This is a genomic window from Actinopolymorpha sp. NPDC004070, assembly GCF_040610475.1.
Taxonomy (GTDB): Bacteria; Actinomycetota; Actinomycetes; order Propionibacteriales; family Actinopolymorphaceae; genus Actinopolymorpha.
Window position 1 is genome coordinate 1 of sequence record NZ_JBEXMJ010000020.1, and the last position, 57,671, is coordinate 57,671.

The 57,671-nt window shown below is 66.8% G+C and carries 44 protein-coding genes (1 of these 44 running past the window's edge); 13 read left to right on the plus strand and 31 right to left on the minus strand.

Features of this window, described 5'->3' with window-relative positions; genetic code table 11:
- Positions 1–569: 569 nt before the first annotated feature.
- Complete coding sequence (locus ABZV93_RS27160; RefSeq protein ID WP_354941476.1) at positions 570–1,364, minus strand: HAD-IA family hydrolase; 795 nt, start codon at positions 1,362–1,364, stop codon at positions 570–572.
- 122 nt (positions 1,365–1,486) lie between these two features.
- Positions 1,487–2,914, minus strand: coding sequence for an NAD-dependent succinate-semialdehyde dehydrogenase (locus ABZV93_RS27165; RefSeq protein WP_354941478.1), 1,428 nt, complete (start codon positions 2,912–2,914; stop codon positions 1,487–1,489).
- Positions 2,915–3,139: 225 nt separating this feature from the next.
- Here ABZV93_RS27165 and ABZV93_RS27170 point away from each other — a divergent pair, with 225 nt between their 5' ends.
- On the plus strand, positions 3,140–3,436 hold the full coding sequence (locus ABZV93_RS27170) for a hypothetical protein (RefSeq protein WP_354941480.1): 297 nt from the start codon (positions 3,140–3,142) through the stop codon (positions 3,434–3,436).
- Positions 3,437–3,485: 49 nt separating this feature from the next.
- Here the strand turns inward: ABZV93_RS27170 and ABZV93_RS27175 are convergent, their stop codons facing one another.
- Positions 3,486–4,370: a DUF2267 domain-containing protein gene (locus ABZV93_RS27175; RefSeq protein ID WP_354941482.1), complete on the minus strand. Its 885-nt coding sequence runs from the start codon at positions 4,368–4,370 to the stop codon at positions 3,486–3,488.
- 593 nt (positions 4,371–4,963) lie between these two features.
- Here ABZV93_RS27175 and ABZV93_RS27180 point away from each other — a divergent pair.
- The 3 genes from ABZV93_RS27180 to ABZV93_RS27190 all read left to right on the plus strand — a co-directional run bounded on the left by ABZV93_RS27180 (position 4,964) and on the right by ABZV93_RS27190 (position 7,007).
- Entirely contained in the window at positions 4,964–6,196 is a 1,233-nt protein-coding gene (locus tag ABZV93_RS27180) for an FUSC family protein (RefSeq protein ID WP_354941484.1), read from the plus strand.
- A 162-nt stretch (positions 6,197–6,358) separates the two neighbouring features.
- Entirely contained in the window at positions 6,359–6,562 is a 204-nt protein-coding gene (locus ABZV93_RS27185; protein WP_354941486.1) for a hypothetical protein, read from the plus strand.
- A gap of 13 nt (positions 6,563–6,575) precedes the next feature.
- Positions 6,576–7,007: a thioredoxin family protein gene (locus tag ABZV93_RS27190; protein ID WP_354941488.1), complete on the plus strand. Its 432-nt coding sequence runs from the start codon at positions 6,576–6,578 to the stop codon at positions 7,005–7,007.
- Here the strand turns inward: ABZV93_RS27190 and ABZV93_RS27195 are convergent.
- Positions 7,004–8,362, minus strand: a complete 1,359-nt coding sequence (locus ABZV93_RS27195; protein ID WP_354941490.1) for an NAD(P)/FAD-dependent oxidoreductase — start codon at positions 8,360–8,362, stop codon at positions 7,004–7,006. The two genes, ABZV93_RS27190 and ABZV93_RS27195, sit on opposite strands and share 4 nt — an antisense overlap.
- Positions 8,363–8,549: 187 nt before the next feature.
- A complete protein-coding gene (locus tag ABZV93_RS27200) occupies positions 8,550–9,098 on the minus strand; it encodes an Hsp20/alpha crystallin family protein (protein WP_354941491.1) in 549 nt (182 codons plus the stop codon).
- 436 nt (positions 9,099–9,534) lie between these two features.
- Here ABZV93_RS27200 and ABZV93_RS27205 point away from each other — a divergent pair, with 436 nt between their 5' ends.
- Complete coding sequence (locus tag ABZV93_RS27205; protein WP_354941493.1) at positions 9,535–9,885, plus strand: hypothetical protein; 351 nt, start codon at positions 9,535–9,537, stop codon at positions 9,883–9,885.
- A 106-nt stretch (positions 9,886–9,991) separates the two neighbouring features.
- On the opposite strand, the gene ABZV93_RS27210 is transcribed toward ABZV93_RS27205, so the two are convergent.
- The 3 genes from ABZV93_RS27210 to ABZV93_RS27220 all read right to left on the minus strand — a co-directional run bounded on the left by ABZV93_RS27210 (position 9,992) and on the right by ABZV93_RS27220 (position 12,452).
- Positions 9,992–10,786 (minus strand): DJ-1/PfpI family protein, encoded by a 795-nt coding sequence (locus ABZV93_RS27210; protein ID WP_354941579.1) that lies wholly within the window; start codon positions 10,784–10,786, stop codon positions 9,992–9,994.
- A 27-nt stretch (positions 10,787–10,813) separates the two neighbouring features.
- Positions 10,814–11,899 carry an acetate/propionate family kinase gene (locus tag ABZV93_RS27215; protein ID WP_354941495.1) on the minus strand — a complete coding sequence of 362 codons (1,086 nt, stop codon included), beginning with the start codon at positions 11,897–11,899 and terminating at the stop codon, positions 10,814–10,816.
- A 103-nt stretch (positions 11,900–12,002) separates the two neighbouring features.
- Positions 12,003–12,452 carry a DUF1931 family protein gene (locus ABZV93_RS27220; protein WP_354941497.1) on the minus strand — a complete coding sequence of 150 codons (450 nt, stop codon included), beginning with the start codon at positions 12,450–12,452 and terminating at the stop codon, positions 12,003–12,005.
- A 337-nt stretch (positions 12,453–12,789) separates the two neighbouring features.
- Between ABZV93_RS27220 and ABZV93_RS27225 the strand changes: the two genes are divergently transcribed.
- The 3 genes from ABZV93_RS27225 (at position 12,790) to ABZV93_RS27235 (ending at position 15,892) form a co-directional block, all read left to right on the plus strand.
- On the plus strand, positions 12,790–13,350 hold the full coding sequence (locus tag ABZV93_RS27225) for a type 1 glutamine amidotransferase domain-containing protein (protein WP_354941499.1): 561 nt from the start codon (positions 12,790–12,792) through the stop codon (positions 13,348–13,350).
- A gap of 222 nt (positions 13,351–13,572) precedes the next feature.
- Entirely contained in the window at positions 13,573–14,730 is a 1,158-nt protein-coding gene (locus ABZV93_RS27230) for a glutathione-independent formaldehyde dehydrogenase (protein ID WP_354941501.1), read from the plus strand.
- A gap of 514 nt (positions 14,731–15,244) precedes the next feature.
- Positions 15,245–15,892, plus strand: a complete 648-nt coding sequence (locus ABZV93_RS27235; protein ID WP_354941503.1) for a hypothetical protein — start codon at positions 15,245–15,247, stop codon at positions 15,890–15,892.
- 814 nt (positions 15,893–16,706) lie between these two features.
- On the opposite strand, the gene ABZV93_RS27240 is transcribed toward ABZV93_RS27235, so the two are convergent.
- Positions 16,707–18,071 (minus strand): glycosyltransferase family 2 protein, encoded by a 1,365-nt coding sequence (locus tag ABZV93_RS27240; protein WP_354941505.1) that lies wholly within the window; start codon positions 18,069–18,071, stop codon positions 16,707–16,709.
- Positions 18,072–18,647: 576 nt separating this feature from the next.
- Between ABZV93_RS27240 and ABZV93_RS27245 the strand changes: the two genes are divergently transcribed.
- From ABZV93_RS27245 to bfr, 3 genes are all read left to right on the plus strand, one after another.
- Positions 18,648–19,691, plus strand: coding sequence for a glycosyl hydrolase (locus tag ABZV93_RS27245; RefSeq protein ID WP_354941507.1), 1,044 nt, complete (start codon positions 18,648–18,650; stop codon positions 19,689–19,691).
- Positions 19,692–20,068: 377 nt separating this feature from the next.
- Positions 20,069–20,269 carry a (2Fe-2S)-binding protein gene (locus tag ABZV93_RS27250; RefSeq protein WP_354941509.1) on the plus strand — a complete coding sequence of 67 codons (201 nt, stop codon included), beginning with the start codon at positions 20,069–20,071 and terminating at the stop codon, positions 20,267–20,269.
- Positions 20,229–20,744 carry a bacterioferritin gene (gene bfr, locus ABZV93_RS27255; protein ID WP_354941511.1) on the plus strand — a complete coding sequence of 172 codons (516 nt, stop codon included), beginning with the start codon at positions 20,229–20,231 and terminating at the stop codon, positions 20,742–20,744. The genes ABZV93_RS27250 and bfr overlap by 41 nt, the downstream gene beginning before the upstream one ends.
- A gap of 244 nt (positions 20,745–20,988) precedes the next feature.
- Here the strand turns inward: bfr and ABZV93_RS27260 are convergent, their stop codons facing one another.
- Together ABZV93_RS27260 and ABZV93_RS27265 are read right to left on the minus strand one after the other, a co-directional pair.
- The gene (locus tag ABZV93_RS27260; RefSeq protein ID WP_354941513.1) at positions 20,989–21,960 is read right to left on the minus strand and encodes a zinc-binding dehydrogenase; all 972 of its coding nucleotides are present in this window, start codon (positions 21,958–21,960) and stop codon (positions 20,989–20,991) included.
- 281 nt (positions 21,961–22,241) lie between these two features.
- On the minus strand, positions 22,242–23,648 hold the full coding sequence (locus ABZV93_RS27265) for a glycosyl hydrolase family 32 (RefSeq protein ID WP_354941515.1): 1,407 nt from the start codon (positions 23,646–23,648) through the stop codon (positions 22,242–22,244).
- A 394-nt stretch (positions 23,649–24,042) separates the two neighbouring features.
- Between ABZV93_RS27265 and ABZV93_RS27270 the strand changes: the two genes are divergently transcribed.
- Positions 24,043–25,056 (plus strand): LacI family DNA-binding transcriptional regulator, encoded by a 1,014-nt coding sequence (locus ABZV93_RS27270; RefSeq protein WP_354941517.1) that lies wholly within the window; start codon positions 24,043–24,045, stop codon positions 25,054–25,056.
- Between the two features lie 190 nt (positions 25,057–25,246).
- Here the strand turns inward: ABZV93_RS27270 and ABZV93_RS27275 are convergent, their stop codons facing one another.
- From ABZV93_RS27275 to ABZV93_RS27300, 6 genes are all read right to left on the minus strand, one after another.
- Positions 25,247–26,158, minus strand: a complete 912-nt coding sequence (locus ABZV93_RS27275) for a helix-turn-helix transcriptional regulator (protein ID WP_354941519.1) — start codon at positions 26,156–26,158, stop codon at positions 25,247–25,249.
- Positions 26,159–26,437: 279 nt separating this feature from the next.
- The gene (locus ABZV93_RS27280; protein WP_354941521.1) at positions 26,438–30,415 is read right to left on the minus strand and encodes a metallophosphoesterase; all 3,978 of its coding nucleotides are present in this window, start codon (positions 30,413–30,415) and stop codon (positions 26,438–26,440) included.
- A 399-nt stretch (positions 30,416–30,814) separates the two neighbouring features.
- Entirely contained in the window at positions 30,815–31,018 is a 204-nt protein-coding gene (locus ABZV93_RS27285; RefSeq protein WP_354941581.1) for a cytochrome P450, read from the minus strand.
- Entirely contained in the window at positions 31,006–31,200 is a 195-nt protein-coding gene (locus ABZV93_RS27290; protein WP_354941523.1) for a hypothetical protein, read from the minus strand. The genes ABZV93_RS27285 and ABZV93_RS27290 overlap by 13 nt, the downstream gene beginning before the upstream one ends.
- Before the next feature lie 251 nt (positions 31,201–31,451).
- On the minus strand, positions 31,452–31,799 hold the full coding sequence (locus ABZV93_RS27295; protein ID WP_354941525.1) for a nuclear transport factor 2 family protein: 348 nt from the start codon (positions 31,797–31,799) through the stop codon (positions 31,452–31,454).
- Positions 31,800–31,867: 68 nt separating this feature from the next.
- Positions 31,868–33,163: a cytochrome P450 gene (locus ABZV93_RS27300; protein WP_354941527.1), complete on the minus strand. Its 1,296-nt coding sequence runs from the start codon at positions 33,161–33,163 to the stop codon at positions 31,868–31,870.
- 503 nt (positions 33,164–33,666) lie between these two features.
- On the opposite strand from ABZV93_RS27300, the gene ABZV93_RS27305 reads away from it, so the two are divergent.
- A complete protein-coding gene (locus tag ABZV93_RS27305) occupies positions 33,667–34,842 on the plus strand; it encodes an MFS transporter (RefSeq protein ID WP_354941583.1) in 1,176 nt (391 codons plus the stop codon).
- Between the two features lie 119 nt (positions 34,843–34,961).
- Here the strand turns inward: ABZV93_RS27305 and ABZV93_RS27310 are convergent, their stop codons facing one another.
- The 14 genes from ABZV93_RS27310 to ABZV93_RS27375 form a co-directional block, all read right to left on the minus strand.
- Positions 34,962–35,732, minus strand: coding sequence for a hypothetical protein (locus ABZV93_RS27310; protein WP_354941529.1), 771 nt, complete (start codon positions 35,730–35,732; stop codon positions 34,962–34,964).
- Entirely contained in the window at positions 35,729–36,703 is a 975-nt protein-coding gene (locus tag ABZV93_RS27315) for a hypothetical protein (protein WP_354941531.1), read from the minus strand. The genes ABZV93_RS27310 and ABZV93_RS27315 overlap by 4 nt, the downstream gene beginning before the upstream one ends.
- Positions 36,700–39,801 (minus strand): hypothetical protein, encoded by a 3,102-nt coding sequence (locus ABZV93_RS27320; protein WP_354941533.1) that lies wholly within the window; start codon positions 39,799–39,801, stop codon positions 36,700–36,702. Before ABZV93_RS27320 ends, ABZV93_RS27315 begins: the two co-directional genes overlap by 4 nt.
- A 23-nt stretch (positions 39,802–39,824) precedes the next feature.
- A complete protein-coding gene (locus ABZV93_RS27325; RefSeq protein WP_354941535.1) occupies positions 39,825–42,089 on the minus strand; it encodes a hypothetical protein in 2,265 nt (754 codons plus the stop codon).
- A gap of 9 nt (positions 42,090–42,098) precedes the next feature.
- Positions 42,099–44,288 (minus strand): hypothetical protein, encoded by a 2,190-nt coding sequence (locus ABZV93_RS27330; protein WP_354941537.1) that lies wholly within the window; start codon positions 44,286–44,288, stop codon positions 42,099–42,101.
- A gap of 25 nt (positions 44,289–44,313) precedes the next feature.
- A complete protein-coding gene (locus ABZV93_RS27335; protein WP_354941539.1) occupies positions 44,314–46,323 on the minus strand; it encodes a hypothetical protein in 2,010 nt (669 codons plus the stop codon).
- Between the two features lie 8 nt (positions 46,324–46,331).
- Positions 46,332–48,638 (minus strand): hypothetical protein, encoded by a 2,307-nt coding sequence (locus tag ABZV93_RS27340; protein WP_354941540.1) that lies wholly within the window; start codon positions 48,636–48,638, stop codon positions 46,332–46,334.
- A 113-nt stretch (positions 48,639–48,751) separates the two neighbouring features.
- Positions 48,752–48,991, minus strand: coding sequence for a hypothetical protein (locus ABZV93_RS27345; protein WP_354941542.1), 240 nt, complete (start codon positions 48,989–48,991; stop codon positions 48,752–48,754).
- A 1-nt stretch (position 48,992) separates the two neighbouring features.
- The gene (locus ABZV93_RS27350) at positions 48,993–50,225 is read right to left on the minus strand and encodes a neprosin family prolyl endopeptidase (RefSeq protein ID WP_354941544.1); all 1,233 of its coding nucleotides are present in this window, start codon (positions 50,223–50,225) and stop codon (positions 48,993–48,995) included.
- Positions 50,226–51,264: 1,039 nt separating this feature from the next.
- Positions 51,265–51,612 (minus strand): hypothetical protein, encoded by a 348-nt coding sequence (locus tag ABZV93_RS27355; protein ID WP_354941545.1) that lies wholly within the window; start codon positions 51,610–51,612, stop codon positions 51,265–51,267.
- The gene (locus ABZV93_RS27360) at positions 51,605–52,477 is read right to left on the minus strand and encodes a peptidoglycan-binding domain-containing protein (protein ID WP_354941547.1); all 873 of its coding nucleotides are present in this window, start codon (positions 52,475–52,477) and stop codon (positions 51,605–51,607) included. The genes ABZV93_RS27355 and ABZV93_RS27360 overlap by 8 nt, the downstream gene beginning before the upstream one ends.
- Before the next feature lie 61 nt (positions 52,478–52,538).
- Positions 52,539–55,328: a hypothetical protein gene (locus tag ABZV93_RS27365; protein WP_354941549.1), complete on the minus strand. Its 2,790-nt coding sequence runs from the start codon at positions 55,326–55,328 to the stop codon at positions 52,539–52,541.
- Between the two features lie 67 nt (positions 55,329–55,395).
- On the minus strand, positions 55,396–57,090 hold the full coding sequence (locus ABZV93_RS27370; protein ID WP_354941551.1) for a hypothetical protein: 1,695 nt from the start codon (positions 57,088–57,090) through the stop codon (positions 55,396–55,398).
- 3 nt (positions 57,091–57,093) lie between these two features.
- Positions 57,094–57,671 carry the 3' portion of a hypothetical protein gene (locus ABZV93_RS27375; RefSeq protein ID WP_354941553.1) on the minus strand. Its footprint extends 3,928 nt past the window's final position, so the window shows 578 of its 4,506 coding nt (coding positions 3,929–4,506); its start codon lies beyond the right edge, outside the window; the stop codon is at positions 57,094–57,096.

The following is a 57,671-nucleotide window of genomic DNA, read 5'->3' on the forward strand; positions in this document are numbered from 1 at the left end:
TCCGCATTCGGAACCACAGTGGCCGTCCCATCCACCACCGCAGCAATCACCGAATTCGTCGTACCCAGATCGATACCAACCGCTTTCGCCATGATCAAATCCGTTCAGAAGGTCTCAACTGCAGGTCATGTCCGTCGCCGAACCGCTCTGTGGATGAGCCACATCAGCGGATCGCATGCAGCACCGGAAGACTGTGATCCAGACCGGATACCTGGAGGCAGAGATTCGACCGGGAACGTAGCAAACACGAGGTCGCGAAATCTGCGCACTACCTCGCAGTCTCACGCCCAAGGAGCAGGGTGTAAAGAGGCCTACAGCATCGAATATCCGAGCCACCTTTTAGTACTGTCCCGCGCTGAAGTACGCGGGCCTTGACTTGAGTTGTCGGGGGGCAGAGATCCGGTGTATCAATGGACTTGAGTCGTGACGGAACTGTCGCCAGTCCTCCGTAAAAGTGGTCCAATTACCGGCCCCCACGACCGGCTCACCTCGCATACGTGGTGTCCCACGCCTGTCCAACGGAGCGGGCGGGTCAAACTAATTCCTGGAGAAGTACCCCACAGACCGGATCAGCCGTGCCTGGTGGCCAGGCGCCCGTCGGCCAACGCGGCTACGTCGACATCATCGAGGGTGGTGACCACGATGTCGGCGTTGGCCCTGGCCAACAGGTCGGCGTCGTCGGCCCTGGCGACCCCGATCGCGGACATCCCGCCGGCCTTCGCGGCCTCGATCCCCGCCGCGGCGTCCTCCACAACGAACGAGTTCTCCGGCTTGACCTGAAGCTCGTGGGCCGCGGTGAGGAACATCTGTGGATCCGGCTTTCCGTGCGCGAGATCTCGGCCCGAGACATCGGCATCGATGAAGTCCAGCAGCGTGAGCCCCGGCCGTACGGAAGGCGAGGAAATGTGATGCGCTGAGGCGAATGTGTCAAGCCGGATCCTTCGCAGGATGAGCTTGGTGTTCGTCGACGACGAGGCGGTCGCCGTGCGGATCCCGGCATCCTTGACGGCGATGATGAACCGCAACGCGTCGGGAAAGGGGGTGAAGTCTCCGGCCTCGATGAGACGGACCACCATCGCCTGCTTGCGGTCGGCGTACTCCGCTGCTCGCGTACCCTCCTCATCGTCGGGAATGTCGAAGTAGGCAAGGGCCGCCTGCGCGCCGCGCATGCGTGGCTTGCCCGACAACTCCTCCTGGTAGACCCGCGACGTGAAGGCTTCCGGCGTCCAGCCCGTCCGGTCGCGGACGTCGAGCCGGTCCGGTTGCATCAGCTCGCGCAACGACTCACGCCATGCCTTCTCGTGCGGCGAGTCGACGAGGACACCGTCGACGTCGAAGATCCCACCCTCAAAACGTGTCGGCATGTGTCATTCCTAGACCCAGCTCCGTTCGTGCATCATTGGGTGCCTGACCGAACGTGGGTCACCTGGCCGCTCCGCCTCGATGGATGGTGCTCGCCCGGTCTCCATTGTGCGGGTGGTTCTCCTCAGCCCTGAGCGAAGCCGATCGCAGAGGTCGTCGGGAAGGTGCGGATCAGTTTCCGGTTGACGAACTCCTTGATCCCCAGGTGGGACAGCTCTCGCCCGTACCCGGAGCACTTGATGCCGCCGAAGGGCAGTTCGGGCCGGGACGAGGTGGGGTGGTTGACCCAGACCATGCCGGTGTCGAGCCGCTCGGCGACCCGGTGTGCCCGGTCGAGATCCCGGCACATGACGACGCCGCCCAACCCGTACGGGCTGTCGTTGGCCAGGCTGACGGCCTCGTCGTCGTTGGCGACCTGGTAGACCACGGCCGCCGGCCCGAAAAGCTCCTCATGGTAGGCACGCATCCCGACGCGTACGTCGGTGAGGATCGTCGGCTCGACGAAGGCGCCGGGCCGGTCGATGCGCCTGCCACCGGTCACCAGGGTGGCGCCCTCCGCGACGGTGTCACGGATCTGGCTCACGAGGTTCTCGGCGGCCTCCTCGGACGAGAGAGGGCCGAGGGTCGTCGCCGGGTCCATGGGGTCGCCCGGGGTGAGCGCCTCGAAGCGTTGGCGCAGCCGGCCGACGAACTCGTCGTAGACGTCGGACACAACGATCATCCGCTTGGCGCTCACGCAGCTCTGCCCCATGTTGCCCATGCGGCCGACGACGGCGGCGTCGATAGTCCGGTCGAAGTCCCTGCCGTCGAGCACGATGAACGGGTCACTCCCACCGAGCTCCAGGACGGTCTTGTCGATTCTGCGCCCAGCCCGCTCGGCCGCGCTCGCACCTGCCCGGTCGCTGCCGGTCAGCGAGACCCCCTGCACCACTGGATTGTCGATGATCCGCCCGATCCCGGATCCGCGTACGAACATGTTCGTGTAGGCGCCGTGGGGAGCGCCCGCGTCTCGGAACAGCTGCTCGAGCGCGAGTGCCGACTGCGGGCAGTTGCTTGCGTGCTTGAGCAGGATCGTGTTACCCGCAACCAGGTTGGGCGCCGCGAAGCGAGCTACCTGGTAGAACGGGTAGTTCCAGGGCATGATGCCCAGGAGTACGCCGAGCGGCCGGTTCGCCACGACGGCGGTGCCCTCGTCCACGGCTATCGGCTCGTCGGCGAGGAGTTCCGGGCCCTGCTCTCCGTAGTAACGGAGGATGTCGACCACGAGATCCACTTCGCCGTAGCTCTCCTCGATGAGCTTGCCCATCTCCAAGGTCACGGTACGGGCGAGTTCGTCGCGGCGCTGCTGCATCAGGTCGGCAGCCCGGCTTACGACCTGCGCCCGGTCCCCGGCGGGCAGCCACCGCCACTCCTGGAACGTCCGCTGAGCCTGGTCGACTGCTCGGTCGGCCTCCTCGTCGGACATTGCGGGGAACTCGCGCAGTACCTCGTTTCTGTACGGATTGACGCTCTGGATCGACGTTCTTGCGACTGATGGTGTGGCGGTCGTCATGATGATGTCTCCCCGGCCGATTGACTACCGTCAAGCACATGCCGACGGCCGGGCGGTGGGCAAGGCCGAAAGCCCTCTCCTGCCCGGGTCGACCGGACCGCCCAGGTCCCCCGGGCCGGCAACAGTGACCCGGCTCCGGATCGGTCGTGAGCCGGGGTTTCCCACACCGAAGGAGTAACGGCCGTGTGCCGGGGCAGGAGCACAGGCGAGGGAAGGAAGGACGCTGTGAAAAGGATCCTGCAATTCGACTCGGCCCCACCGGGCTGGTACGCGCGCTGGCGGATGAGCCCTGAGATCACCCGGTCGTCCCAGGTGACCGTCTGGGCGTTGGTGGAGGACTCCGAGTCCGGCGCCAGACAGGTCGTCGGCGTCGACGCCCTCGGCCAGTGGCAGGGCAGCCTGGAGAACGAGCCCGGCTGGGACTTCGTGCGTTACTTCTACCTGAGCGTCGACGCCGGGCAGCCGGATGACCTGTTCAGTCCGGTGCAGAGCCAGATGGAACAGGTGCCGCGTCAACGGTGACCAGCGGGCGGCAGGTCGCCCGCTGGCCAAGCGACGGTTGCGCTCGCGATCAGCCTGACCACAGGGCCGCGTACTTTGGGCCGAGTTGTGCCACGACGTCGTGGAACTCCTCACCGACCGCCTCACGCAGCGTGGTCATGACCGCTCGAGCGTGGACGAACGCCTCCTGCGGTGTCACACCTTCGCGCTCGGCCACCCGGGCAAGGAACCTCTCCACCGACATGCGCTGGTCCTGATCGGCATCCACGGACCTGCCGGCTCGCAGGGGGTCATGGAGCTGGGAAGGCAACCTGCTGATCAGATCGTCGACCTCCCCCGCGGCGATGCGCTCGGCGAGGGTTTGGAGAACGGCATCGGTGACCCGGCTGGCGTCGCCGTCATGGAGCTGGGCGCGCTGGGCAACGCGCTCGAGGAAGGCCCCGGCCGGAAGGATTTCCGGTCCAGTGGGCAGGACAAGCACGAAATCCTTGGGCAGTTGCGCGACGAGGTGGGCGAACTCCCGCTCGCTCAGCGCGCGGGAGAGTGCCATGAGGACCGCCCTCGCGGCCCGTGTCGCGGTCGGAAAATCCATGTCGCCCCGCTCCGCCACGCGGCGGATGAACTCGTCGACATCGAACCCCTCTGCCGGGTCGGCGGTGAACAGCAGGGGACCCAGCTCCGGCGGGAGCTCGCCGGCGAGATGACGTGCCTCGGTGGGGGAGATCCGCTCGGCCAGGGTCTGCAGAGTGGCAGCGGTAGCGCGGTCAGCCTCTACTCCTGTGGCCCCGCCGCCTCGTTCCACGATGGTGAGAAACTGGTCATAGTCCATGTTTTGCATCTCTCGCTGCAAAAGGGTGGAGACCCGCCCGACCGACGGATCTGGTGGACCGACGCCGGCCGACCACTTCCAGCGGCCGCGACGGCCGGCATGCCATGCAGATGAGCGGCGGCTCATTCGATGTCGTGATACTTACGTCGGGGTGCACCCGTGCTGATCACTCCGCATCGTGAATCTTCGCGAAGTCACCGTAGGAAATTTGCGGTGTGCCTGTGGTGTCGACACCGGCTCCTCGTCCCCAATACCGAGGTACCGCTCCCATACTCTCAGAAACCGCGCTCCTCGAGGCAGGCATTCTCGTCCTGGCTGAGAGTTTCAGCGACTTCTCGACAGTCCGGCACGACGTGGCACAATGCTGAGAACGACCGGCGAATCTATCGGACGATGGACGCGCATTAGCCGACTCATTGCTGGTACAGAGCAGAAAGTTCCAAAAAAGTGTTCACTGCCTATGCCGCGATGACGTCGGAGACGGCGATCGGCGGCGCCTCTGGTGGCACGGTCACACACAAGCGACCGCCGTCGCAGGGTACGCCTCCGGCGCGGCGCCGACGGTCCGTGTGTCTACCTGTGTCAGGCGCGAGCTGGTGCTGAGCCACCGATGGCGGCCAGGTGCCCGCGGGGCGGAGCGGCAGCTGAAACATACCCACGGACCAGGCCAGATCGTACGCCTTACCCGGCGAGGCCCCGACGCGTTCGCCCGGCAGGCCATGCGGGCCACGGCCGCCGCGGTCATCGCCTACGTAGTGGCGCAGCGGGTGTCGAGCAGTCCGCAGCCTCTGCTGGCTCCGCTCACCGCCCTGATCGTCGTCCAGGTCACGCTGTATGCCACCCTCACCAGCGGAGTGCAGCGGGTGGCCAGTGTGGTCGTGGGTGTACTCGTCGCAGTTGGCTTCGCCCATTTGGTGGGACTCACCTGGTGGAGCCTGGCGATCTTGATCTTTGCGTCCCTTGCACTGGGCCGGGTCCTGCGACTCGGGCCGGCTGTACAGGAGGTCGCCATCAGCGGCATGCTCGTAATGGGGGTTGCCAACCCAGCGGCAACGGCACAAGGACGGGCGCTCGAGACATTGATCGGGGCCGGGGTGGGAGTCCTTCTGAACCTGCTGGTGCCCCCATCTGTCTACGTCCAGACGGCCGGCGAAGCCGTCGACAGGCTTGCCGACCAGCTCAGTGATCTACTGCACCGCATGGCGCGTGAAATCCAGGAGGGAGCGAGCGCCGAGAACGCCGGCTCATGGCTGTCCGAGGCCCGTCGGATCGATCGCGAATTCGTCAGGGTGGATATCGCGCTCGTCAAGGCCGAGGACAGCCTGCGCCTGAACCCTCGCGGCCGTCAACTGCTGCATACGCGGCTGATCTTGCGCAGTCGCATGGACACCTTGGACCACTGTGCGGTATCGGTCCGGTCGCTCTGCCGTACCCTGGTTGACCTTTGCGGCCCTCACCACAGGGCTCTTCTGTCCGACGAGCAACTGACCGACTCGCTGGGGGGCCTCCTCAGCCACCTGGCGGATTCGTTCGACGCCTTCGGCGTGATCGTCACCACCGAAATCGCTCCGGACACCAAGCCCAACCGGGACGATCTGGATCACGCCTTGGCCCAGGCCCGCATGCGTCGCGACGCGGCAGCCGAGCTTCTGCGATCGCGAGTGTGGGATGACCCACAGGGTTGGGAGCTCGCGGGAGCCCTGTTGGCCGCCGTCGACCGACTCATGACCGACCTTCAGGTAGGCACTCGTCCCCCCGGAGAGACCCGACGCTCCCGATCGAGCCGGATTCCGCGTCTGGCCGCCCACCGTTTGGCCACAACAGTCCGTGTCCTCAGAAAATGGATGGCCTCCGCTGCCCAGTCCCGCAGGCGGGCAGCACTTTCGCCGACACCAGGTCGGTCCCGGCCGAGCGATGACCATGTTCTGCGCGAGAAGATCACCCCCCAGTAACGGTCGGACGTTCAGTGCCCAAAAGCCACCGTCGCACGGGCCTGAGCTTTTCCGGCGGACATTCGTCTGCGGCCGGCGTCACTAGTTCCGCGGCGGATCACGCCCATTGAAGGCGCCCCTTTACACGATTCGGGGAGCGGGGGACAATGTCCGGTGACGGGAATGTTCTACAACCAGGTCACGGGCGCGGCCCGCACTCAACAGCACTATTCTTCGCAGGCCAGGCGCGAAAACGCTTATGGGTCGAAGGGTCAAACCTCGCTGATCCCGGCGATCGTTGACGTCGGACGGCAAACCAGGCGGCTCGACATGGAGCGTGAGAAGCCTTATGACGTCACACGGTCTCCCAGCCAGCGTGACATGTGAGCGTTGCGGTCGGATGAACCGCGTACGGAGCATTGCTGAGAGTGCGCCGCACTGCGACAGTTGCCATTCGGCCCTCCCCTGGGTCGTCGACACCGGTGACGACACGTACACCGACGTCGTGGAGAGGTCGCAGGTTCCAGTCCTCATCTATATGTGTGCACCGTGGTGCCCTCCGTGCCGTCGCATGACGCCCATCCTCGAGCAGATCGCCCGGGATCTGGCCGGGCAGGTGAAACTCGTCGAGGTCGAGGTGGACGAAGCGCCAGAGATCCTCGAACGCCTCGCAATTCGTTCCGTACCCACGCTCGTTGTCATGAAGGGCGGGAGGGCGCTCGCTACACACGCCGGCGCGGCGCCTGCCGTGATCGTACGGTCATGGGTGGAGGAGAACCTCGCATACGCGTCCTCGCCGACCCGCGTGACGCACGCATATTTCCTCGACTAGTTTTTGGTCCCTCGGGCAACCTCGGACCGCTGGTCCGGGTGCCTGGGAGCTGGGACGGCAGGGCGCTCGACTCTGGCCGCGAGTCGGACCGTAGAGCCTTCGACCAGACCGAGTTGGACGACCTGGCGGGGCGAGAGTGCACCGATGAGCCAGTCCGAGGCGATCCGGGCCCGGTTGTCCGGAATGTCGAGCAGGTGGAGCGCGCGCGTCAATACCTTGGCGGGTACGCCGGAGACGGGATATCCGACAGGGTTGGCGACCGCTCTCGCCCCGGCAAGGTCGACTGCGAACCCAAGGTCGTGATGCCGGTACGCACGGCTGCGGCCGCACCCGTAGGCCGCGGCGATGTTGTGAGCAACGCACCTGCCCTGCCGTTCCGCGTGCTGCGCCGTCATCGGAGTGAGTTCACCCGGGCGCGTGCTGTCATGGACTGCGGTCGCGTCGCCACAGGCGTGGATCTCGGGATGGCCTGGCACGCTGAGGAACTCGTCGACCACGAGTCGCCCCCTGGTGGTCGGGAGGCCCAGGCTCTCGACCAGCGGATCCGGCCGCACTCCGACGCACCACACCAGCGATCGGGTGGGTACGAACTCCCCGTCGGACAGGTGCACACCACCAGCGGAGGCTTCCTCCACGGTCGTGCTCGTTCGAATCTCGACTCCGCGCTCGCTCAGGATCCGAGTGGCTGCGACCGCGAGGCGGGCGTCGAGCTGGGGGAGGATGCGAGGCGCCTGCTCGACAAGGAGCCACCGGACCAGCTGTTCGAGGCCGCCAGGGCAGCGCCGAGCGGCCGTGAGGGTTGCCAACTGTCCCTGCGAGGCCACTTCGGTCCCGGTGTATCCAGCACCCACGACCACGAAGGTGCAGCGCTCATTGCGTTCCTCGGCATCAGCCGTCTGCGCCATTTCGATCTGCTTCAGCACATGGTCGCGTAGGTAGAGAGCCTCGGCGATGCTGCGGAATCCGTACGCATACTCCGCGATTCCCGGGATCGGAAGGAGCTTGTCCACACTCCCGACAGCGAGGACCAGATGGTCGTAGCCGAGCGCCCTGCGTCGACCGTCGGGATCGACAAACGCCACCCGCCGATCAGCGAGGTCGACTTCGACAACCGTGCCGAGAAGGAACTGGACTCCCGGGCAGGCCGCCGCCAGCGGTACCGCAACACGCCGAGGCTCAAGGACACCGCCGGCGACCTCGGGAAGCAGGGGCAAATACAGGTAGTAGTCGGTGGGGTTTACCTGGACGATCTCCATCGTGCCCTTGGTCACCCGCGAGAGGGTCCGCCCTGCGTGGAAGCCGGCGAAGCCGGCGCCGACGATGACGGTGCGCCTGCGCGCGGGATACTCGTTCACGGCGACCTCGGCCCTGTGAGTAAACGTGACATCGACCCTTCGACTCCGACCTCGAGTCGACACCCTTCCAACCGGGAAAGCGGCAGCCTCCCGGTCAGAGACGGTCGCGATGACCAGACCCAGGTCGGCTGCCGATTTCACCAACGAGGAAGCACAAGCGTGAACACCTTGCCGCATCCCGGCGGGACTACTTCTTCTTGGCGGTCTCCCCTGTTTCCTTCTCGGACTTCTGCTCGCTCTTCTCGCTTTTCTCGGACTTCTGCTCGGACTTCTGCTCGCTCTTCTGCTCGCTCTTCTGCTCGCTCGTCTCAGTGCGCTGGACAGGGATGGACCTCGGCTCGGCCATCTGCTCACGCACCGGAATCGACACCTCGAGGACGCCGGCGTCGTACCGGGCAGAGATCTCACTCTCGTCGGCCCCCTCCGGCAACATCACCCGGCGCTCGAACAGGCCGTAGTGGAACTCTGTGGTTCCGCGCTCGCGCCTCTCCTCCCTACGTTCGCCACGAATCGTCAGTATCGAGTTGTCAACCTCAATCTGGATGTCCTCGGGGTCCATCCCAGGGAGTTCGGCCCGGACAACGTACGTCCCATCGTCGACGAACTGCTCGAGCCTCATACCTCGCACTTCCGTCGGAGCCTGCTGACTGCCCCACGCCAGAACCTGTGGGAGATTCTCCGCCCACTCGAGGAGGTCGGGGAGAGTACGCACTACTGCTGGCTGCCGTGTCGCCATACAAGTCCCTCCTTTGCTGTCACGTACGAGTCGATCACGGTCATCTGCACTGTTTTCAGGGGCGAGCGGCCCCTGACCACGCGGCACTTTTCCTTTATTCTTTGAACCTGTTACCGACTCCACCGCCGCCTTCCCGTATCCGTCCTCGGTCGGCGCGTGCACCCCGGCACGGACTTTTCCAGAACCTAGGCCGAGATCAGGCAAGATGTCTGATCAGAGAAGCCGGCCAAGGAAGCGCGCTCCCCCGTATTCAGCAATTGGAGCAGGCACGCCGCCGTCGTGGCATATTTCGTCGGATGTGCACGCGCCACATGAGGGCGCAGCCTCAGGACCAGGCCCTTGCGGGCTGTTCTAGTGTGGAATTTGGGCCCTGTGGGGACCGATCGAAGGACGAGCAGGCCACTCTCGAATTCCGTCCTGGTCGAAAGGAGAGATGATGACAACCAAGCTGAACAGCAGAGCGTTCGATTTCGCTAAGGAACTGGTCAAGGGCGGAAAGTACGTCATCGACGACAAGGACGCGTGGAGCGAGCACCGACCGTCGGCAGCACAGGAGAACGCCTACCTCGACGAACACGGGTTCAGTGCGTACGGGAAGTGGTACCTCGGCGTCGACGACGAGGCTCCTGCCGACACGAAGGCTCATTACAAGTTTCCCTACGGAGATTTCACCAAGATCCACCGATGTGGCGTCATCAGCGCCGAGACCCGAGCTGCCCAGCAGAAGTACGACGACATCGAGTCCGCCGCAGGCCACCTGCATGGCATGCTCGACGGCGCCGCTTGACAAGGGTGGCGAGTGGCTCCTCAGAACAGCTACGGACGCGTGGACACAACACGCCTGGGTTCCGTCGACCTCCTTGGGGCCGACGGAATCATCCGAAGCGGCTCGCCTAGACCACCGGTCGTTCCGCTTTGGCCTGGAGGATGTGCATGAACTCGTGCATCCAGGCGGGGTGGTCATTCCATGCCCGCCCGGACACCACCTGCCCGTCCACGACAGCGGCTGCGTCGACGAACTCCGCACCCGCAAGAGTGACGTCCGGTTCGAGTTCCGGGTACGCCGCCGTGCGTCGGCCGGCAAGGACACGCGCGGCGGCCGGGATCAACGGTCCGTGACACAGCTGAGCCACCGGCGCGTCGGTTTCGTAGAAGTGACGTACGATTCGCTGACAGTCGGGGTCATTCCGGATGTATTCCGGTGCGCGCCCGCCAGGGATGACGAGTGCTGCGTAGTCAGCGGGTTCGACGTCGGCGAACGCGACGTCCGCGGGCCACGCATACCCAGGCTTCTCGGTGTAGGTGTCGAAATCGGGGCTGAAGTCGTGCACGACGAACTGTAGCTTCTTTTTCTCCACGGCCGCGATGTCGACTTCATACCCCTCTTCTACGAGTCGCTGGTACGGATACATCACCTCGAGTGACTCAGCGCCATCACCGGTAATTATCAAGACCTTGGGCATCTGTACACCTCCTGTGAACGCTCGGAGATGTCCCAGCAGACGCCAGGAAGTGGCAACCGGCAAGGGCCGAACATCCCAGGACGGTTCGGCGGCGCTCGCTCGCTGCTCGGCTGGGTGGTCACGGCCCCCAGCGTTCTCCGGCGCGAGCACCCGGTCGAGGACGGTCGGACCGTCGTCGGCATTCCTGTTCGCGAGGTGATGGGCGAAACGAGGTAGGAAGGCCACGATCAGCAAGACCGACAGGATCCTCCCTCAGGGAAGCGCCGCTGCGGCGTCCGTGGCGATCTGAAGGTCTTCTCTGGGCTCGACGACAAGGACGGAGACCGCAGCACCGGCCGGGCTGACCGGGCCGTCGTCGTTCCTGTTGCCGCGCACGGGCGCGGGAACACCGAGTTGGCGCAGTCCGAGACATACCGCCAACCGAACTTCTGGTTGGTCCCAGCCGATCTCGCCGGTGAACACGAGCGCGTCGAGGCGCGACAGGCTGCTTGCGGCCGCGGCGATCTCACGTCGTACCCGGTGTACGTACACCTCCAGGGCGAGAGTCGCGGCGTCGTCACGAGGGGCTGCAGCGACCAGCTCACGGGTGTCGCCAGAACGGCCACTGGACAGTCCCAGCAGACCCGACTCGCGGTAGAGCCCCTGAGCCAGCTCCTCGAGGGAGAGCCGACCGCCGAGCAGCCAGATCAGCATGCCTGGGTCGATCGCGCCCGACCGGCTGCTCATCGGAAGGCCGTCCAGCGGGGTGAAGCCCATGGAGGTGTCGACGCTCCGGCCACCGTCGACAGCGCAGACCGACGCGCCGCCACCCAGATGGCAGATCACCATCTGTAGGCCGGCCACGTCTTGTCCGACCAGCTGTGCGGCACGTCGGGTGGCCCACGAGTAGGACAATCCGTGAAAGCCGTACCGTCGCAGTCCCCAATGCGACCGCCACCGCGCGGGCAGCGGGTATGTTGCCGCGGCAGCGGGCAGACTCGAATGGAAGGCGCTGTCGGGGCAGACCACGTGAGGTACACCTGGTAGTCGTTGCCTGAGTCGGTCGAGCAGCATCAGCGCCGGAGGGACATGCAACGGTGCGAGGTCGGCCACGCTGTCCAGATGGGCACGTAGCAGGTCATCGACGACCCTGGCACTGCGTACCTCATCACCGCCGTGGACAAGCCGGTAGCCAACCGCATCGGGAGCCTTCTGGTCCGCGACGAAGGCGTCCACGATGCCCAGGACCCCCGACGATTCCGGCGGGTCGGAGATGTCCAGCCGATCCCCGGTGGCGCCACCGTCGACATAGACGAGGTGGAGGCTGCTCGACCCCGCATTGACGGTCAGAATTCTCACAGTGCCTCCGGTCCAGCGTCGCTTGCCCACCTCTCGTCATTCCTGCCTGAGCTCGCGGCCTTCTCAGCCCGGGACAGGTGGCACAGTGCCTTGACGGGCGGCTTCAGAGGAGCTGACCGAAGATCTGGAACACTCGCGACCAGTGCTCGGTCTGAGGGTTCTTCAGGCCAGGGTCGATGATCTTGAAGGTCCTGGCCAGTGCAAGGCTGAGGCCACCGGCTACGTTCGGCAGCCTTTCCTCGGTCTCGTCGCTGATCGTGACGTCCAACGGAGGCCGTGCGGCCAGGATGTCAAGGATCGGGGTCAGTTCGATCTCCTCGTCGAGGCGCCGGAACTCATGGATGCTCTCCTGGAGTCCCTTCGTGATGGGCAGGTCGGTCGGCTGGATGACGTCCCTCCCGTTGGCCTTCGCCGACGCCTTCGCGATCAGGAAAAGATCGTAGATCTTGTTGTCCAAGAAATCCTGGTAGCGCTTGAGATCGTTCTTGTCGACGTCTAGGCTCGCCGCTGCACGGAAGAACCGTTCGAATCTGCTCCTACTCTGGACCGGCATAGTCGCCTCCTGGTCTCCAGGCCGGCATCGCGTCACAGTTCTCACCACCCTAACCCTCAGCGTCTTGAACGGTCCCTGGCGAAGAAAACGACATTCCGTCCGTGGTGATTAGCACTGCAACTATTTACGGGCACTGCCCCTTGTGGGGAACTGCCCCATCTGGTTGCGTGGAATCTGAGACCGGGGAACGCCCGACGCGTAGAACGGCTCCCGCGCTGGCGTGCGAACTCGGAGTGGAACCTCGCCGAAGGCCCGAATACCTATTTTCGGCGGCTCCCCGGACGACCTGGCCAGTCGTTGCCGGGTCACCCAGACATCGGACAGGAAGGTGGAAACCATGGATTACCCGCTGCAGAACAAGACGGTGGCGTTCGTGGCCACCGACGGAGTGGAGCGGGTGGAACTCGAACAGCCTCGGGGTGCACTGTACGGCGCCGGGGCAAGAAGCGAGATCCTCTCGATCCACCCCGGCGAGATCCAGGCACGCCAGTTCGACCTCAACGCAGCAGGAACCTTCCCGGTCGACCGGCTCCTGGCCGACGCCTCCGTGGACGACTACGACGCCTTGGTCCTGCCCGGCGGGACCATGAACCCAGACCAACTGCGCATGAACAAGGATGCCGTCGCCTTCGTGAAGGCATTCGTCGAGAGCGGTAAGCCGATCGGCGTGATCTGCCACGGTCCCTGGACCCTCGTGGAGGCCGACGCGGTACGCGGTCGCCGGTTGACCTCATGGCCGAGCGTGCGCACCGACCTGCGGAACGCCGGAGCAGAAGTCGTCGACGAAGAGGTGGTCATCGACGGGCAGTTCACCTCCAGCCGTTCACCGGCGGACCTGCCGGCCTTCTGCGCGGCCATTATCGACCAGTTCACTCGCGCTCCCAGCAGAGCCGCCTGACAGTAGTACTGCAGGCAGCGGTCCCTTGTGCAGGTGGCCGGAGCGTGGTTGCGTGGAAATCGCGAGCAGCGGTTCGCTGCTGAAGGTGCTGCCGCGCGGATGAATCGAAACCGCAGTCAGCAGATCGTGGTGTCGCCTCCAGCCTGGCCCGAGGCACCCTGCTGATCAGGCTCCAACCCACTGGCGGGCCGGGAAACAGCGCAGAAGGCGAGGTATCGCCCCATGAAAGCAGTCGTGTACCACGGCCCACGTAACGTAGCCGTAGATGAGGTTCCCGATCCCAGGATCGAGCAACCGACCGATGCGATCGTCAAGATCACGTCGACGAACATCTGTGGGTCCGACCTGCACATGTACGAAGGCAGGACGTCGTTCGAACAAGGGCGGATCTTCGGGCACGAGAATCTCGGCGAGGTCGTCGAGACAGGACCAGCCGTGCAGGACCTCCACCAGGGCGACATGGTGGCGGTGCCGTTCAACGTCGCGTGCGGAACCTGCGAGAACTGCAACGCGGGGTTGACGAACTACTGCCTCACCGCAAATCCGGATCCCCAGATCGCGGGCGCGGCCTATGGGTTCGCTGACATGGGGCCGTGGAACGGCGGACAGGCGGAATACCTGCGGGTACCCTGGGCTGACTTCAACGCCCTTCCTCTCCCACCTGGCGCCCGGGACAAGGAAGACGACTACGTGATGCTTGCGGACATCTGGCCGACCGGCTACCACGCCACCGAGATGGCAGGTGTCGCGCCGGGTGACACCGTGGTCGTCTACGGCGGCGGACCTGTCGGTCTCTTCGCGGCCTACTCGTCCGTACTCAAGAGCGCCTCCAAGGTCATGGTGGTCGACCGGCACCCCGATCGCCTGGCGCTGGCGGAGAAGATCGGCGCCGTTCCGATCGACGACTCGAAGACCGACCCGGTCCATGCGGTCCTCGAGCAGACCGACGGCAAGGGAGCGGACCGCGGTTGCGAATGCGTCGGCTACCAGGCGCACGACCCGCAGGGCAAGGAGCAGAACAGCCTCACGCTCAACCGTCTCATCGACTCGGTGAAGTTCACCGGCGGGATCGGCGTGGTCGGCGTGTTCGTTCCCAGTGACCCGGGATCGCCTGACGACCTTGGCAAACAGGGAAAGGCGCCAATCGACTACGGCAAGTTCTGGTTCAAGGGCCAGTACATGGGAACCGGCCAGTGCCCGGTCAAGCGCTACAACCGCAAGCTCTGCAACCTGATTGCCGCGAACAACGCGCAGCCGTCGTTCCTCGTCTCCCACGAACTCCCACTCAGCAAGGCGCCGGAGGCCTACCAGCACTTCGACGCCCGCGATCACGGCTGGACCAAGGTCGTGCTCAAGCCGCACGCCCAGACCACCTCGTGATACCGGGAGGTTCAGAAGGGACCGCCCCGAAACTGCCCGCCACCGGCTGCGACCCCATGCGTAGCCGGTGGCGAGTACTTGGTGCGCGGCGCTTGAAGAGTGCCGCCACCCTGGGGCTATCGAGACGACGCCAACGGTCTGGTGCCCTGAGCCAGTGCCCGCTGCTGGCTGCCGGTGAGTGGGTTGGCCTCTGCGTGCGCAACGATCAACCCATGTGCTCGCGCGTTTCTCCGTAAGTGCCGCGGGTACTGCCGCCAGATGAAGGCGATACGCGTCGGCCTTGTCGCCGACCCTGCGAAGCCCACTCAGATAGCGCGCCGGACACTGCGCTGTCCCGACTGAACGACCAGGCCCACGAACATCAGTGGGATGTGGTCGTCGGACTCACCGAACTTCCTCTTCGCGACGAAGACGGTGGATACCTGCTGATCGAGACCGACCCACAGCACCGGACGGCGGTGCTGTCCCTCCCCGCGCTGGGCGGCTTCGCATGCACAAACGCAGCCGCCACGCGTTGCGCGAGCTCATCAGCGGCATGTTCGACCCCACCTCGGAGCGTGGCCACCGGGTGCCGCTGCCTCGGCGTGGTGGCCGCTGGCGCCTGCTTCTGGGGATGGTGCTCGCGAACCGGCCGTGGCGCCTCGTGCCCGGGCTCAAGACAGCCCTCGTCGCGGCACTCACGACCGGCGTCATCGCCACCATCTCCTCCACCGTGTGGGTGTTGGCAGGCTCGTTGTCGCCGTGGCGCCTGGTCGTTGCGACGATCGCCTCCATCGCGCTCGTCGTCGGCTGGCTCGTCGTCGACGGTGGCCTGTGGGACCGCCCGGATGACGACTCCTCTCCAGCGCGGGAGCGGTCGCGTCTGTACAACACCTCGACGCTGGTGACCCTGACCGTCGCGGTGCTCATCTGCTACATCGCGCTCTACGTCCTGAACATGCTCTGGGCGCTGTTCATCCTCGACCCATCCTTGATGGGCGGCTACCTCAAACAACCATTCCGCTACGCAGACCTGTTCGTGCTGGCCTGGTTCGTCGCGTCGGCGGCCACCGTCGGCGGCGCACTGGGCAGCGGCCTCGAGTCCGACGAAGCCATCCGTGCGGCCACGTACTCCAAGCGAGAGGAGGACCGCCGCAACCGGCTCGCACGCGACCAGACCTGACGCGCGAGGCTGAACGCGGCTGCACGTCGTTTCCGGTGGCGCCTCGCGACCCTGTTGGAAGGCCGCAACGTGCGCAACACGCTCAACGGTTGCGGGAGCTCGGTGTCGCCGAGCTCGTGCCTGGTTCATCGTGCCGCAGTTGTGGCGTCCCACCGTGCTCTACCGGAAGGATCCGGCCCAGCCCCAGTGAGCAGTAACCGCCTCGTCCTACTCGTCAGACCGTGCTTGACGGGTCAGGCTCGGCCGTCTCGTCAGGTTCATCGACGGCTGGTTGTGGCCATCGGCTGGCCAGCAGTGCGCACCCGCGCCCTGGTCGCGTTGATCGAGGCCAAGGAAACCCATCTCCTCGAGGCGGCGGTACGAATACGCCAACGCCGAGCAGCTCACCAACCAGATGGCCTGACCAAGCCATCAACCCTGTCCGTCAAAGCGGGGCAACCCAGTTCACGCCGGCGTCCAGTGGGCAGGCGGCAGCCCCGGAGTCGCCACTGCTGACCACAATCCGGCCCGGCGCCTTACGAGCCGGAATCTCCGGATATGTCGCCATGGTGTGGTCAGCGTGACTCCACTTGTCCTCCCAGCGTCCAACTGCCAACAACTTCGTGCTCAGTGTCCACGCCGGGTTGCGGAGTCGGCCGGCGTGCTGGGCTCGGTGTACGGAGCACGACTCCGGGCCCTTCGCAGGTCGGGACCTGTCCCCGGCGCCCCGCGGTATCTCGGCGTCCTTTGTCCAGAGTTAGTGGGGCGCGCCCCGCTGCCTCGAACCCGGCCGACCTGCGGAGTGGTCGGGCGCAGGCGAGGTCGAAGCTGAGGTTCATGACGGCTTTGCGATGACCATGAACCTGTTCTCGACACCTCGCAGGAACTTCACGAATCCGCACAGTCCTGGCACGCTTTCCATCAGGCCGAAGACCGGGATCAGGAAGATCACGGCGAGGGGCTCCCACCACCTGCGACGGCCGTCGCCGGATACGCATGCGTTGACCCGGAGCCCCTCCCAATACATCCAGATCGTGTAGGCCATGTTCAGCGCCCAGAGAGGAATGACGAAAACCGTCACCGGCGACGTGTTCGGGTCGGACAGAATAAGGCCCAGGAGCATGACGACTCCGACGTTCTGGATCGGTCCGACGACCCATGACATGACGGAGTATCCGAGCAACAGCCGGTTTCGCAGTTGCAGCGAGCCGTTGCATACCAGGCCCGCCAGCCCCCACGACCAGCGCTGCCGCTGCTGGAAGAAGTCGCGGAGACTTGCCGGCGAGGCGCCGTAGCTTCGCCCGCTGAACCAGCCGCTCCGCCCCTTGTACCGAGCGCTGAAGAGGAGTGCGAACTGAGCGTCCTCGACCAAGCTTCCAGGGCCGAAATCCCAGCCGATCGCCGCCTCGATCGACGCCCGCACCAGCAGAAGCTCACCATGCACGCCCGCACGCGGCGTACCCGTCCCGGTCCAGGCGGAGAACCGCCCGACATCTTCGGCGGGCCGGACCGAGTCCGCGAGCCAGGTGAACCTGTTCACGGCGTACTCACGCGGGTAGGTCAGGATGCCCTGTGCCAGGTGCTTGGCGTCGCCGTCAGCCTGACGCTGTTCCTCTATGAATCGGGCCATGGCGACGGCGGTGTCCGGACCCACGCCGGTGTCGTCGTCCATGTGCAGGACCCAGACGTCGTCCCGGTCCTCGTGCTCACGGATGCGCAGCTCATGCGAGTAGTGGGCTGCGCGTGCCTTGAACTTCGTTCCGTTCAGAGTGCGATATCGCTTTGGAACGGTGACGAGCCGTATCTGAGGGTTTTCGGCAGCCAGCCTTGTGATCCGTTGTCTGGCCTCACAGCCCTCCTCGATGACGATGTCGATCCGCAGGTAGGGAAAAGGCTTGGAGAGATGGGCGACGTAGGAGAGTACTGAGCGCTCGAGCGCCGGGTAGACGTCGTGCCGGCCAATGGTCGGAATGACAACGATCAAGAAGTTCCTGCATCTGGGCAAACCGCGGCCTGCCCAGCGTGCCTCCGACTCGCGCAGTGCCTTGCGCGTACGTCGTATGCCGAACATACCGGTGAGAGTGTTGAGAATCTGCCACGACCACAGGATGGTCAACGGCCAGCCAAGCACGCCGGCGACCGGGTCCACGAAGAAGCGGTCGGTCACCATTATCCCGAGGTAGCCGAAAGCGATCGGCAAGTACGTAGGCTCCCAACGCTCCAGCCTCCGGTGCAGTGCGCTCGTCTGCCCCCGTTTCGGCGAAGTGATCGTGGCTCGAGGCGCCCCCGCGCTTAGCTCTTCCCGGCCTTCCAGCGTGGCGTCCCAATCCGCCGGCACAACGTTCGACCCCCTTTTCCCACGCCGTCATCGCTGGGCAATGAACAACCAGTCGTCGGCAATTTCACCCTGAACAGGTATTTGTTGAGCACCTCAACCCGTCTGACGACAAGCACACTTTTGCCAAGATCACAGGAGGGCCCAAGTCAGGGAACTTTTCAGTTGCCGTTGCCTTGACGCTCGTGATTCCCAACCTCATCAGCCGTCCAGTGCGGGGACCACACCCGAAGGTCCCAGCACTGTGCTGGCGCACTCACCAAATCAGATCGCCCCGATAGACGGGGTTTGTTCAGAGCTTGGCTTTACTCGCCGACGGGCGCGCGGCTAACATCGCACGCCGACCCCATGCAAAGGAGTGTGATGAGTAGGCGGAAGCGAGCTTTTCAGGCGATTGCTGTTGCAGTTGCCATCTCCGGAATCGTTGCATCAGTGACAATCGTGGCGAAGGCGGTCAATGGCGCGAAAACCGCCCCGATCGCTCGCCACGCGGCCGGCGGCCAATCCGCCAAGTCCGACGTACTCCGGTGGATGTCCGGTCTTCCACACGGTGGCGAAAGAGGCGTCGTATCCGGCTTCTTCGGCGGGTACAGCGGCGGTACGTTCAGCCTGGAGCAAACGGAGCTACTCAGGAAAGAGACCGGTCACTATCCAGGTCTGCTGGCCTGCGACTACGGCAACTGGGTGAGCAGCGCCAACACCCAGGTGGACACCTCGTGCAACGGCACGTTGAAGAAGTGGTGGAGCAGTGGCGGACTCGTCAGCGTCGGCATTCACATGCCCAGTCCGACCGGCCACAGCTTCGACACGAAGCTCGACGACTTTGCTGATCTCACCAACACCCACACCGCCGTCGGGCGCTCCTGGCAGCGCTCACTAGAGCGGATGGGCGACGGGCTGAGCGATCTGCAGAAGGCCGGCGTCGTAGTGTTGTGGCGACCGTTCCACGAGATGAACGGTGACTGGTTCTGGTGGGCCAACCAGCATCCGTCCGCTTTCAAGAGGGTATGGGCGTACACATACGACTACCTCGTCAACACCCGCGGACTCGACAACCTGATCTGGGTGTACGCACCGGACTGCAGCCGCAACAGCAATCTCACCGACTACTACCCCGGCGCGGGCAAGGTCGACGTCGTGGGACTCGACTGCTACACGGACAACCCCTCTGGTGGCGACGGCAAGGTTGTCAGAAACCTCGACAGGCAGTACAAGCAGATGCTCAGCCTGGGCAAGCCTTTCGCCTTCACCGAAGTAGGCCCGCGCTTCCGCGTGGATGGGACATTCAACTGGAAGAAGTGGATTGACGCCATTCAGCAGCGGTATCCCAGGACCACGTACTTCCTCGCTTGGAACGACAAATGGAGCCCGGCTCAGAACCGGAACGCCAAGGGCCTGATGAACGACCCGTGGGTCATCAACCGAGACAACATCGGCGGCGCCACAGGCGCCCCGTTCCACGCCCCACCGGTCGGCCGTAGCTGACGCCGCGCGGACGGCCACGCGCATGGCCGTGGCCGTCCGGGCAGGCAGGTCTCCGATAGACCATGGCGGGTCCAACAGGCTCCGCGTCATACGTCCCCGTCCGCCGCCCGATGGAACGAGCTCCCAGACACCGCGGCGCTCTACGGCCCGCGTAGCTGACGGATCGGACATCGACTGGACAGTCTGGACAGATGGGGCACGCGTCGGCGTCACCGAGTCCGGCGACGTCGAGCAGGTCGGGGCCTACTGGCCGGGGCCAAGTCCCACGTCAGGTTGATCCCGCACGTGATGACCGGGACCGGCTTGCCGGAACCGAAGATGTCTTGTAACTTGGCTGGATAAGGGCAGCCTTACCTATCCCACCGAGGCGGCATCTGATGATCGTGTGTCATTGCGGGGTCGTGAACGACCGCGCGGTCGTCGACGCCGTCCGCGGCGGGGCCCGCACTCTCGCCGGCGTCTGCAGGTCCACCGGTGCCGGACGCGGCTGTGGAGGGTGCATCTTCTCGATCAAGCGTCTCCTGTGCGAGCATCAAGATGATCCCGCATTGCAGGAGGTGGACGTTGCAGCCAGTTAGTCCTCGATTGGTCGAGTTGCTCAACGATGCCCTGACCTTCGAGCTCACGGTGACCAACACCTATTTCCTCCACGCTAGGACGCTGGACCACTGGGGGTTCGAGCGGCTGGGCAAGGTCTTCTACGACCTGTCACTTGAGGAGATGCGCGACGCCGACGCGCTGATTCAGCGGATCCTGCTCTTCCACGGCCATCCCAACGTGCAGCGGCTCAATCCCATCCAGGTGGGCGAGGACGCGGTCGAGGTGCTGAGGCTCGCGCTCGGGAGCGAGCAGGCCGCCGTCGCGCAGTTCAATGCCTCGGCCGAGGAGTGCCACAACCTCGGCGACCACGGCACCGCGGCCGTCTTCGAGGAGATGGTCCGCGACGAGGAGAAGCACGCGGACTGGTTCGAGAGCCAGATCGACGCCATCGACCGCGTCGGCACCGCCAACTACCTCGCCCAGCAGATCTCCACCGGCCGGTCCCCCGCCTAGGCTCCACCCCGGCCCGGCCCCGCGCTCGCCGCTCCGGCTGCGCTGCTGTCACCCACGCATCGCGACCCCCTGCCAGCCAGTACCTGGCCTCGGGCCAGTCGCAGTGCCAGGTCATCTACGCCGACCCCTAATGACTGCGTCGGATCACGCCATGGCATCGTCCCTACGTCGCTCACCGAACGGTAAACGTGGCACTGGCAGGGCTCGCGGATGCGTTGCCTGTAGGAGTTCCGTTCAGGCTCGCCTACTGCCAATCGAAGATTACGCCCACGGTGGCTGAGCGGTCCGCGTCCAGCAGTGCATACGCCTCGGCGCCGTCGCGCGGCGCGAACTTGTGCGTGACGAGACCGCACATCCCTGCGAAGCGTCCCGACGCCACGAGGCTGAAGAACAGCCCGCGAATGTCGTGTTCACGCCGTCCCAGCAGGTGGCGGCCATGTGCGCCCACCACGGTGAGGCCACGAACGATCAGATCGGAACTGAGCCGCTGCTGGGAGGGATCACCTACGTCGCCGACAATGACCACACGGCCGTGGTCGGCCACAGCGGCCAGGGCGTGAGTGAGAACGCCCGGGTTGCCGGTGCAGTCGAGGACTGTAGCCGGTGCTGCGATTCCAGACAGTCCGTTGGCCAGATCCTGCTGCAGGACTGCCGTAGCTCCGCCTGCTCGGGCGAGCTCGAGCCGCGGTCCACCCCCGCGATGGACCATCACAACGTCGGCCGCGCCCAGAGCCGCCAGCCATCGCACGGTCATCTGACCGATGGGCCCCGCCCCGACGACCACGGCCGAACTGCCCAAGCGTGCCTGTGATGCTTCCACGCCGACGAATGCGACCTTGGCCAGCGCGAACCACGCCGCATCCTCGTCCGAAACGTCGTCTGGAACCCGCGTGCACACGCTCGCGTCGGCGACATGGTGAGACGCGTGACCGAGGAGAGCCACTACCCGGTCACCTGGGCGGAAGTCGCCGGTGACATCAGGGCCGACATCGCTGACCTCGCCGACGAGCGAGTACCCAGGACGACTGGGATAGTCAAACCACCGGTCCCAGTGCGTTCCAGGGGCGAATCCGCCGCTGTAGATGATGCCCTCGGTGCCGGTGCTGATCAGCGATACCCGAGTTCGCAGCCGGATCTGACCAGGCGCGAGATCGGGTAGCTCGACCTCCCGCAACTCGACCTTGCCTGGCTGTGGAAAGACGACTGCTTCGGCCATGTCCTCATGTTTTCATGGCGGCAGGGAGACAGGTGGTCTCGGTGCGGAAGCGTGCTGCCGTGCCGGTGGCCTGTCGCCGCCGGGCCTACATCTCGAAGGGCGCCAACACTCGTGCGAACGATGAACTCAGGGCCTCCTACCCGAGGTGCGACCGCAGAGCGTCATCCTGCACATCAGCCCGGCGGCAACGGCACCGGGTCGGGAGACCAGCTGCACCGCGGCGCCGACGCCGGGTACTGGCCGAGCAGCTCGCGGATGCGGGCGGCGTCGTCGATCGCATATCAGGCGGGGGCTTCGCACTCCCCCGAGCTGGCAAGCTCAGCTCGCTCGATGGTGACCGTGCCATCGACCACGTCCACTGACAGGTAACGACCCGGCCGATCGTAGGCGCGCACGTTCAGCGCTACCCCGTCGACGTACAGGGTCGCGATCGTGCCGTCAACGACGATATCGATGTCGTAGGCCCGCCCCGGCTCGACGGTGAACGGACGCTCCGAGCCGCGGTTGTCGTAGCGGTACCACGGATAGTTTGGGATCCGGTCGAAGTCGATCCTGCGCTCCCCGGCGCGGAAGGTGAAGGCATAGCCGTCGGTTGCGGTGTCGTCCTCGAACAGCCTGAGAGCAAAGCTACGCGGGGACTGCGGCGTGATACCCAGACTGATCACGTACGGGTACTCGGCCGGGAGCTCACCAAGTTGTCTGGCCTGCCGGCCATCCGGGGACGCCAGAGTGATCGGGTCGCCGATCAACTTCTCCGGCCGGCCCAGTGCCGCCCGGACGGTGTCAGGGATACGGACCCCAAGCGAGCCATCTGCTCGCTGGTACACCTCGTGCACCACCAGGGTTCCGCCCCACTGCCAAGCACCAAGATCAGTTTCGCCTTCCTTGGTCGCGACCCAACCGAAGAGGTAGCGGCGCTCACCATCCGAAGCCGACCGCGCGGCGTAGTAGGCGCGACCGTCGAAGCCGTCATCCACCGGCGCACTCCACGGACCAAGCAGGCTCTCGCTGCTGCGGTAGACGGTCTTGCTGCGATCGCTGTATTCAGTGGTCAGCAGGTACCAGCGATCCCCGATCCGGAAGAGGTCCGGCATTTCGTGCATGGTGTAGAGATCCGGTGCCCAGAAGTCGCCCTGAAAGGCCCACGATTCCAGGTCGGTCGAGGTGAACCAGACCGTACGGCCGGTGACCGCGCGAAGGTCAGATCCCTTCCGGGCGCCGAGAATCATCACCCATCGGTCGTTCTCCTCATCCCGCAGCACGAACGGATCGCGCCAGTTGTCCGGATCATAACCTTCCTGCGGCGGCAGCAGGTCGCCGTTGATCTTGGTCCAGCTCTCCAGATCCTCGCTGACCGCATGCATCAATACCTGGGCCGGCTTGCCCGCTGCCGCGTGGTCCCGGTTGTAACCGGTGTAGAACGCGTGATACCGACCATTCGCTTCGAACACGCTGCCGGCGAAGATGAACTGATCTTGATCCTTGTCGCCGCCTCGCAGCACCACTTCGCCCAGGTCGGTGTAGCTCACGAAGTCGGTAGTACGGGCGAGCGCCCATCCGAACGGTTCGCCGAACGGGCCAGGTCGTCGAGTGTCCCGCTGGTGGAACAGTTGGTATGCGCCATCGGCGAAGACGGGCATGCAGTCCCCGAACCAGGTTTTCGGGTGCTGGTAGTAAAGCCCGGGCATGGGTTCGATCTCCTTATCTCGTTCGGTGACGGCGATCAGATGTTGGCCCGCAGCCGGCAACGAACATCCGTTATGGCGAAGATGATCACGGTGGCAGGACACCATCAGTGCACCGGGGACCGCGACGCCACCGTCTCGGGCGTCATCGCGGTCCCCCTGGCACATCCAGCGGTCACTGCCGCCAGCCCGACCGCAGCCGTGTCAGTCACGCACCGACGTCACCTCATCGCAGTCCTCCCCGGCTTGGAGAGCGTTGTCCACCGTAGGACAGACTTATGCGTCTACGCGCGTCCTCGCGTTGGCATCGATCATGGAATCGTGCTTGTGGGCTGGCGTTTGGCCTGGTGAGTGGCGATGACATCGGTGTCACAACCCGCTTGGAGAAGGAGTGAAGATGACCGGACGGCCGACGATTCACGATGTCGCACGCCATGCCGGCGTCGCGGTCAAGACTGTCTCCCGGGTATTGAACAGCGAGCGGGCCGTGAGCGAGTCGACACGGGCACGCGTGCAGGCCTCAATCCGAGCATTGGACTATCGACCGAACTCGGCTGCGCGGGTGCTTCGCAAGCACGTCACTCGGTCGATCGGTTATGTGTGCGAGGACATCTCCGAGCCGGTCCAGGCACGCTTGGCACGGGCGATCGAACGGGTGGCCAGCCAGCACGAGTCGACGCTGACGGTCTCGCTCACCCACCACGATCCCGGTCTTGAACAAGACGTCATCGAGTCGCTGTTGTCCCGCCAGGTCGACGGCCTCGTGCTGTGGCCGACCGGTGTCGGCAGCCGATTTCTGCAACGCCTGTCCAGCACTGTTCCCGTGGTCTGTGTGGATCGTCCGATCGACGGCGTCGAAACCGACACGGTGTTCTGCGACAATCGGCGCGGCGTAGGGGACCTGGTCGACTTCCTGGTCCGGCGTGGCCACCGGCGGATCGGCTTCGTTGGCGACCCAGCCGACCTGTTCACCCAACAGGAACGCTTCGAGGCATACCGCACCGCCCTTGCCCGCCACGATCTCAAGGACGACCCACGCATCGTCTTTCGCCAGGATCAGGACGTCGACCAACTGCGAAAGCAACTGCACTACTGGCGGTCCTCGCCGGCACCGCCGACCGCGCTCGTCGCGGCGAGTTCACTGTCGGCCACCACGCTTGTTCGGGCGTTGCCGCCGGCAGATCCGATTGAAATCGCCGGGTTCGACGACTTCCCACTCGCCGATGTGATCCGCAGCGGCATCACCGTCGTGATGCAGGACATCGAAGAGATCGGCCGCGCCGCCGCGGAAACGCTCTTCCGCCGGCTCTCCGGCCACAACGCCGGTTTCACTCACACCCGAGTTTCCTCGACCCTGATAGACCGAAGTGGCGAAGCTGGCACCTCGTCACCCAACCCTGGTGGCAGATAAGCACAGGCCACCTGGCTCTCCTCATGGGCTGGGCTATGCGCTATGTGGCTGACTGTATCCGTGCGGTTGCGTGTGACCGCAGTCAAAGCATGAGACCACTGACGACGGTGACCAAGGGACCAACTCGCGCCATGGAAACGGGCGAAACGGACACCGACCTCCGCGTCCTCAGCAGCCGGCGGGTGGCGTATCAAGGAGCGCCGGCAATGCTGAGACTGCCGATGCCCGGACGCCACGCCACGAATCGCTGGCCGGCCACGTCGCGGACGAGTGGGTGATCCGTCGGTTGAGGGGTTACGGCTACCTGTCGTGGACGTTCCCTCGCCAGAACCAGACCGAGATCGCGGGCAACGAGCACCGCCTTGAGGCGGTCCCGAACGCCGAGTTTGCGATAGAGATGGTCCAAGTGGACATGCACCGTCCGCGGGGAGATCGCCAGTCGTCGGGCGATCGCCTCCGCGGTGAGCCCCTCGGCCAGCAACTGCAGGACAGCGAGTTGGCGACCGGTCAGCCCGACAGACATCGCGGTCGGGGATACGTCGGGCTGCCCTGCGGCACATTCGTCGAGAACATTGGCCTGGCGAGCCAGCAGGCACAGCAAGGGCTGAATTCTACGCGCCAGACTGACGTCATCGTCCGAGAAGTCCGGGCCGGACTTCGCTATCACGAAGGTGCGGTAGGTCGCTGCCCGCGAGATTCGGTAAGGAATCGAGATTTGCTGCTCGAAGTCATCATCCAGCAGTTCCGCGCGGAGAAACGAAAGAACTCGTCTGCTCTCCGCGTTCTGCGGCACCCGTCCGATCGACGTCGCCGAGAGGTCCTGTGTCACGGCGAACCAATTGATCAGCGGATGCCGGGTCATTATCCCGGCCCACACGCCCATCGCATCCGGACGAGGCCAGCCCGGAACAGGCTCGTTCAGGTGGAAGCCGTAGCTCCCGTCACCGTCGCGCCACTGCCAAGTGGAGAGGGCGCACCCGAAGGAGGTGTGGAAGGTCTCAAGGAGCAGGTCCACCGGGAAACCGGTTGAAGGAGAGGCCAGCGAATCACCGATCACGTCGACCCACGGCCTGAACCGTCGCTCAAGGCTGGTTCCCGTCATCGCATCACCACGGCGCTGTAGCTGTATCGAATGCTTCCTCAGCGAGGAGATGTGGCAACCAGGTTAGCTTCTCGCGGCACGGAAAAGATCGAGATTGGCATCCTCGGCCCCTGGCATCGGTGCGCTACCCCGCTCGAGTGCCGGCTCCGTCCGGGCTGATCGCGTAGCTGTCGCCGGGGACACTTGAGGGAGTGTCCTACGGACCGGGCAGGTGAGGCCGCGCGCAGCGGCAGAGGAATGCCGCTGCGCGCGGGCCTTACACCGTGGGTCGGGCCTCTGTCATCGTTCGGGTGGCGGGGTCTTGGACTGCTCTGGGAAGTAGGGGAAGAGCGGAGTATCGGGCCCCCATGGTCCGGGGCCGCCATTGGCGTCGGCCGTGACGAAGACGCTCGGTGGGGACGCGGTGATGCCGCCGCTGGTCGAGCGCGCCGTCACGATCCAGGCGTACGGGGTGGCTGGAATGAGTTTCGTCCAGGTCACCGAGGCCACCTCACCGGAGGGCACCGTCGTCTGCCCGATCAGTTGCGTCGGCGTGTAGAGCGCCAGTACATCGGACTTGAACGTGGTGGTCCGGCTGTTCAGGTCGATCGGAAGCACCATGTTGTCCTCGTGGCCGTCGTAGCGGAGGCCGGGGTCGAACTCGGTGGCGCCGAAGTCGTCCAGGAACGGCGAGTAGGTGCTCACCTTCAACTCACTGCGGGCCACGTCGATCTGGAGCAACCGCAGGAAGCTCGCGCCGAAGTTGAGCGGGGTGGTCGGGCTGTAGCCGCCGATCTCGGTGAGACCGACCCGGTCTGCCGTCACGCTGTAGGACTGGTAGTCGGCCATCAACTCCACGACGCCGTTGCCGACCACCTGGCCCACCTGGGGCTTGACGTTGGTGCCGACTCCATGGATGTGGCCGGCGAGGATGAGGAACACGTTGGGGTTGGGCTGAACGATCTGCTTGAAGAGCGACGAGCCGTCGGGGTCTGCGAACTGTGCGGTGCGCCCGTCACGTTGGATGCTCGCGTTCAGGTAGTCGTGGGACAGCAGGATCCCGTTGCGGTCCGGGTACCGCTTGAAGATCGAGTCGGCCCACCTGGCCTCCTCCTTGCTGATGCCGTACGACAGAGCGACGACCACGAAGTCACGACCGCCCGCGGAGAACAGGTCGTAGTGGTTCTCGTTGTCGCCGTCGCGCCAGGGGCCGCCGTACGCACCGTTCTTCCAGTTCTGGCTCGCTGCTGCATACCGGGCGGGGCCGTAGTACTGGTTGTAGGTGGCGTTGGGGCCGGTCTCGTGGCCGTACCAGTTGTCGTGGTTGCCCGCGAGCACGCCGTTCGGGACGCCCGAGTCGTCAAGGATCTTCTGCTGGCGACTGGAAAGCTCGAACTCGCGAATGGCCTGCTGCTGCTTCTCGGGCGTGGTTGGCTGGGCGAGGTTGTTGTTGGTGATGTCGCCGGTGTTCGCGACATAGGCGATCTTCCGCGCCGCGGCGTTGTCCCGGATCCAACGGGGGATGTCGCCGTACGCCTTTTCCCACACCGCACGCTCGGCCACGGGGTGCTCCGGCAGTGTGGCGCCTTCTGACAGGAACTGGGTGTCACTCATGTGGACGATGGCGAAGTCGTAGTCCGCTGGATCCTTGAAACGGTCCTCCGCTCCGGGATCGATGTCGTCCGCGAACGGGTCCTCGCCGGTGATCATGACGTGCACCCTTTGAACGTCGATGTACCGGTTGGTGACGGTGGCGGTCAGCACGGTGTTGCCCTTGAGAGCACCACGGCTGCCGGCGAGCGGGTCCCATGTGTTCGTCTGGGTGTTCCACGCCCACAGTCTCGCCAGGCGCTCCGGGTCGATGACGCCCTCCCACCGCAGCACGGGAGCGTCGACGTGACCCTGGATCGGGATGTCGAACCGTTGGAACGTGACGCCGCCTGCGGTGGGGGCGTCGATCGTGGCGTCGTCGCCGGGCGCCAGAGCTCTGGTGTCGCCGATGTTTTGTTCACCGGGAACGCGCAGAGTGGTCGGGACGGTGTCGCTTTCCCCCTGCCAGCCCACGCTTGCATTGAGAATCTTCGCCTGGGAGAACGTCGCTGTGACCGCGCCGCCGTCCGGCTCGGAGACCTTTGCCGACAGCTTCACCGTGCGGGGCTGGCCGGTCGCGCCCGACGCTGGAGAGATCTCGGTCGGGACGTCGGGAATGGCGGCGGAGGTGAAGACGACCTCGCGCGTCGCCTTGTTGCCCAGCGAGTCGCTCGCGGTCACCGCAAGGGTGTGGTTGCCGGCGGACAGCCCCGGTCCGACGAGTTCGCCGAGCTGGATGGGGTCGCCGTCCAGCGTGACGTCCGGGCCGGAGCGGACCGAGGAGGGGTCCTGTACCTGGACGTTGAGCGGGAGCGACGAAATGATCCGCTGGCCCGCTCCAGGTGTGCTCGCCGCAACGACCGGGGCGGTGTTGTCCGTCACCAGCAGCCGAGTGGCGACCTGGCCGGTAGCTGAGGTGGCGGCGATGGTGTGGTTTCCGTCCGCGAGTCTGGTGGTGTCGACGTCGGCTCGGAGGCCGCCGGCCGGCCCGTCGATGAGGAAGTTGAGGTCGATCTCTGCCAGCAGGTTGCGGTTGGAGCCGCAGTTGCCGTCACCCATGTTGTACGTCTGCTTGATCATCTGGCCGGTGGCGGTGCCGTGGGCCACCGTGAGCGAGATGGCCGAGATCGCGAAGTCGTCCCGGTTGCAGCCGGTCGCCGGCGTGCCGGTGACGACGTCGATGGTGTTCATCCCGGGGGTGAGCCACTCGTTGGGGATCGGCAGGTCGACGCGCTCGTTGACGAAGTCGCCGCCGATCAGCCTCTCCATGCCGTTGACACGCACCGTGTTGAGGTACATGTCGTCGATCGAGTTCGACCCCACGGTGAAGGTGAGCGTCGCGTCACCGGAGCCGAGGGTCCTCTCGACGTACACCGCAGGCGCGTCGATGGTGTAGCGCAGTTCGGCCTCGCGGAGCAGCGCCGTGTTGGAGCCGCAGTTGCCGTCGCCCATCGCATAAGTTCCCGCGATGTCGTGGCCGGTGATCGTGGCGCCGTCAAGGGACAGCTGCAGGTTGGCGATGGTGAAATCGTCGCGGTTGATGCCACAGGTGGCGTTGATGTCGCCGGTGACGACCTTGATCAGGTTGTCGCCTGGTACGAGCCAGCGCGCCGGTATCGCGGCGCGGACGCGGGTGCTGACCCAGTCACCGCCCAGGTCGATGCGCTTGCCGTTGACCAGCAGGAAGTTGTCCGACCTGTCCTCGATCGAGTTGGACCCCACGTCGAAGCTCAACGTGGCGGTGCCGCTGCCAAGCGTGGGTGAGGTCGGTGGATTCTTGCCGTCGACCGTCAGTGAGGCCACGTCGCCGGCGCCGCCAGCGGGAAGCGACGCGAACACGGGCTGCGTGCCGTTGGTCAGGGTGCCGTCCACCGGGTCCACGTTAGGCGCGCCGCTGGGGGCGTTGTTGACCGTGACGGTGTGCGTGACCTTTCCACCGGCCGAGGTCGTCGCGGTGATGGCGTGCTTCCCGTTGCCGACCGATGTGGAGTCCCATTCCGCCGCAAGACCGGTCGTACGCCCTGGGTCGCCGGAAACGGTGAAGGTCAGTTCCGCACGGAGGAGCTTGCCCGCCTGGGAACCGCAGTTGCCGTCACCGAAGTCGAAGGTGAACTCGTTGTTGTCACCATTGGCGGTCTCGCCCAACAGTTCGAGCGCGAAGTCAGACATCACGAAGTCGTCGTAGTTGGCATCGCAGTCGGCGTTCGCGGCGGCACCGACGACGATCTCGACGACGTTGTCACCGGTGACGAGGTACTCGTTGGGGACCTCGAGGTCGGCTCGCTCCGTCACCCAGGTCTGCGGCTGGTCGATCCGATGACCGTTGACCGTGAAGTAGTTGCCGAAGGCGATGTCCACCGAGTTGGTGCCGACGTCGAAGAGCAGGTGCGAGACACCTACGGTCGGGTCCGCGTCGAGCTCACGACCATCCACGGTCAGGCTCACCACATCCTCGTCGGCGACCGTCGGCGTCGCCGCCACTGTCCGGGTGCCGGCCAGGAACGAACCGTCGACTGGACTGAGTTCGGGCGGGGATCCCGGCGCCGGGTCCGTAAGCTCAGCCGACTGCCGGACGTCCGAAGCGCCGGCAGGCTGCAGGCCTCCCAGCACACTCGTGCCCGACCAGCCTGCTTGCGGCAGCGTCAACAAACCCGCGGCGGCGAACACTACGACGGCGGTCCTCCGCACGGACCTCCTGGCTCGTCGCCGGCTCCACGCGACACGCATCCCTGTGGGCTTCATCAGCGCGCCGTCCCTTCTCAACCGTTACGGCGACGGCGCGTCCGCTTCACATCCCTCGTGGCGCAGCCAGGGCGGATCAGTGGATCAACCACCTTGGGTGAGCCGGGACGTACACAGAACAGTTCAGGACACGCCGACTTTGCTCTTTCTAAATACTCGCGAGCAGTTCAGGCGTCCAGACAGGAAGCGGCGACGATACGACGGTCGCAGCCCTAGGCCGGCGCCATCCGACCGTGGCTGCGAGGGTGTCCCTTCGTGTCAACTGTGAGATCTACGTACGGCGGGCTGGGCCGGCCAATTCATGTCGCCACGAGTCGATGGCAACCGCCGCGGATCCCACGCGCGCTACACGGCAGACGCCACCTCCCCCTCCAGCCGGGCCAGTGGGGCGCCCATGCAGTAGTGGACGCCGTGCCCGAACCCCAGGTGTCCGCTCCTGCGACGAGTGATGTCCAGCTGTCCGGCGTCGGGGAACCGGCGCTCGTCGTGGTTGGCCGAGGCCAGCGCCACAAGCAAGGTTTCACCCCGCGGGATCTCTACGTCACCGATTCGTACGGGCTCGGCGGTGAACCGCGCAAGCGTGGTGTTGAGCGGCCCGTCGTAAACGCGAACGTCTCGATCAGGTCGATCGGCTTGCCGTCCCTACCACGCGTGGCCATGCCGTCCAGCAACTCTTCGGTGATCGCCTCGATCCGCGGCCTGAGGGCCTCGACCCGGCGGGAGGTGAACACCTTGTTGACCACCCTCCTCCCGCAGTACGGCGTAGACCGCCTGCGGATCCTGGAAGAAGCCGGCGTCCAGCACCAACGGCGGCATCCTGCCCGCCCCAGCCGCCGCTGTGGCGGGCTCGGTGGCCGACGATCCGCTCACCCCTACGTCCGCCATCTGACTCCCCCTCGTGTGCCCGGACCGTGGCCCGTCCCGACGCGCGCTCGCTGGCGCCTGCACGTTCTCGAATACCAGCAGCGTTCCTCCTAACGCATCAGGTCTTGGGCGTTAGCGTGCAGGAGATCGTCTGGTGTTGGATGCGCCCTGCGTTGAAGACGAAGGTGTCGACACCGTCGGAAATGGAGTTCAGCGTCGAATCGGCTCTCCAGTGGAGAAGGAGGAGGTTGTCGGCGAACACAGCGGACACCGCTTCAAGGGAGAGCTGTGGAAGGGCGTTCACCAACCCCTCGAACAGCTCTCGGATCGCGGTTCGCCCGCGGTATTCACCGGTCGCCGTCAGCACCAGGGCACCATGGGCGTAGTCGGATACCAGGGTGTCAAGGTCGCCGGCCGACAGCGCGGCTACATGTCGTTGAAAGGTCTCCTGTGGCGTCTGCTCCATTGCGATAAGCCTCTCTGCTCAGGCGAAGACGGTCGTACGGGAAGCTGTCAGGAGCGGTACGGACGCGGTCAGAACAGCCGTACGGGAAGGCGTTCCACGGCGTGGAACACGATGCTCTGCCGCCAGTGCACCTCATCGGGCTCGATCGCCAGCGACAGCTGGGGAAAGCGCTCGAGGATCCGGTGGAAGGCGATCTCGCCCTCCAGTCGGGCCAGTGGTGCGCCCACGCAATAGTGGATGCCGTGGCCGAAGCCGAGGTGTCCGCTGCCGCGGCGGGTGATGTCGAGCCGCCCTGCGTGGGGAAATCGGCTTTCGTCGTGGTTGGCCGAGGCAAGCGAAACCATGACGATCTGGCCGCGCGGGACCTCCACCCCGCCCAGTCGGACCGGTTCGGAGGTGAACCGCGTGGTGGCCAGGTTGAGCGGTCCGTCGTAGCGCAGGAACTCCTCGACCGCGCCGCCCACCAGGGACGGGTCTGCACGCAGCCGGTCGAGCTGGCCGGGGTTGCGCAGTAGGGCGAGGATGCCGTTGCCGATCAGGTTGACGGTCGTCTCGTGCCCGGCGAGCAGGAGCAGAAACGCCATCGCGATCAGTTCGTACTCGTCCAGCCGATCGTTGTCGTCGCGCGCCTGCACCAGGGCGGTCAGCAGGTCCTCACCGGGCTGGGCACGCTTGGCAGCGACCAGCTCGCGGAGGTAGCCGGCAATGGCGGCCGACATGGTGCGTTCCACGTCATCGGTCAGGTCGTCAGCGGTGATCACGGTGCACCAGGAGCGGAAGTCGTCGCGGTCGCTCGGGGGAACGCCGAGCAGTTCGCAGATCACGGTCATCGGCAAAGGGCCCGCCAACGCGTCGATGAGGTCGACCGGCTCACCGTGCGCGCCACGCGCAGCCATCGCGTCCAGCAGTTCCTCGGTGATCGCCTCGATCCGGGGACGCAGCGCCTCCACCCGGCGGGAGGTGAACGCCTTGTTGACCAGCGTGCGCAGCCGGGTATGGTCGGGCGGATCCGAGCTCAGCATGTGTGCCAGCAGCCCTTCGTCGTCGCCCAGCTTGAACCCACCGATCTGTTCGGGATCCAGGTACTGAGCGACCGCCACACGGTCGTTCTTGAGCAGACGAGGATCAGCGAGCGCGGCACGGGCCTCGTCGTACCTGGTCACGATCCAGGCCTCCCCCCAGCCGAGGGGAAAGACGACCTTCCGGACCGGGCCCTCCTCCCGCAGTACGGAGTAGACCGCCTCCGGATCCTGGAAGAAGCCGGTATCCAACAGCAGCGGCACACTGGTCCCGGGGTTCGCTCCGGTGCCTGCTCCCCTGGGAGGTTCGGTGGCCGATGGTCCGGTCCTCTCTGCAGCTGTCATGTAAGTCCCCTCATATGCCCGGTCATCATCCCCCTGCCCGGTGGCCCGGGCGACTGCCGAGCCCCCTCAGGATGAGCGTCTCAACCCCCGCCGTCCAGCTAAGTCGACGCCGCGTCGGCATGCTGCTTGAGGGAGTCGGCGTTCGGAGTGCTCGGACAGCGTTCCTCACCCGGCCGACAACGAGCAGGATCCTGATGCGGCAGATGGTGGGTCGGGTCCTGCGCGGGGAGGTCCCCGATGACCCGTCAGCACACGCCAGACCCCGACGCCCGGCGTGGTGTTGACACGCTCATTCTTGTCGACTGGACCAATGACGAGTACGCGCCGGAGTTCTACCGTGGAGCGTGTCGTTGAGGGCGTGCCGGTCCGGTTCGGGCCGGAGACCAGGGACTCTTGGGAGACTCTCCTCTGAGCACGCGCCCTTGGTCGCGAGTATGGGATGACGGCGCCGCTTCACGGGGGAACGCTGCATGGGCTTGCTCAGAACCAATCCAAGCTTCGCGATGCTGTGTGTGGCCCGCACAGTGTCGTTCGCGGGCGGCTCACTGGCCCACATGGCGTTGGTGTTGTACGTGGCCAGCCGTGGCGGTGGAGGACCCGCGGTCGCCACGCTGTTGATCGTCTCCGACTTCTCCCCGAGCGTCCTTGCACCAGTACTGGGCTCGATCGGCGACCGGTTGGATCGCCGCCGCCTGATGCTCGCCACACAGATACTGCAGGCAGGCACGGTCCTGACGATCGCCGCATGGCTGCCCAGCCTGCCTGTTCTGCTCCTCCTTGTTGCTGTGAACGCCAACCTGGCGAGGGCATTCGAGCCGGCCTCGTCCAGTGCTGTCCCGCAGCTGGTGGCCGAGGTCGACCTGGTTCGCGCCAACTCCATGATCGGCTTCGGCAGCTACGGACTCTCACTCGTCGGTCCCCTCGGTGCCGCCGCTCTCACGCCACTCGTCGGCCTGCGCGGAGTCCTGCTTCTGAACGCCGGAACCTTCCTCATCTCGGCCGCCCTGCTGTGGCGCCTCCCGCCCCTCGCCCCGCCCCAGCCAGCTCAGGTTCCACACGCGCCGACACATCGACCAGCGCTGTGGCGCGACACCATGTCAGGCCTGCGCTACGTCTGGACCGACCGAACCGTCCGCGCGACCGTGATCGGCTTCAGCCTGCTGGTGGCCTGCACCGGCCTGGACGACATCGCATTGGTCTTCCTGGCCAAGAACACATTCCACGCCGGCAACTCCATGGCAAGCCTCCTCTACGCCGGAGCCGACTTCGGAATGCTGCTCGGATTCCTCGCCCTCACCCGAGTCACCCGAGTGGCAGCGGCACCCTACTTCGTCGCCGGCATGGCGATCAGCAGCCTCGGCAACCTGCTCACCGGAGTGTCCTGGGCAGTGCTACCGGCAATCGCCTGTCAGATGGTGCGCGGCATCGGAATCGCGTCGCTGGAAACCGGGAGCCACACGCTCCTGCAGCGCAGCGTCCCCACTGCCATGCAGGCACGTGTCTTCGCCAACCTGTCCACCGCCATCGGCTTCGCCGCCGGCGTCTCCTACCTCGGCGGCGGCATCGCACTCGTATCGACCTCACCCGGCATCGTCCTGTTCGCAGCCGGTGCCGCAGGACTCCTGGTCACGATCGGCACCGCCGCAGCCCTCGCTCGTGCTACACGCATTACTAGATGACCGACGGCTGCAGCCGGGAGACGGCCGGACCTCCATCGCACAAAACCGCAGGCGACCGAGCATGCCGCACACAGCACGGGCGCCACGTCACCGTCCGTGGTGCTCAGGAGGGACCGCTGTCATGCGGTCCGGCGGATGGCCGCGAGATCTGAGCTGTGCCAGGTCGGCGGGCCGTAAGCCATCGAGCAGACGGCGTCCAGGCTCTGACGGGGGCAGACCTGCCGCGCGGTCCGGGCTCCGTCCGTCAGACCCCGTACGCCGCAGTGAGTGGCGTGATCCAGTGCCCGCGCCAGTTCGTCGGGCTCCGGGTAGAAGGGTGACAGGCTCTGCCAGCGGGCCGCGGAGGATGCCGCCCACTCCAGTCCGGTCGTCAGGCCGGCCAACGTCTCCTCCACCCCGGGGATCTGCTGCAGCCCGAGCGAATACAGCAGGGCCAACACGTTGGTGGCTGCCGTCAGGTCGACGAGGTCGATGTCATGACCGGCTCCCCGACGATGCCAGGTAGTGAACATGCCTTGTCGCAGCCAGGGCGGGCCGGGAGCGAGCACGCGGCGGAGCCGGTGTGCGCCCACCGTGTGACAGGCCACGCTTCGAGCCTCGGTGCGTGAGACCCGCCCGGCCCGCTCCAGTTCCAGCAGCATGACCGCGGTGTCGTCGCTGTCCGCGGGGAGTTCCGGCGCCCACGCCGGGGTGGCGCCGTACGGCCAGAACCCGTACGAGCCGTTGGGACGACGACAGGTCTCGAGCAGATCGAGCCAGGCTTCGGGCACCGTCTTCCCCGCACGGCGTACTTCACGTACGGCCAGGGCAGTGACGAACCCGTTGGAGTCATGGACCGAACGACCGTCGGCCCACCGCACCACACTGCCCACGCCCCCCGGTGCGGTCATGTCGGTCGCAGACCTGCCTGCAGCCAGGTGCCGCCGGCGCGGTCGACCCCGACGCCGACCATGCCGTGACGCCAGCGGCCGTCGTCTGGTCCCGACGAGAGGGCCTGGTACAACCCGGTGGAATCCGATCGACAGACGACGAGAGCGGTCGTCCGCAGCACCGCCGCCCGGACGTCCTCGTCGTCGGCCCATACCGACTTCGCGATGGTGAACCAGGTGAACGCCATCGGTGTTCCCCACGGCGCCAGCACCAGGCTGAGCCCGGAAGGTCGTGGGAGCACGACACGACGGCCCACCTGATCCCGTGTGATCAGGTTGCCGACCAGACTTACCAGCCGGTCCTCGTGGCCGACCAGGCTTGCCGCCGCGGCCAGCTCTGACCAGCTCAGCTCCGGAACACGGGCGTAGAGCTCGACCGAGCCGTCGTCGTTGACCCCCGCCATCCGCCAGGTCAGCCCGAGCACCCTGGACGCCAGCTGCAAGCCGGCGTCGGCCCATGGCTCCGGCGCGCCCTCGTACGACGGTTCCGACGGCAACTCAAGGTAGACCTTGGCCCGCCGCGAACCGTCGAGCTGACGTAACCCCAACCAGGCTCCCCAACGCAGGCGCCGCCCATCCTGCACCTTGCTCCATCGACGCAGATCCGGCCGCGACCCGGCCGTGGCTGCTGCCGCCTGCTGCGCCAACCTCAGCCGATCCGCTTCGGGGACCTCAGGTCCGGCCACCTCACAGGTCCACCGCAGCGCGACGTCCCGCGACGCCCAGGCCATTTCGACCGGGTAGCCGGTGGCCGTGAGCACGCCGAAGCGCCACGCGACCTCCGGCCAGTTCGAGTCGACGACCGGCCGGAGTGCCTCTGTCAGCGCCTCTTCGGCAGCGTCGGCACCGGCTGCGGCTGCCCGGGTGACTCGGATCCGGTCGAAGGCTCGACCGAGCGCAGGCGACCACTGCCGGGCGGTTGCGGCGTTCACCGGATCGGGATCACCTCCTCCGTTGTCTTCACGAAGGCACGCTGGTCGAAACCGCCAGGCCCGGTGAAGGTGAAGCGCACGCTGTACTCACGCTGGGTGGCGTCGCGCAGCGGGATACGCAGGCGCAGCGGCTCGGTGGCGTTGCCCGGCAGCTCACGGCGTAGGACCCGGTCGTACGCGTGCGGCTCGTCGTGGTACTCGATGTCGACGAACACGCGGTCCACTCCGGCGGACGGGAACGAGGGTACGAGGACGAGTTCGAGGGCATCGGGGAAGAGGTCGTGCACCCGGACCAGGGAGAGGTCGACCGGTACCGGCTCCGTCCGGTCGACGGTGCCGTCGGTGAGCGTCTGCACGAAACTGACCGACACTCCTCGCTCCGCCGGCGCGGGCAGAGCTCCACGCAGCCGCCAGACCTGACTGGCGGTGTCCTTCCGCAGTGTCACCAGGTGCCGCAGGTCCCGTTCCCCGTAACCCTTCGCGGTGAGCTGTACGTCGATGGAGGCCACCACCTCCCAGTCGATGTTGCCGGGCTCGATGGTGATGGTCCGTAGGTCCAGATGCTCGTACGGGTTGATCACCACGTCCCGGTCCGTGGAGTTGGGCAGCGGGATCGAGTACCTCAGGGCGTCGCCGTCCCAACCGGAGGTCCCGTCGAACGTGAGGTCCAGGCGGGCGTTGTAGCTGAGGGTCAGCTTGTCGTCGAGGAACGTCGTGAACGTCTGCGGAGCGGTCTGCTGTGGCGTGAACACCAGGTCGCCGTGACGCATGTGGTCCGCCGGACCGTAATCGATGGACAGCTGCGCCTCGGTCAGCCCGAGGTCGCTGATGTCTCCCGGCATCCGGGCGGTGACGTCCAACTGCCGGAAGAACCTGTGGTCGAGGTCGATCAGCGTGACGACCTTCTCCGCATCGTTCAGGTCCTTGGCCAGCAGTCCGAGGAATCCCTGCGGTGCAAGGGTTTCCCGGACCGCGTCGCTGCGCTGGTAGCGAAGGGTCAGGTCCCGGCGTTCCTCCTGCCTGACGTAGCGGAGCTTGAACGCCGCCAACGTCGGCAACTGCGCCTGGCCGGGGTTCGGAGCCGGAGTTGGAGTCGGGGTGGGTGTGGGAGTCGGCGTGGGAGTCGGCGTCGGCGTTGGATTGGGAGTCGGCGTGGGAGTTGGAGTCGGCGACGGCGTGGGAGTTGGAGTCGGGTTCGGTGTCGGGGTCGGCGTCGGAGTCGGCGTCGGCGTCGGGTTCGGAGCGGCTGCTCGGCTCAGCGTCCCGCTCCAGGAAGGTCCGGCCGCCGGGTTGTGCTGCCTGATCTGCGCGACGCGGTTGTCCGGGTCGCCCCCGAACTCACTGTGGCTGCCCGGACGTGCGGCGGCAACGGTGTCGCCGAGCGCGTCCTGGACCACCGGGTCCCCGCCGGCTCGCCGTACCAGGGCAACGGCCACGTCCAGCCGGCGCCGGGACAGTCGCAGGTTGTACGCCGCTCGTACCGGATCCGCCTCCGGGTGGGTGTGCTCGTGGCTCGCGTAGCCGCGGACCTCGACCTGTCTGGGTGCGGGCAGTTGGGCAATCCACCGGCTCAGTCGGTCCGCGCCCTGCTCGGGACCAGTCCAGGCGCCATCCCCCTGGATCTGTTGAATCCCGGTCGCCGACCTGAATCGCGGGTCGGTCGTGGTGTTCTCGACATAGGAGCGGAACTCGGTGTTCGGCGGCTGGGTGGACCAGCCGCTCTCCGCGGGCTTGTCCATGTCGAAGTACAGGCAGAAGGTCTCCCCCGCGCCGGGCGAATCCCAGTTCACGTCGATGTGGACCGACTCACCGGGGTTCAGCACCCGCGTCACCGTGCCGTCGGCGCCCAGAGTCACCTCCTGCCCGGCCAGGCGGACGTGCGCGCCGGCGCCGGTGATCCGCACGCTCTCGGTCGTGCCGGTGGTGGACGGCGTGTGCGTCACCGACAGGCCGGTCGGGAGCGGATTGGGTGAGCTGGACTCCTGCTGGAGTACCGCCGCCGGAGGCGCCGCAGGTGGCACCGGCACCGTTACACCGCCGACGGGCGGTGTCGGCGCCGGCGAGGGACTGGGAGTCGGCGCCGGCGTGGGACTGGGAGTCGGCGCCGGCGTGGGATTAGGAGTCGGATTCGGGGTCGGTGTCGGGGTCGGAGTCGGTGTCGGAGTCGGCGTGGGCGTGGGGCGGGGGGCCGGCGTCGGCGTTGGGTTGGGAGTCGGCGTCGGCGTGGGATTGGGAGTCGGCGTCGGCGTCGGAGTCGGCGTGGGGGTGGGCGTGGCCGGCTTGCCGGGAGCCAGCGTGGGCGTGAACCACTCGGCGAGCAGGTGGTCGGTGAAGAGCTGGAGAGCCCACTTCTCCTGGTCCTTCAGGTCCGCGTCGTCGGTGAACTTGTTCACTGTGATGGTGATCGCGCCCTGGGCCTTCAGCCACTCCAACGCGGCCTCAAGACCCACCTTGAAGTACATGTACTGCCCCTCGAGGCTCGCGCTCAGTCCCGAGTACACCTGCTCGAGGTGTGCGGTGATCGTCACGTCGAGGCTGGGACGCAGCGCGAGGTACTGCAGCGAGTAGACGACGCCGACCGGGGTCAGCCCCTGCTTGATGGCCTGCTCCATGATGATCGCGCCCTCCTGGCTGAGTACCAGGTTGAACGCCGCGCGGTTGGCCGCGTCCATCGTCGGGACGGTTGCTCCGAGGATCTGCTCGGTCGCACGGAACGTACCCTCCGGTGCGGGCGTCGCGTCGGTGCCGCCGGACCCCTGCAGGTCGAGCGCGATGCACTGGACCGTGCCGTTCTCGAACGGGGGTGGCGAGATGGTCACCGGGAGCACGACCCCGGGTTCCGTGCTCACTCGCGACTCGATCTTGCTGAGCGTCGCCCTGGGCAACTCGAGCGTGCTCTCGAACATCATGTACCCGCCGCCCTTCGAGACCCCGCCGGCCTGCGCGGGCCGGTAGGTCAGCAGTGACAAAGCGGGGGCGCCGTCGGTGCGGTGGGCCAGCGCCACCCGGCCGGGCAGATACCAGAACCGGCTCGGGTCGGCGTGGTCGCGATAGACGGTGATTCCGTCCACCACCATGGGCTTTTCCAGGCTGAGCATCTTCGCTCTCCGATCGGGGCGGACTACGGGAGCCGGGGAACCAGTACCGGTTCGGCCGACGCCACCCAGTTCGTGACGTGCCGCAGGCCGTTCCTGAACAGGACGATCGAGCGCCACTCGTAGCGGTTGCGGGCGACGTCGACGTAGTCGAACTCGAACCGGGCTCGGGCGTCCGGTCCGTCGAGCTCTAGCTGGGCCGCGTAGTTGAGGTTCTCGAGGAAGTCCTCGAACCGCAGCTCGAGGGAGATCAGTTCGACACCTCGGGTCTTCCAATCCGGCGGTGGCATCACCTGGACCACCCGGTGCCCGTGGCTCTTCGGGTCGACGATGATCCGCGGCTCGTACGTCACCGAGGGCGGCAGCTGCTTCACCCGCCCGTCGACGTAGCTGAAGGTCACGGTGTACTCGATCGCCGTCTGCGTCGGGTCCCGCAGGTCGACGACGAACGTCGGCGTGGCGGTCCCCTGACTCAGGTGCAGGGTGTCCTCGACGAGAACGTCGTTGGCCTTGTCCTCGTAGCGCACGTCCACGAACACGTCGCGTATCTCGGTCCATGACACGTTCGCCATGACGCTGAAAGTGCGGGCCCGGAACGGGTTGCGTACCGAGATCTGTTCCTCGTCACTGATCGACCAACCACTGTCGACGTCGTTGCCGTCGACGGCGCGCATCACGGTGCGCACCTCGTACGAGGTCTTCTCCCGGTCGACGACGAACATCGGCCACACCGCGGAGGGCGACTTCTCGGTCAGCCGGAACAGCTCCCGCTCGTCGACCTTGTGCTCCTCGTCGCGGTGACGCACGTACACCTCGACCGAGTCGAAGCGGGTCCACGGGATCCGCTCCGCCAGCAGGCTCACCGACCTGATCGTGAAGAGCTCGGTCTCGGGCAGCAACGACACGATGTCAGCCGTGGCCTTCTCGTGCCCGCTGCTCAGTTCGGCGGGCCGCTCGGAGGTGTCGGTGTTCTTGAAGCGCACGTCGTAGGAGACGTCAACCTCCTGTTGCATGACACCGTTCCGGACGTCGCTCAGCCACTCGAAGGTCGTAGTCCAGGTGTCGGGTGTCAGGAGCGCGTTGTGGGCGATGCCGCCGTACTCGGCACGCACGTCGATGCTGTCGATGAACGGCGCGCCCAGGTTGGGCCGGTAGAGCGCCTGGAGCTTCCGCCTGGTGAAGAAGTCGCTGGCCTGCGCTTCACGAACGAGCCGGCCGAGCAGTTCCGGCGAGGCGGCGATGGCCGCGAACAGCGACGCGAGGTGCCCCTGTGGATAGATCGACCGGCGCACCGTGGTCCGCTCGGAGAAGTTTACGTCAAGGTTCTTGCGGTCGATCCGGGTGTAGTCGGTCTTCTTGTAGCTGAAGGTGACCGGCTGGTTCTGCATGGCCGGACCACCCGCCGCCCAGGCGGCCTGCTGGGTGGCGAAGTCGCCGATCGCCTTCAGTGCCTGCTCCCAGTCCGACGGCTTCTCCGGGGTCCATGGCGGCAGGCTGGGCTCGAAGAACGCGCTGGTAATCATCGCTTTCACCTGAGCCAGGGCGGCGTCACGGCGGTCGATCACGCCCTCGGTGTCCTCCGCCACGAACGTGTCCGCGCGCAGGTCGATCGCCTTGGACTCGTCGAGTTCGTCGACCGCCTTGGAGATGTCCGCCGAGAAGATGAACACCTTGGTACCGAAGGTCTCGTCGAGATGCTTCTGCACGCGGTCCCAGTCGATCGACAGCGTCACCTTGTAGGCCGGTCGCAGCGCGAGGTAGTCCAGTGAGTAGATGACGGCGACCGGCAGGATGGCGGCGTCCAGCGTCGCTCGCACCATCGCGTACCCCTGCTCGTCGAGCTGGACCGAGAACGACGCCTGGTTCTCGTTGTAGAGCGAGGGTTTGGCGTTGTGCACCGCCTTGACCACGAACGGCTGTTCGGGGACCGGCTGCCCGTCGTCGGGCGACGGCGGCGCAGCCGAGCTGTCCGCACCCATGATGATCAGGTGCACGGTGCCGTCCTCCAGTGGCACCGAGGCCAGGCGGGGATCGCCGTCGAGGTCGAACTGGGACCGGATCTTCTGCTGCAACGCTGAGATCCGCGCCTGGTCGAGCCCGATGTTGCAGTCGAACGAGAGCAGTCCGCCCTGCTGGGTTCCACGGAACCCGACGAGCTGGAACGCCGGGGTGCCGTCGACGACGGTCAGGTGCGGTTGGGTGGGCAGGTAGTACCACTGCAACGGGTCGGAGTGGTCGGGGAACACCGAGATGCCGTCCAGTACGGCGCAGCGGGAGTCCAGCAACAACATGGCAACCCCTCAGGCCGGGATCTCGAGGAAGAGCGACTCGTCCGTGACGTCATCCTTCTTGTCGATCTTCCGGGTGCCGTCGAGCAGGAAGTACGTCGCGGTGTACGAGTAGGAGGCCGGCGCGCCCTGCGCCAGGAACACCGTCCATGCCTTGGCTGCGGTGTCGCTGGACCGGAAGAGGAAGTCGTCGGTCTTGGGCGGCGTACTCCCGTCGTAGCGGAGCGAGACGTTGACCAGCTTGAGCTTGGTCCAGTCGAGGAGGTCGGGAACGAGCTGCACGTCCAGCTTGTCCGCGAACTTCCGGCCGACCTCGAACCGCGTGCCCTTGGCGTCGGCAACGTCGACGTCCTCGCTGGTGCCGTCCCGGTGCCCGATCGTCGCCTGGTAGGAGAGCTTGCCCTTGGCCTCGTCGATGGTGGGGAACGTCCAGGTGTCGAAGGTCTTCCCCTCGCCGCTCAACGTGACGCCGAACGTCTGCTGGTAGCCGTTGTCCGGCTCCGCGTACGTCGCCTGCAGCGAGATGTCGCCGATGTCGTTCTGCAGGTCTCCGACAGCCACGAAGGTGATGGTCTTCAGTGCCCGGAAGGGGTCGTCGACGGAGATGATGTCGGCGTCGGTGGTGAGTTCGGGTCCGGCGATCTCGCGGCCGTCACCCTTCATCGTGTAGGTGGTCTGGTAGGTGACATCGCCCGTGCGCGGCTTGCCGATCACCTCCAGCAGCTTGTGCGCGGCCTCGTTCGCGGTCAGGTTGAAGAACCGCTCGACCGGCCGGTCACCGCCCTCGTATCGCACCCGCACCCGGGCCCGGCTGACCTGGTCGAAGTTGACGTCGCCGTTGACGATGTCGAGCTTGAGCACCGGCAGGTTGGCGAGCTTGACGTTGAGATCGGTGCCGTCGTCCTCCACCTCCGCGGACGTCCACGCCGGAGTGTCGCCCTCGAAATGCACGGTGTAGGACCAGAAGAACGTCCGGATCTTGTCGGCGACGATGAATTCCGCTTTCTGGGGCTTACCTGCGTCGTCCTTGGTGAAGGTGGCCTCGACCGTCTTGGCGTTCTCGCCGTGCGGGTAGCGCACCTTCACCTCGACGAGTGTGATGCCGTACCCCGGGAAGTCGGCGTCCACCCGAATGCTGAGTCGCAGCGTACGCAGGAACTCGTCGACGCTGACCTTGGAGTAGTAGTCCTCCCACTTCAGCGGCTGACCGTCGGGGCCCTTGAGGCTGGTCACCGTGGGCAGGCTGCCGTTCGGGCTGATCCTCCGGACGATCGCTTTGGCCTCGGTCCACTCGACCCGCACGTCACTGATCTGGGTGTTGGTCACCTCGCGGTGGACGTCCTCGATGTCCTGTCCCTCGGTCCACTCCTTGACGCTGGGGTCGACGGCCTGGATCGCCTGCAGCAGGTTGCGCTGGACACCGGCCTCGAGCTGCTTCGTGATCAGCTCGTGCACCCAGCTGTCGAACTGGGCACGCTGGTCCTGGGGAAGGTTGGGGTCCTCGACCAGATCGAAGTGGGTCTCGGTGACCTCGTTCTGGTACCGCGAGGAGCGAGTGATCTCGGTGTAGCTGTCCTCGCTCCAGAAGTTGTCCTCGGTGTCGACGTCCTGCCAGAAGGAGTAGAACGCCGACGAGTGCCACGTGCCCCAGGCATGCGCCTGGGGAAGCCGGCAGTAGTGGTCGAGGTCGTAGACCACCTGGATGGCCGAGGACGTGCCCTTGCTCAGCGTCTCCTTGAAGATGGCCGTCCCGAGCACGGTGAGCTCCAGGAAGAAGCAGGCCGTGTTGTCACCGGTGAGCGAGGGCGTGGTCGCTCCGCTGATCCGTTCGACGATCTTGCCGTCCTGCTGCAGCACCAGCCGGACCGCGCCACTGAGCCAGGGCACGGTCTGCAGCTCCACCTTCGGTCCGTTGCCGCCGAACCGAGCGTTCACCTCCTCCTGCAGCTTCTGCCGGATCTTGTCCTCCGTCTCGGGCAGCAGGCCGAGGTCGGTGTCGAAGGCGACGAAGCCGCCGAACTGGCTGTCGCCATCGACCCGGATCGCGTCGTACTCGACGAACCGCAGAGCCAGTCCGCCGTTCTCGAGGCGCGCGATCCGGGGGAACCGGGGCAGGACGTAGAAGACGTTCGGGCGGGCCGGGTCGTCGTCCCCGTGGACCTGATGGCTTTCTATCGTCCTGACGTTGTCCAGCTTGAGCATGGAAGCTTCCTCTCCTGAAGATGGTTCAGACCCGCCAGGTACTGGCATCGGTGACGACGAGCACTGCACCGGATCCCCCGGCCAGGGCGAGGGCCTGCGGCCCGGTGGCCGCGACCCGGAGCAGGTAGTGGACGGCGACCAGACCGGCCTCCCCGGCGAGCGCCCGCTTCACGGTGGCGAGGTCGGACTCGGCGAGTGCGGTGCTGAAGGATGCGTCCTGCGTGACGGTGTTGGACGCCCCCACCGCGGCCAGGGTGACCATCTGCCCGTCGCGCAGTACGAGGAGCTGGACAGCGCCCTCCACCTCGAACGGCGCCACCGACAGCCGGACATCCGCAGCCGCGCCGGCCGCGACGCATGCCTGGCGAGCGGTCTCCTGGGCGGCGTCGGACACCCCCAGCGAGGTGGTCACCATGAGCATGGCCAGACCCGCCGCCTCGATCAGCGACAGCTGCGGCGAGCCGCCCGCGTCGCGCGCGGGCCCCGCGGTCAACGGCAGGAAGCGCCAGTCCGCGCCGGCTTTCGGGCCGGCCACCCTGAGGCCCGCGGAATCCACCACCAGCACCCGGTCGTCCGGCTCCGCCCATGGCGGGTTGGTGAACGAGAACGGGTCGAGCCAGACCGCGGCGTCGGGTAAGGCTTGCCGGACGCTTCGGGGATCTGGACCGCGGGTGGTTGCCTCCGCCTCGACCGCCACGTCGATGGCCCCGCGCGGGACGGCGAGCCAGGCGCGGGTGTCACCCACGGACAGCGAAGCCCGGCTGACGAAGACGGCTGGGTCCTCTGCGACTCGGGCCCGGGCGGTGACCGTGACGTTGGCCAGGCCGAGCAGTTCGCCGGTGGCGTGCGCGGAAATCAGCCTCACCCCCAGGTCGGCCGGAGTCACCACCGGGGTGGAGTCCGCCGTCACGCGGCGGCTTTGTCCGGCGACCGTCCTCGGCGCCTGGTCGGTCTCCAGCACCACCGAGCCCTCGAGGTCGTAGGCGAGTGCTTCGCCAGGCGCCAGGTGGAGCGTCGCCGAAGCGGGTGTGGGCGGCACGAGGCGAGCGGTGGCCGCGGCCGCGAACGGTCGGACGGGCAGGGCCGGCGGTGCCGTCAGACGGACCGAGGCCACGACCGCTCCGGCCGGCATCGCGGGCAGAGTGCTGTGAACGGTCACCTGCTCCCGCCCGTCGGTGAGCGGTGGCACCTCGTGGGGGCGAACGGCGGCGTCCCCGTGCTCGCCGAGCACCGGGTCACAGGTCAGGCGCAGCAGGCGTACGGCCATGACGGGCTCGGTCAGGTCCCAGGTGAAGGTCGAGGTGCGCACCTGCTCGGCGAACTGCCACCCGCCCTCCTCCTCGTCCACGAACACCGGAGCGGCCAGTCGCGCCACGATCCGATCCACCACGGCAGAGGCCAACAGGTGAACGTCGTCCGGACCTTCGGTGACCGTGACGCCAGGCAGACCGGCGCGCGCCCACTCCTCCAGCTTCGCGGGCCGCACAGGTGCCGGGCCGATCCCGTTCGACAGTGCGTCCACGTCCACCGTCAGCCTGCCCTGGCAGCGCGCGGCGACCCCGCGGACGGTGACCAGCGCGACCGCCCCCAGGGTTCGCAGGCCGGCCCTCAGGGTGCCGACGAGCAGCTCACCGGCCACGCCGTCGAGGCGGACCAACGTGGGCAGCACCACACCGGCCGCCGCGTCGCATGGTTGCGGCACGAGCGCGGTGGACGGCAGCCTGAGGTCGGCGGGAGCGACGAGTCGTACCCATCCCTCACCGAGCGGCGCGGGGCGTGAGTGCGCCGTGCCGGTGGTCGGATCGGTGGCCGGATCAGTCGCCGTTGTGCCTGTCTCAAAGGAGAAACCGGCGGCGACAAGCGTGAACTGCGCGATCCCGCCGTCCCGCTCCTGGAGGTACTGGTCGACCTGCAGAGGCTCCGGACTCAACGAGGTGGGAACGACCGACAGCATGCCGGGTTGCTCGTAGGCGACGTAACCCTCGGCCACGCCGGAGCGCTCGGGTCGGCCGAAGTCGGGAAGGCCCGTGAACATGGGTTCTCCTATGGCTGGGGCAGGGCCAGTAGGTTGCTGTCGGTGGAACGCCAGTCGGTGTCGGCCTGGCTGCGACCGGAGACGTGCACGAGGGTCTGACGGAAGCGGAACGACCCCAGCCCGCGGTCGAGCAGCCAGTCCTCGAGTGGGACCGGTACGGCGACGTCGTGCTGGAGCGTGGTGTGGTCGAGGAGTACGGCGCCGGACACGCCCTCGAACTGCACGCCGATGACCGAGAGGTCGCGCTCGGGGTCGCCCGAGGTGCCAAGGCCTCCAGTGGTGGTGATGAGCGTGACCACGCGTGGAAGGCGTTCGACCCGGCGGTCCAGCGTCTGGCTGACGACCTGCTCGGGTTGCACCACGACGCGGACCCCGCTGACGTCGAGAGTCACGTCGGCCTTGTCCGGCTGCGCCGGGCCCTGCGAAGGGGTGACCGTGACGTCGAGCGTCGCGCCTGGAGCGAGCGTCGCGGGCAGCGGACCCGTCATCGATGCCGCGGCTCCGTCGGTCCAGGCAGGCAACACGGGAACGTCCAACTCAACGTCACCCTCGTTGAGCAGGGTGACCGTCAGGGAGCCGTCGGGGCCGGGCTTCTCCATCCAGGACAGTGGGGGGACGGCCGGCCGATCGAGCCGCAACTCGACCGGCACCTGGTGGACTTCATCGTCCACGGTGACGTCCACCCGGCCGCGCAGCAGTGCACTGGCCGCGCCTCCGGTCGTCAGGACGGCGTAGACGTCGCGGAGGTCGTCGAAGGCGAAACTCTCCGAGACCCACCAGCCGCGCACCAGGTCCGGCGGAGCGTGCGTCGTGATCGCTCCCCCGGGCAGCCCAAGAGTGCAGGTGGCGGGATGGACGGCCGCTCGCAGCTCCGGCGGGCCTGCGCCCGCGGGTACGTGCCCGGCCAGGGCAGCCGCGGCGGCGTACAGCCGGGCCGGAGAGGTCTGTGGCACCAGGTGCACGCTGATCAGGGCGAGCGCACGCTCGGTGCCGGTTTGGGCATCGGTCGCCCTGCCGACCGTGAAGGACAGTTCCGGGCCGTAGGGCGCCTCGGCGAGCTGTCCGATGAGGAAGGCGTCGGGGAGGTAGTAGAAGACGTTGCCGCCGTTCTGGTCCTGGAAGTACACGTGGTTGCGCGACGTGGGCCCTTCGGCCGGCCAGGGCACGACCAGGGTGGCGAATCCCTTCGACGCGGCCGGCTGGCCGGAGGGAAACAGATAGGGGTGGGCGTCCACGTCGAAGCGGAGCGGCACGACGCTGTCCAGTGTGTTGCTGACGAGCATGTACCGGGGCTCGGGCTCGTTCGGGCCGTCGCCGCCGACGACAGGACCCGGGTCGGGTATCGGCAGCGGAGGCACCGGAGGCACCGGCAGTGGCCACGGGATGGCCAGGGGGCGCCGGTGGTCACGCACGACAGGTCCGGTCCCGTCCCCGCCGGGGGTGCGGTGGTCGCGAACCACCACGTCGGGCGTTCGCACGTCGTCCCGCACGACGACCTGCCGCAGCAGCGGCGCGGCGGCCACGGCCGGCTGAAGCGAGAGCCGGCGGAAGGACCGGTCAACGACGAGTTGCTGTCGCAGGTTCACCTGCTTCAGTCGCTCTGCCACGCCCTCCGCCTGGAGCAGTGTCTCGTTCGGACGAGGCTTCGGAGTCCCCTCCTCCGGGATGGGAATGGGTTCGAAGTGCCGTATCGGCTCCGGGATGGGGTTCGGGCCGACGCTGAGTACGAGGTCGGGGAGGATCACGTGCGTGTCGAGCACGTCGGGCTTCACCACGACCAGCACACCCGGATCGGGCTTTCGCCACGCCGACTGCACTGCGACCGTGATGCTGCGGTGGACCACCAGTTGGGCCTGCTCCTCGTCGCGGGTGAACGCGCGCAGCAGCGCGTCGCGTTCCGGCAACGCCAGTAGCAGAACGAGTTCCGGCCGAACCTGCGTGTCGCCGAAGTTGGGGGTGAACTCGGCCACGGGGTAGTCGCGCACCATCTGTCCGGCCGACGAAACGCTGACGGAGAGTTGGTGCGGCAGGATCACGGCATCCGCCCGGGAGATTTCCGGTGCCGGATAGCTTTCCAGCCCGAACGTCATCCGCCACAGACCGTCCGCCAACGAGGTGGTGATCTCGTAATGACCCGTGGCCGGGCTGACGCGGAGCCGGTAGCGGGGCAGGTAGTAGACCTTCGCGGCGTCGGCCGGATCCTGGAACAGGACCGTGTCGTCGACCCGCCCGTCGGGGCTGACAGGCACGGTGACCTGCGACCGCGGGATCCCGGGCCGGAACGGCCCGATGCGGCGCAGTGTCTCCAGATCCATGCCTGGACGAGGAACTCGCCATAGCTGAGCTCCTGGCATCGCCTGCCTCCTCGGTAGCGGTGGGGTCCAATCACTCGTTCGGAACTACACGGGGAGCAGTTGACACACGTCTGTCAGTCGGCAGGCGGTGGATGCGGGTTCTCCTCGGGTGGCTTCTCCGAGGCCACTTCCTTGCCGTGCAGACGATGAGGTGTTCGGCGCTTGAGCCGCGGGACGTATCCCGGCGGGCACAGCGACTCACCGGGTTCGCCCGCAGACGGGGCGCGAGCCGCCTCCGGATCGACGAGCACGCACTCGTACTCGTCGTCCGGCCCTGACGGAAGTACCGGAGGCAGCTCGTCTCCCGCGGTCACGTCACACTCCCCCGGGCCCGCCCCAGTAGAAGTACGAGCCCCAGCCACTGGTGCCGCTGAAGTCGGTCCAGATGTCGTACGCCGCGGCGTTGGTGACCTGTGGCACGCCCTGAATCCCCACCATCGTGCCGTTCGCGTCGCTCTGGTAGCGGAGGTTGCGCATGTAGGCGGCATGCGTCCAACCCGTGCCGGGGAGGGCCCCGCTGCCCATGGCGGTGCTGGTGGGTTCGGGATGGTTGGCTGAGTCGTCGACGATCTCGCCGCCCCAGTCGACCTGGTCGGCCATGGTGCGAAGGCCGGTGTCGCTGTAGAGGCTGGCCGGGTAGTAACCCATCCACTCGGCGCCGATGCGGACCCACCAGTTGCCCTGGTAGAGCTGGACCTTGATCAGCAGGTCGTACTGGTCGCCGCCGGCGATGCTCTCGGCGACCCGCATGCCCGGGAAGGAGGACGTGCCGACCTGGACCCAGCCCCTGACGTCGGTGTTGTAACCCCCGAGGTTGTCGCCGCTCTGGGAGTACGCGTTCGTGGTGTAGAAGATGAAGAGGTGCGGCTCCCAGTCGCCGTTGAGGTCCTTGTAGGTCTGGGCGCCGACCTCGAGAGTCTGCAGAGCGGCGCCACTCCCCCGTACGGTCCAGAGCTGGCCGAGGGAGAACTCGTTGGACCACTGGACGTACGGCTTCCAGGTGTTGATGTAGGCCTCGGTGCCGTAGTTCGTGACGAACTGGTAGGCGTGCGCGTACTTGTGCTCGGCACCGATGGCGGGCGGATGCGGGTCGTCCGGCGGGGTGAACTCGGGCCGGTAGGGGCCCTTGGCGAGGTAGTCCTGAAGGGTGCCGACCGGGCGGAGCTGGTCGATGTTCTTGCGCATCACCGGGACCGTGCCTGGCGGGCCCTTCTCCACTTCCGGTGCGCGCAGCGCACGGGCGGCGGCACGGGTGCGACGGGCCGGGTCCTGCTCGATGCCATTCAGCGGCGGCGGCTCGGCCGGAGCGCCGTCGACCTGGGACTCGACAGGCACCCAGTCGACCCGGTCGCCGGCCGCGGACGTGGTCTGGGTGACGACGTCGCGCCTGGCGTACAGGTCGAGGTGGTGCTGCCGGATCTCCTCCAGTCGTTCGGCCGCGGCCTTGAGGTCACCGTCCACCTCCGGACCCGCGAACTTCTGATGCGCGAGGCGACTCATCCGCGCCGGCGCGGCATGAGGGTTCCGCTCGATGAGCCCGACGTCCATCGCCGCCTCCTAGTCCCCGCACCGTGTGAAGCGTTGCGATGAAAGCCGGCCCCATCTCGGCGCGAACGTCGAGGGATGGCTGAGGCCGATCGAGTGAGTCGAGCAAGACCTTGCACGTCTGGTCGACGAGGAGGTCGAGTTGACAGAAAAAGAGGAGACCAGCATCGGAACCCCCGTCCCCCTGGGCAACGGCCTCCAAACGCTTTTGTGAGGCCGTGCACTAGAAAACACCACTCTCACCGTACGGTCAAGAGTTCCTCAACTCCGAATCAACCGAGCGTTGCGACGACGGCTGAACCCGCCTCGGCCACTACGACCTGGGCGCCGACCTGGGCCCGAGCTGCCGCACCGTCCCGTGCGCAGAGCCCAACCTCGCCAGGGAGGCGCGTACCATCCGCGCCGGGGCTTCCTGGGGTTGTACCAGTGGTGTCGCACCTCCCAACACCGCGGCGTGCAAGGCTACGACGATTCGGGTCCGCACAGGGATCGACCTTCGACCTACTCCAGACGCCAGAGTGCAATAGATACCGGCACGAGTCTTCCTGCAGTTCGACAGAACTCGAAATTGCTCGCCCAGAGTTCTTACGACGAGTCAGGAGAGGGAAAGGTTGGCGAACTTGTTCACCTGGTGTGCCGGCTCCTCGTCGTTCAACCATAAGAGAAGCGGACAACATTGTCGGCATCAGTTCGGGTCTCCGAACTGCCGATGAGAAGTGAAACGACCTCGAGCGGCGCAGACCAAAGCGAAGCAGGACACGCGCCGCGCAGTAGGCGCTTGCGGCCGGGGGCTTTATTTGTAAAGGCTCAACAGGTCAATGCCGAGGTTGGGAACCGATCCTTCACATCCGCCTCGGCAACGTGGGACGGAGCATCGAGCGGGGGCTCGGACGCCTCAGTCGGGGTCGGCGAGTTCGGGTCGGTAGGCCAACGGTCCGCGCATGTCGCGGTCGGGCCGACCTTGGTCGGCGAGCTGTGTGGGTGGCGGTCAGGACCGCCACCCACACAGCGTCAGTTCAGTTCAGGGCCGTACCTGCGGACGTCACGACACGTCTGCAGGCTCGAGGAGTTCGTCGGTGTCCTCGACATCGTGGCGCAGGCCCGCCGGAACGAGTCGGTTGCCGGCGTGGTCCGCCGGCCTGTCGACGGGCGTGATCCGGGCGCGTGCCGAGGTGACCGCCCAGGCCCAGACGACGGCCGGCGCCAGCACACTGGCGACGCCAAGGACCCGACGGTCGCGTGTTCCGACAGCTCCGCTTCTGACACCCGCGAGGGCCGCCAGGGCGGTGACCGAGCCGGCCACCGCGGCCCGGGTCAGCAGCGGCTCACGAGCCAGCCGGGTCGAGTCGACGAACCGGCCCACCCGCCGCAGTTCCAACCGTTCAGGCAACGACGCGAAATCCATGCTTGACCCCCAGCTTCTTCAGGCTTTCCGATCCGGGAACTCCGTCCGCGTCTGCTCCGGAGTATCCGCAGCGCCGCTGCCATCGCGCGTAGGCGGCGACGGTGCGGGTGCCGAACGAACCGTCACTCGCGTACTGCGACGACAGCAGACCCTCGGCGGCGAGCGCACGCTCCACGAGCCGTACGTCGTCCGCCGCTCCGGGCGTGACCGCACCCTGCGGCCGCTTCGGGTCCAGCTTCGCCGCCCTGGTCACGGCGGCGAGGCTCACCGCCGACCCCGGCGGGCGCGGCGGCTCGGGTTGCTGTCCCCCGGCGACGGCGGCGGAGATGACGTCTCCCACCTGGGCGATCCGTGCGGGTGCGGGGCACGCATGGTGTTGGTTGAACCGTGGCGGCTTGGAACTGGTGTACTGCGCGTGCCAGCCGATGCCGCGGCCGAAGATCTCAGGCAGTTTCACCAGGGGCACGCCGTGGGTGTCTCTCAACCAGACGAGCAGGTTCGCCATCGCGGCGATCTGGTGGTCGTTCCATCGAGGGACCTTGCGGACGTCCTTGCCGTCCCAGACCCGGCCGGCGCCGTCCCAGGTCTCGATGCTGATGTGTCCTCTGCCGCCACCGAAATAGTTGCCGTCCAACTGACAATGGGCGACGCGTTCGGTGTCGACGTACTGCAGGACGTTGCCGTCCTCGGCGACGTAGAAGTGACTCTCGATCGACGACTGTAGCCAGACACTCTTGATGTTCTTGGCGTTGGAGACTGCCGTGTGCAGAACGGCTCCCCATGGTCGGATGCGGGGCTGGGTGTTCGCCTCCGGGAGCGGATCCCAGTCGGCGTGCGGATAACGGGCCATGGCGCGGACTCCTGAGATGAACGAGCTTACGGTGAAGGTGGTCCGGAAGAGGAAGGATCGGTCAGGACATCGGCAACGGAAGGTCGGTGTCGTCCAGAACGAACGACCCGTGCCCTTCCCGGAGGCTTCCGTCGGCACCGAGCGCCGGATCGCTCCAGTGGTCCCAGGCGGTGCCGACGTCGGCGAAACTGGCGGGATAGTTCACACGGAGCGCCGCGACGATCTTCGTCTGCTCCGCGTCACCCCAGGTCGTGGTGTCCATGCTGGCGAGGTTCGCGCCCGCGATGGTGTCGGCCATCTTGGTTCCGGCCCGGCCTGAGGAGATGATCGGGTTGGGGAAGTTCACGTGGTAGCGGTACACGAGCGCGACCGCGTGCTCGCAGGTGAAGACGTCCCCGAAGGTCGCCGGACGGGTTCCACCGTTCCCGTCGGGAACGGTGGGTACGTTCGTCCCCACGGCTTTCGCCCACGGTGTGCGAAGGATGTCCCGGATACGCGTGCGGGCCATGTCCCATTCACACCGCCAGAGCTCCGGGCTGTTGCGGCACATCATCAGGAAGCGGTACCACCAGTGCCAGTCCCGGAAGCGTTCGAAGTCGTCCGCCTCGGTGACGGGCACGGCGACATCACGCTGGTAGCTCCCGCCACTTCCGGGCAGGCCGTAGAGCACCGGCGCACAGACGTACTTGCGCGCACCCGGGTCCCACATCGGATTGGGCCACGTCTGCGGCCACGGGTAGGCGGGATAGACGCCGAAGACGCCGAGATAGCGTTCGTAGACCGCCGGGTACTTCATTCGCAGGTACGCCAGCAGGGCGAACAACTCCCCCGTGTGGTGCGCCGGCCAGATGGTCCAGTGCGCCACCCCGAGCGAGACCACCGCGCTGTCCCAGCCGTTCATCGAGTCGAGGTACGACCCGCACTCCAGCGCTGCGACCGCTGCGACGACGCGGTAGGTGCTGGCACGCGCCACATCGGTCGCGGGATCGATTGCCGCACCGGTGAGCCGCATCGGGTCGACACGGGTGTCCGGCGACCACAGGGAGTTCGGCTTGTACGAGCGGCTGATCGGGCCCTGCCCCATGCCCGGAACACTCGCCATCGAACCGGCCGCCACGCCGTCGACGGGAGCGACCACGCGGTTGGCGGGGATGTCGTAGTACATCGAGGCGTCGCGGGCCCAGACGGCGTCCCCGACGGCCGGATCGTCGCGCAACCAGATCCGGTCCTTGACGAACGTCGTCGGCGCGCTGGCGGTGTTCCACTTCCACGACTCCATCACCACCGGACAGTGCAGCCGGTCGGCGACCTTGACCCGCTCGGTGACACCCGGGGCCGTACCTCGGCGGGCGGTCGTGTCGGTCACCCATCGGGCGAGGACCGTGGCGGTCTCCGGGTCGAGCAGGCCGTGCACCGGCCCCCAGTACCTGCGTGGGTTGTGCAGATGGAACAACGGGTCGGCGGCGTGCGGGCCGGTGAGCGGCTCCAGTACGCCGGCCACCCCTTCGGTGCCGGCGTACCCCTGGAGGTGCCGAACGGCCCACTGCGTGGACCGCCCGTACTCGCGGTACGCGGCTGTCCCCTTGGCCGGCAGGCAGGTGAAGCCGACGAGCACCAGGTCGTCGTGCAGCTTCTCCACGTGGCCGCCCGGATCGCCGGCCCGGACGGCACCGCCGTACTTCTTCGTGGCATCGGAGTCACCTGGCTGGAGGTAGAAGCCGCCGTACCTCGTCTGCAGGGCGTAGAGGTGGTCGCTCGGCCAGGAGGGCGCTCCTCCGGTGAGCGCGGCGGTGAGGAACGCGACGAAGTCGTCGGCCATCGACCGGATCACAGTCGCCTGGGCGGTCACGTCCGCGAGCGCCGACTCGGCGGCTCCCTTGATCCCCTTCGTACCACGGCGTTCGATGAGCAGGAACAACCAGGCCACCAGGGTGACGGCTTGGGCCACCGACTCCGCGGCCTTGGCGTCCAGCGTGACCGTGGAGCCGGACTCGGTGTGCGGGATGGGTGGTTGGGCGGCCTTCACGAACGACGCGAACCGCGTGCTGACGTGGGGCGTTCCCGTCACCGGCGGGTCAAGGTAGTACCCGCGCAGGAGCGCGCCCACGCTGACGATGCTCGGAGTGCGTACCGCGTGTGCGGCGAGTACCTGCGCGTCGAGATCGCTGAGCAGGTCCTGCAGCGACATCTTCCGCACCAGCACCGACTTGCGGTGTTCCTCGCTCTGCGCCGCCGTCCACGGCGTACCGGCCGCCTCCGCCTTGATGCGGTCGGAATTCCACTCGACGAACCATGAGGCGAGGTCACCCACCCAGGTGACGAGCCCCTGGATACCGGTGTCGAACACCTCACCCAGAGAAGGGTCCAGCATCGTCGCGACCATCCGCCAGGTGTTGAACTCCCGCCGGTTGAACGCGAAGTCGATTCCGACGAACAGGTGACTGGTGTCAACCGGCGCTTGCTCGCACCCGGAGTAGGGAGCGAACGGCGACCCCGTCATGATGTTGCCGGTCGAGTAGAGGCGGTCGAGCGTCGTCGCCGACACGTCCTTGGTGGTGAGCGGCGCGGCCAGTTTCTCGGTGTCGAACAGAACGTCGAACTTCGCGCCGGCCCCCTTGGTGAACCTGCTGTAGGCCAGCCGCCGCAGATTGAGGACGTTCCGCCGGAAGTCCTCGCGGGTGGGCGAGCTTCCTTCCATGCGGTCGATCCAGACGAGATAGTCCGCCAGCCGAGCTGTGTAGGCCTTCACCTCCTCCGAGCCGACCGCCGGTCCGTCCTGCCACGCCTCCCGCTGCCGGCGGCGCAGTCGCATCGTCGCCGCCAGGCCAGCCGCCGAAGCTACCGTCCCCATGCCTTCCCCCAGGTGTCACTCGTGTACGGCGCGGTGCCTACACGGTCTTGGTCCGTGTACGGCGACGTCAGTCGATGGTGTCGAAGCGCAGGCCGCTGGAACTCTGTCTGCGTCCGGCCCGCCTGCCGCGGCCGACCCAGAAGTAGGACTCCCCGCCGACCCATCTGGCGTACTGCGTGGTGCGGGTGACCACGGCCCCCTCGGACGGCACCTCCTCCTCGGGCAGTTCGAGCGGTTCGCCCGGACGCAGCAGCCGGCCGAGCGGGTTCAGCGGGACCGGTTGGCCGTCCGGTCCGGTGCGACTGAGGGTGGCGCGTCGCAGGTGGTTGACGCCCGGCCGTACCTCCACCGGCAGCAGCGGGATCCAGTGCTCGGGTACGTCGGTCATCAGCCGGTAGTGCAGCCTTGCCGGGTCGGTGCCGTCACCGCCGATGACAGCGGTTCCACCGGTTCCGTCGAAGGCCGGGGCAGCCGCGGCCTCGGCCCGGTCGAGGGTGCGACCGACGGCGTTGGTGACTTTGCGTTCGATCGCCCATGCCTGGTTCGCACCCTCGTCACGGGCGAACGCGACCTCCTCCAGCGGGTCGCTCTCGAGCGTCTGGGCGAGCACCGGCGCGACGAACAGGCCCGCCTCCGCCGCAACTCCTCCCGAGGCGCCGAGCTGGAACAGTGACCATCCGGCGTCGCCCCTGCCATCGCCCTGTCCGGGCACCAGGCACTGTTCGCCGAAGGTGTCCGCGACGACGACAGAGGTGATGCTCGTCAGCGAGCCGACCGGAACGTCGACGGGCACGACGTACCAGTCGTTGGCGTACACCGTGGCGAACTCCACCAGCAGCATGCGGGCGAGATCCTCCGGCGCGGTTTCGATCCCACCGAAGTTCACTCGGGCGTCCTCGAACTCCCAGTAACGCCGAGAGGGCATCCCGGCGAAGAACGCCGGCGCGGGCAGGACGGTGCGGACGAGTTCTGTTCGGTCGGCCGGCGCCTGCAGCGGGGTCGCCTTGTCGTCGACGACGAACGAGTGCCAGTCCAGACGGCCCCCGTCGTACGCGGGTGCGCCGAGGGTGACCTGCTGCCCGCCGCGGTCTGCGCCCACGGCGAACTCGTACTCCATGCGGGCGGGCTTCCACGCGGACCGCTCCGGCCGGACGGTCGCCAGCCGGGACGTCGCCCACGCGAGCCAGCGCACCGCGACCTGCCGGGCGGTCTCGGCGTCCGCGCCCTGCAGCCCCCACTCGGGCAGTCCGTCCGGCAGCGTCGCTCCCAGCGCGTCCGCCAGGGCGGCTCCGTCGGGGACGCGACCCGAGACCACCGCCAGGTAACGGCGGGCGGCGGCGTCGAGGAGGGGACCGAGCAGCGCCTCGTCCGCCCGGAGCGGGTAGGTGGCCACGATGGCGTCAGCCACCGCGCCGGTCAACCCGGCGGCGGCCAGCATACGCAGGAAGTGCTGCCCGGCTTCGGCGGCTGCACGCAGATCCGGTGTGGGCTCCTCCCGCTCGACCAGGACCTCCAGCGGCGTGGCGCCGTCGTAGTCCTCGGCGACGAGGTCGGCACCTGGACGGAACCTGGTGACGCGGTCGGAGGTGGCGCGGACCCGGACCCAGACGGGCGACCCCGCGTCGTCGCCGAGGAACTCCCCGAACTGCCACTGCCGCGCCAGCGTCCACAGCGGGTCGTTTACCTGTGCCTCCAGCGCCGGGCGCATGTCGCCGGCACGGGCCCGTGGCTCGATCCGGGTCCAGGTGGTGATGGATGACATGGGTCACCTCGCCAATGTGCGGGAGAAGTCGGTCGCGGTCGCGTCGGTGCGGACCACGTTCATCGGGAGTACGGCCGCGGGCAGGAGTTGTCCGACGTCGGTGAGGGCGTCGGGGTTGGTGGGATGCAGGGCCTCCAGGTCGACAGCCCGCAGCTGGGCCAGGGCAAGCGCCTCCTCGACCGTCTCCCCGAGGATGTCCGGATCCCACGTGGCCCGTCCGTCCGGTGGTACGGCCAACAGCATCGTGTTCGGCGGTGCGGCGTTCGGGCTGTCCACGCTCAGTGCGACGCCGGTGGTCTCCGCAGCGGCCGGAAGGACCTCCGCCCACTCGTCCACGACGAACCCGGTGAGACCCGAATCCATGCCCACCAGGCCGGACCACGGGTCGGCGAGCGGTGCGTGCACGAGCAGGGAGACACGGCTTCCTGCCACCCGCGGCCCCTCGAACCGAAGGCCGAGCCAACGGTCACCCGGTGCGTACGGCAGTTGGGCCACACGCAGGCCGAGAGTGTCGCCGGCGTCCAGCGCCTCCGCGTAGCCGACGCTGGTGACCAGCCGGTCGACGCCTCGGCGGACGCGGC

Bases quoted from the DNA above. Each gene is read 5' to 3' on its own strand.
- ABZV93_RS27340 (WP_354941540.1), bottom strand. From the start codon at position 48,638: ATGGATCTGGAGACACTGCGCCGCATCGGGCCGTTCCGGCCCGGGATC.
- ABZV93_RS27160 (WP_354941476.1), bottom strand. From the start codon at position 1,364: ATGCCGACACGTTTTGAGGGTGGGATCTTCGACGTCGACGGTGTCCTC.
- ABZV93_RS27330 (WP_354941537.1), bottom strand. From the start codon at position 44,288: ATGCTCAAGCTGGACAACGTCAGGACGATAGAAAGCCATCAGGTCCAC.
- ABZV93_RS27165 (WP_354941478.1), bottom strand. From the start codon at position 2,914: ATGACGACCGCCACACCATCAGTCGCAAGAACGTCGATCCAGAGCGTC.
- ABZV93_RS27295 (WP_354941525.1), bottom strand. From the start codon at position 31,799: ATGGAGCAGACGCCACAGGAGACCTTTCAACGACATGTAGCCGCGCTG.
- ABZV93_RS27365 (WP_354941549.1), bottom strand. From the start codon at position 55,328: ATGGGGACGGTAGCTTCGGCGGCTGGCCTGGCGGCGACGATGCGACTG.
- ABZV93_RS27275 (WP_354941519.1), bottom strand. From the start codon at position 26,158: ATGACGGGAACCAGCCTTGAGCGACGGTTCAGGCCGTGGGTCGACGTG.
- ABZV93_RS27180 (WP_354941484.1), top strand. From the start codon at position 4,964: ATGCGGGCCACGGCCGCCGCGGTCATCGCCTACGTAGTGGCGCAGCGG.
- ABZV93_RS27200 (WP_354941491.1), bottom strand. From the start codon at position 9,098: ATGGCGACACGGCAGCCAGCAGTAGTGCGTACTCTCCCCGACCTCCTC.
- ABZV93_RS27175 (WP_354941482.1), bottom strand. From the start codon at position 4,370: ATGAGCCGCCGCTCATCTGCATGGCATGCCGGCCGTCGCGGCCGCTGG.
- ABZV93_RS27310 (WP_354941529.1), bottom strand. From the start codon at position 35,732: ATGACCGCACCGGGGGGCGTGGGCAGTGTGGTGCGGTGGGCCGACGGT.
- ABZV93_RS27260 (WP_354941513.1), bottom strand. From the start codon at position 21,960: ATGGCCGAAGCAGTCGTCTTTCCACAGCCAGGCAAGGTCGAGTTGCGG.
- ABZV93_RS27220 (WP_354941497.1), bottom strand. From the start codon at position 12,452: ATGCCGGTCCAGAGTAGGAGCAGATTCGAACGGTTCTTCCGTGCAGCG.
- ABZV93_RS27300 (WP_354941527.1), bottom strand. From the start codon at position 33,163: ATGACAGCTGCAGAGAGGACCGGACCATCGGCCACCGAACCTCCCAGG.
- ABZV93_RS27265 (WP_354941515.1), bottom strand. From the start codon at position 23,648: ATGCCCGGGCTTTACTACCAGCACCCGAAAACCTGGTTCGGGGACTGC.
- ABZV93_RS27185 (WP_354941486.1), top strand. From the start codon at position 6,359: ATGTTCTACAACCAGGTCACGGGCGCGGCCCGCACTCAACAGCACTAT.
- ABZV93_RS27225 (WP_354941499.1), top strand. From the start codon at position 12,790: ATGGATTACCCGCTGCAGAACAAGACGGTGGCGTTCGTGGCCACCGAC.
- ABZV93_RS27325 (WP_354941535.1), bottom strand. From the start codon at position 42,089: ATGTTGTTGCTGGACTCCCGCTGCGCCGTACTGGACGGCATCTCGGTG.
- ABZV93_RS27250 (WP_354941509.1), top strand. From the start codon at position 20,069: ATGATCGTGTGTCATTGCGGGGTCGTGAACGACCGCGCGGTCGTCGAC.
- ABZV93_RS27270 (WP_354941517.1), top strand. From the start codon at position 24,043: ATGACCGGACGGCCGACGATTCACGATGTCGCACGCCATGCCGGCGTC.
- ABZV93_RS27350 (WP_354941544.1), bottom strand. From the start codon at position 50,225: ATGGACGTCGGGCTCATCGAGCGGAACCCTCATGCCGCGCCGGCGCGG.
- ABZV93_RS27360 (WP_354941547.1), bottom strand. From the start codon at position 52,477: ATGGCCCGTTATCCGCACGCCGACTGGGATCCGCTCCCGGAGGCGAAC.
- ABZV93_RS27370 (WP_354941551.1), bottom strand. From the start codon at position 57,090: ATGTCATCCATCACCACCTGGACCCGGATCGAGCCACGGGCCCGTGCC.
- ABZV93_RS27335 (WP_354941539.1), bottom strand. From the start codon at position 46,323: ATGTTCACGGGCCTTCCCGACTTCGGCCGACCCGAGCGCTCCGGCGTG.
- ABZV93_RS27230 (WP_354941501.1), top strand. From the start codon at position 13,573: ATGAAAGCAGTCGTGTACCACGGCCCACGTAACGTAGCCGTAGATGAG.
- bfr (WP_354941511.1), top strand. From the start codon at position 20,229: ATGATCCCGCATTGCAGGAGGTGGACGTTGCAGCCAGTTAGTCCTCGA.
- ABZV93_RS27205 (WP_354941493.1), top strand. From the start codon at position 9,535: ATGACAACCAAGCTGAACAGCAGAGCGTTCGATTTCGCTAAGGAACTG.
- ABZV93_RS27305 (WP_354941583.1), top strand. From the start codon at position 33,667: ATGCTGTGTGTGGCCCGCACAGTGTCGTTCGCGGGCGGCTCACTGGCC.
- ABZV93_RS27320 (WP_354941533.1), bottom strand. From the start codon at position 39,801: ATGCTCAGCCTGGAAAAGCCCATGGTGGTGGACGGAATCACCGTCTAT.
- ABZV93_RS27190 (WP_354941488.1), top strand. From the start codon at position 6,576: ATGAACCGCGTACGGAGCATTGCTGAGAGTGCGCCGCACTGCGACAGT.